The organism is Hydrogenophaga sp., from assembly GCF_030158645.1.
Lineage (GTDB): Bacteria > Pseudomonadota > Gammaproteobacteria > Burkholderiales > Burkholderiaceae_C > Hydrogenophaga.
Genome location: NZ_JAOASO010000102.1, coordinates 1 through 41,316, shown reverse-complemented (window position 1 = coordinate 41,316; position 41,316 = coordinate 1). Strand labels below are relative to the sequence as shown.

The window sequence follows — 41,316 nt, the reverse complement described above, 5'->3', positions numbered from 1 at the left end:
AGGCCGAGCAAGAGCCGCTGATGCCGCACGACCTGATCAACTCCAAGCCGATTTCCGCGGCTCTGAAGGAGTTCTTTGGTGCGTCCCAGCTGTCGCAGTTCATGGACCAGACCAACCCGCTGGCCGAGATCACCCACAAGCGCCGCGTGTCGGCCCTGGGCCCGGGCGGTCTGACCCGCGAACGCGCTGGTTTCGAGGTGCGCGACGTGCACGTGACCCATTACGGTCGCGTTTGCCCCATCGAGACGCCTGAAGGTCCAAACATCGGTCTGATCAACTCGCTGGCTCTCTATGCCCGTCTGAACGAGTACGGTTTCATTGAAACCCCGTACCGCCGCGTGATCGAAGGCAAGGTCACGAACCAGATCGATTACTTGTCGGCCATTGAAGAAGGCAAGTACGTCATTGCGCAGGCCAACGCCACGCTCGACGGCGAAGGCCGCCTGACCGGTGACCTGATTTCCGCCCGTGAAAAAGGCGAATCGATCCTGACCCCGTCCGACACCATCCAGTACATGGACGTGTCGCCGGCGCAGATCGTCTCGGTGGCCGCCTCGCTGGTGCCGTTCCTTGAGCACGACGATGCGAACCGCGCGCTGATGGGCGCCAACATGTCGCGCCAGGCCGTGCCCGTGCTGCGTCCTGAAAAGCCACTGGTGGGCACCGGCATCGAGCGCGTCGCCGCGATCGACTCCGGCACCGTGGTGACCGCCACCCGTGGCGGCAAGGTCGACTACGTGGACGCGACCCGCATCGTGGTGCGCGTGAACGACGCCGAAGCGGTGGCCGGTGAAGTGGGTGTGGACATCTACAACCTCATCAAGTACCAGCGTTCCAACCAGAACACCAACATCCATCAGCGCCCCATCGTGAAGAAGGGCGACCTGCTGGCCAAGGGTGACGTGATCGCCGACGGCGCATCGACCGACCTGGGCGAGATCTCGATCGGCCAGAACATGCTGATCGCCTTCATGCCCTGGAACGGCTACAACTTCGAAGATTCGATCCTGATCTCCGAGAAGGTCGTGTCCGAAGACCGCTACACCTCGATCCACATCGAGGAACTGGTGGTGATGGCGCGCGACACCAAGCTGGGCAGCGAAGAAATCACCCGCGACATCCCGAACCTGAGCGAGCAGCAACTGTCGCGTCTGGACGAATCGGGCATCGTCTACGTCGGTGCCGAAGTGAACCCGGGCGACACGCTGGTCGGCAAGGTCACGCCGAAGGGCGAGACCACGCTGACGCCGGAAGAGAAGCTGCTGCGCGCGATCTTCGGCGAGAAGGCGTCCGACGTGAAGGACACCTCGCTGCGCGTGGACCAGGGCTCGCAAGGCACCGTGATCGACGTGCAGGTGTTCACCCGCGAAGGCATCACCCGCGACAAGCGCGCCCAGCAGATCATCGACGACGAGCTCAAGCGTTTCCGCCTGGACCTGAACGACCAGCTGCGCATCGTGGAAGCCGACGCCTTCGACCGCATCGAGAAGCTGCTGATCGGCAAGATCGCCAACGGTGGCCCGAAGAAGCTGTCCAAGGGCACGACCATCGACAAGGCCTACCTGGACGACGTCGAGAAGTACCACTGGTTCGACATCCGCCCGGCCGACGAGACCGTGGCTGCCCAGCTCGAGTCGATCAAGAACTCGATGGAGCAGACGCGCCACAGCTTCGACCTCGCGTTCGAAGAAAAGCGCAAGAAGCTCACGCAGGGCGACGAGTTGCCCGCGGGCGTGCTCAAGATGGTCAAGGTCTACCTGGCCGTCAAGCGCCGCCTGCAGCCGGGTGACAAGATGGCCGGCCGCCACGGCAACAAGGGTGTGGTCTCCAAGATCGTGCCCGTGGAAGACATGCCTTACATGGCCGACGGCACGCCTGCCGACATCGTGCTCAACCCGCTGGGCGTGCCTTCGCGCATGAACGTGGGTCAGGTGCTCGAAGTCCACCTGGGCTGGGCCGCCAAGGGCCTGGGCCAGCGCATCGGCGACATGCTGCAAGCCGAAGCCAAGGTCTCCGAGCTGCGTGGTTTCCTCGACACCATCTACAACCAGGCCGGCAAGAAAGAGTCGCTGGGCGAGATGAGCGATGCCGAAGTGATCGAGATGGCTGAGAACCTCACCACCGGTGTGCCGTTCGCCACCCCGGTGTTCGACGGTGCCTCGGAAGACGAGATCCGCACCATGCTCAAGCTGGCGTATCCCGACGACATCGCCGAGATCAAGGGCCTCACGGCCACCCGCACCCAGGCGCAGCTGTACGACGGCCGCACGGGTGACGCTTTCGAGCGCAAGACCACCGTGGGCTACATGCACTTCCTGAAGCTGCACCACCTGGTCGACGACAAGATGCACGCCCGTTCCACCGGTCCTTACTCGCTCGTCACCCAGCAGCCGCTGGGCGGCAAGGCGCAGTTCGGTGGTCAGCGTTTCGGCGAGATGGAGGTGTGGGCACTGGAAGCCTACGGTGCCTCGTACATCCTGCAGGAAATGCTCACCGTCAAGTCCGACGACGTGCAGGGTCGCACCAAGGTCTACGAGAGCATCGTCAAGGGCGAGCACACGATCGACGCCGGCATGCCCGAGTCGTTCAACGTGCTGGTCAAGGAGATCCGCTCGCTGGGCATCGACATCGAGCTCGAGCGCTCCTAATTCACCGAAAAGGAAAGAGTCACATGAAATCTTTGCTCGACCTGTTCAAACAGTTCACACCCGACGAACACTTCGATGCGATTCGCATCGGTCTGGCCTCGCCGGAAAAAATCCGCTCGTGGTCCTTCGGTGAAGTCAAGAAGCCCGAGACCATCAACTACCGCACGTTCAAGCCCGAGCGCGACGGCCTGTTCTGCGCCAAGATCTTTGGTCCCATCAAGGACTACGAATGCCTGTGCGGCAAGTACAAGCGCCTCAAGCACCGCGGTGTCATCTGCGAGAAGTGCGGCGTTGAAGTCACGCAGACCAAGGTGCGCCGCGAGCGCATGGGTCACATCGATCTGGCCGCGCCTTGCGCCCACATCTGGTTCCTGAAATCGCTGCCATCGCGTCTGGGCCTGATCCTGGACATGACGCTGCGCGACATCGAACGCGTGCTGTACTTCGAAGCCTACGTGGTGACCGACCCCGGCATGACCCCGCTGAAGAAGTTCGGCATCATGTCCGAGGACGACTTTGACGCCAAGCGCAAGGAATTCGGTGACGAGTTCGTGGCCAAGATGGGCGCCGAAGGCATCAAGGAACTGCTGCAGGCCATCGACCTCGACATCGAGATCGAGAAGCTGCGCAACGACCTGACCGGCTCCGAGCTCAAGATCAAGAAGAACGCCAAGCGCCTGAAGGTGCTGGAAGCCTTCAAGAAGTCGGGCATCAAGCCCGAGTGGATGGTGCTCGACGTGCTGCCCGTGCTGCCGCCGGACCTGCGTCCGCTGGTGCCCCTGGACGGTGGCCGCTTTGCGACCTCCGACCTGAACGACCTGTACCGCCGCGTCATCAACCGCAACAGCCGTCTGCGTCGCCTGCTCGAACTCAAGGCGCCCGAGATCATCGCGCGCAACGAGAAGCGCATGCTGCAGGAAGCCGTGGACTCGCTGCTGGACAACGGCCGCCGTGGCAAGGCCATGACGGGCGCCAACAAGCGCGCGCTCAAGTCGCTGGCCGACATGATCAAGGGCAAGAGCGGTCGTTTCCGCCAGAACTTGCTGGGCAAGCGCGTCGACTACTCGGGCCGTTCGGTCATCGTGGTCGGCCCAACGCTCAAGCTGCACCAGTGCGGCCTGCCCAAGCTGATGGCCCTGGAGCTGTTCAAGCCCTTCATCTTCTCGCGCCTGGAAGCCATGGGCATCGCGACCACCATCAAGGCCGCGAAGAAGGAAGTGGAAGCCGGCACGCCGGTGGTGTGGGACATCCTGGAAGAGGTGATCAAAGAGCACCCGGTGATGCTCAACCGCGCACCCACGCTGCACCGCCTGGGTATCCAGGCGTTCGAGCCCATCCTGATCGAAGGCAAGGCGATCCAGCTGCACCCCCTCGTTTGCGCGGCCTTCAACGCCGACTTCGACGGTGACCAGATGGCCGTTCACGTGCCGCTGTCGGTGGAGGCGCAGATCGAAGCGCGCACCCTGATGCTGGCCTCGAACAACATCCTGTTCCCCGCCAACGGCGAGCCGTCCATCGTCCCGTCGCAAGACGTGGTGCTGGGCCTGTACTACGCCACCCGCGACCGCATCAACGCCAAGGGCGAAGGCATGATCTTTGCCGATCTGTCCGAGCTGCTGCGCGCGCTCGACAACGGCGTGGTGGAAATCACCGCCAAGATCAGCGTGCGCCTGACCCAGCAGACGCTGGACAAGGCCACGGGTGAGTGGACGTCGTCGACCTCGCTGGTGGACACCACCGTGGGCCGTGCGCTGCTCTCCGAGATCCTGCCGCGTGGCCTGCCTTTCGACGTGCTGAACAAGCCGCTGAAGAAGAAGGAAATCTCGCGCCTGATCAACACCTCGTTCCGCAAGTGCGGCCTGAAGGAAACCGTGGTGTTCGCCGACAAGCTGCTGCAAAACGGCTTCCGTCTGGCCACGCGTGCCGGTATCTCGATCGCCGTGGACGACATGCTGGTGCCCAAGGAGAAGCCGGCCATCATCGACCGCGCCGAAAACGAGGTGAAGGAAATCGCCCAGCAGTACGCTTCCGGTCTGGTGACCGCGGGCGAGCGCTACAACAAGGTGGTGGACATCTGGGGCAAGGCCGGTGACGAGATCTCCAAGGTCATGATGGCCCAGCTGGCCAAGCAGCGGACCACCGATCGCCACGGCAAGGAAGTGGACCAGGAGTCGTTCAACTCCATCTACATGATGGCCGACTCGGGTGCGCGCGGTTCCGCTGCGCAGATCCGCCAGCTCGCCGGCATGCGCGGCCTGATGGCCAAGCCCGACGGCTCCATCATCGAGACCCCCATCACGGCGAACTTCCGTGAAGGTCTGAACGTGTTGCAGTACTTCATCTCGACCCACGGTGCACGTAAAGGTCTGGCCGACACGGCTTTGAAGACCGCCAACTCGGGTTACCTGACCCGTCGTCTGGTGGACGTGACCCAAGACTTGGTCGTGACCGAACTCGATTGCGGCACCTCTGACGGCTCGCTGATGCGCGCCATCGTTGAAGGTGGTGAAGTGATCGAATCGCTGCGCGACCGCATCTTGGGTCGCACCGCTGCCGAAGACGTGCTGCACCCCGAGAACCGCTCGGTCCTGGCCACCGCTGGCACCATGCTCGACGAAGACCTGATCGACGAACTCGAAGCCGCAGGCGTGGACGAAGTCAAGGTCCGCACAGCTCTGACTTGCGCCACACGCTTTGGCTTGTGCGCCAAGTGCTATGGCCGCGATCTGGGCCGTGGCGGCCTGGTCAACAACGGCGAAGCCGTCGGTGTGATCGCTGCCCAGTCCATCGGTGAACCCGGTACCCAGCTGACCATGCGGACCTTCCACATCGGTGGTGCGGCGTCGCGTGCGGCGGTGGCCTCCAGCGTGGAAGCCAAGTCCAACGGCATCATCGGCTTCAATGCCACGATGCGTTATGTGACCAACAGCAAAGGCGAGTTGGTGGTGATTGCCCGTTCCGGCGAAATCGTCATCCACGACGAGCATGGCCGTGAGCGTGAGCGTCACAAGGTGCCTTACGGTGCGATCTTGTCCATCAAGGCCGACCAGACCATCAAGGCGGGCACTATTCTGGCGAACTGGGACCCATTGACCCGCCCGATCATCACGGAATTCGCCGGTCAGGTGAAGTTCGAGAACGTCGAAGAAGGTCTGACCGTGGCCAAGCAGGTCGACGAAGTGACCGGTCTGTCCACCCTGGTGGTGATCGATCCCAAGCGTCGCGGCGCTGCCAAGGTGGTCCGCCCTCAGGTCAAGCTGATCGACGGCGCTGGCAAGGAAGTCAAGATCCCTGGCACCGACCACTCGGTGACCATCGGCTTCCAGATCGGCTCGCTGATCCAGGTGCGCGACGGCATGGACGTGGGCCCAGGCGAGGTGTTGGCCCGCATCCCGGTCGAAGGTCAGAAGACGCGCGACATCACCGGCGGTCTGCCGCGTGTGGCCGAGCTGTTCGAAGCCCGCAGCCCGAAGGACAAGGGCATGCTGGCCGAGATGACCGGTACCGTGTCGTTCGGCAAGGAGACCAAGGGCAAGGTGCGCCTGCAGATCACCGATCCGGACGGCAAGGTCTACGAAGAGCTGGTGCCGAAGGAGAAGAACATCCTGGTGCACGAAGGCCAGGTGGTCAACAAGGGCGAGTCCATCGTCGACGGTCCGGCCGATCCGCAGGACATCCTGCGCCTGCTGGGCATCGAGGAACTGGCGCGCTACATCGTCGACGAGGTGCAGGACGTCTACCGTCTGCAGGGCGTGAAGATCAACGACAAGCACATCGAGGTGATCGTTCGCCAGATGCTGCGCCGCGTGGTCGTGGACAGCGTGGGTGATTCGAGCTACATCGCCGGTGAGCAGGTCGAGCGTTCGGAGATCCTCAACACCAACGACGCGCTGCGTGCCGAAGGCAAGCTGCCGGCGGTGTTCAGCAACATCCTGCTGGGCATCACCAAGGCGTCGCTGTCCACCGACTCGTTCATCTCGGCGGCTTCCTTCCAGGAAACCACCCGGGTGCTGACCGAAGCCGCCATCATGGGCAAGCGCGACGAGCTGCGTGGCCTGAAGGAAAACGTGATCGTGGGTCGCTTGATCCCGGCCGGTACCGGCATGGCGTACCACGAGGCGCGCAAGGTCAAGGAAAAGATGGACGACGAAGAGCGCCGCGCCATTGCCGAGGCCGATGCTGTGTCGCTGGCCGCCGACCAGGCCGAGCAGGCCGACGCGTCGAGCACCAACGAAACGGAATAAGCGTTCATCCCCGCGTCGTTTCCACGGCGTTTCTGGACAGCGCTTCCGCTGGCCAACAAAAAGCCCCCAGTCGTCAGGCCGGGGGCTTTTTTCATGGGGATGTCGTGCGCTCGCGCGGCAGCCCGCAGGTATATTGACCGGGCCTGCCGGGGGGCGGGGTCTCAAAACAAGGAGTGCCGAACATGTCCGTGTCGCTGTGGGTGTTGCTGGGTCTGGGCCTGGCGGTGTTCTTCTGGGGCGTGGGTGCCTACAACCGCCTGGTGCGGCTGAAGAACGCCATCGCCAATGCGTTTGGTCAGATCGATGTGCAGCTCAAGCGGCGCTACGACCTGATCCCCAACCTCGTCGAGGTGGCGCGCAAGTACCTGGCGCACGAATCGCAGACGCTGGAAGCCGTGATCGCGGCGCGCAACCAGGCCAGAACGGCCGAACAGACCGCTGCCGCCAGCCCGCTCAACGCCGGTGCACTGGGTGCCCTGGCTGGCGCCGAGCAGATGCTGGGTGGTGCACTGGGCCGGCTGTTCGCCGTGGCCGAGGCCTATCCCGATCTCAAGGCCGACCAGAACATGCGCGAGCTCAGCGAGGAGCTCTCCAGCACCGAGAACCGCATCGGGTTTGCGCGCCAGGCCTACAACGACAACGTGCTCGAGTTCAACGACGCAGCTGCACAGTTCCCGGCCCTGATCGTGGCGCGGCTGTTCAATTTTGTGCCGCTGTCCATGCTGGAGTCGACCACCAGCGAAGCCGAGCGCCAGACGCTGCGCATCGAAATCTGACGCCCGATCGACGGCGCGCCCATGCGGTTCTTCGAATTCCAGCGCGAGGCCCGAGGCGAGACCGTTCGCCTGCTGCTGGCCTTTGGCCTCACGGTCCTGCTGCTGCTGGTGGCGGTCAACGCCGCACTGGCGCTCGCCTGGGGACTGACCTGGGGTTTCTGGATGCCCGGCGGTCTCAGCTTCCCGCGCCATTTCTTCGAGGTCAACACCGGGGTCACCTTGTTGTTCGTGCTCGGCGGCTGGTGGGTGGAGACCTCGCGCCTGAGTGAGGGCGGTGGCGTTCGTCTGGCCGAGCAGCTGGGGGCACGGCCGGCCCAACCGTCGGGTGATCTCGATGAGCAGCGCTTTTGCAACATCGTGGACGAGATGGCGATTGCGTCCAACGTCAAAAGACCCCTGGCCATGGTGGTCGCGCGGGATCAAGGCATCAATGCGTTCGCCACCGGCTGGGACGAGGACGACGCGGTCGTGGCCGTCACACAGGGCGCGCTGGAGCACCTCACGCGCGAGGAGTTGCAAGGTCTGGTTGCTCACGAATTCAGCCACATCGGCGAGGGCGACACACGCCTAAACATGCGGCTGATCGGCATGGTCTTCGGTCTGGAAATGCTCTACCGCATGGGTCAGACGCTGTTCGAGCCGGACACGCGCGACCGGCGCATGGCGGCCGCACTCATTGGTCTGGCCGTCATGGCCGCCGGCTGGCTGGGTTGGGTGGCGGGCCATGCCTTGCAGGCGGCGGTATCGCGCCAGCGCGAGCTGCTGGCGGACGCGCGGGCGGTGCAGTGGACGCGAAGCCGCGACGGCCTGGGCGGCGTGCTGCGCAAGATCCTGACCCAGCAGGCCGAGGGCGTCGAGGCGCGCACGGTGGGGTCGGTGGTGCAGCACATGCTGCTGGTGGCCAACGAATCGGGCAAGGTCGCGGGCTGGTTTGACTCACACCCACCGCTCACCGACCGCATTCGCCGCATTTACGGTCGCAACCTCGGACCATTGCCGCTGCAACGGGCGGCAGAGCCCGAGGACCCAGCGCCCGCTGCGGCGCCGACCCCCGACACCCCAGGCTGGACACTGGTCTGAACAGCCGAGCCGCGGGTCGTGCTGGTACCCTCACCGGTCTCACCCACCTTTGTCCGGAATCCGATTGACCGCTTCGGCCACGCCCCCTCCATCCGCCTCTGCCCCATCCGGTGCACCCCTGGGCCCCAGCCTCGCCACCCAGCTGCGCCACACCGCGCAATGTGTGCGGGCCGTCGAGCAGGGGCAGTCGCTGAGTGATGTGCTGCCACAGGTGGCCACGGAGCTGCGCCCGGGTGTGCAGGCGCTTACGTTCCACGTGCTGCGCCACCTGGGAACAGCCCGTGTGCTGGTGGAGCAACTGGTGCAGCGCAAGCCCGATGCTGCGGTGCACGCCCTGCTGTGCAGCGCGCTGAGTCTGATGCTCGAAGACACCGAGGCGGGTTCGTCCAGCGGCTTGCACTACGCAGCCCACACCGTCGTCAACCAGGCGGTGGACGCCGCGCGGCACGACCGCAGCACTGCGCGACAGGCCGCCTTCGTCAACGCTTGTTTGCGCCGCTTCCTGCGCGAGCGCCCCGTGTTGCTGCAAGCGGCCCTGCGCCAGCCGGTGGCGCGCTGGAACCACCCTTCGTGGTGGATCGAGCGACTGCAGCGCGATCATCCGGAGCATTGGCAGGCCATCTTGCAAGCCAACAACCAGCCCGGCCCCATGACGCTGCGCGTCAACCGCCGCCGGGTTGACCGCGCGGCTTACCAAGAGGCCTTGCTGGCGATCGGCGTGGCGTCCACGCCAGTGGGAGCGGATGGGCTGGTGCTCGACGCGCCCCAGCCCGTCACCCGCCTGCCCGGTTTTGCGCACGGGCATTGCTCGGTGCAGGACGCCGCCGCGCAGATGGCGGCCAGCCTGCTGCTCGACGGCCGCCGGTGGACCACCGCCGACCGTGTGCTCGACGCCTGTGCAGCGCCTGGTGGCAAGACCGCCCACCTGCTGGAACACGCCGACATCCACCTGCTGGCGCTGGACGTGGACGCCCGACGCTGCGAACGCATCGACGACACCCTGAACCGCCTGGGCCTGAAGGCCGAGGTTCGTTGCGCCGATGCAGGGCGACCCGACACCTGGTGGGATGGCCAGCCCTTCGACGCCATCCTGCTCGACGCGCCTTGCACCGCCTCCGGCATCGTGCGCCGCCACCCCGACGTGCGCTGGTTGCGCCGCGCCAGCGACGTCGATCAGCTCGTCCGGGTGCAGCGCGGTTTGCTGGAGGCGCTCTGGCCGTTGCTCAAACCGGGCGGGCGCCTGGTCTACGCCACCTGCTCGGTGTTCCGCGCCGAGGGCGATGAACAGGTGCAAGCGTTCCTTGAGCGCCACACCAATGCGGTGCATCGGCCCTCTCCAGGCCATTTGCTGCCTGCCTCGGCCTCGCTGCAAGGGCAGTTCAACGACAATCCGCTGGGTGGATACGACGGATTTTTTTACAGCTGCCTCGACAAGGCCACGCCTTGACCGGTCGCCGCGCCAGACGCGGTGGGTGGGTGCCATGACGGCAGGGGGGCTCGGCCGGTTCGTCTTCCTCTGGACGCTCGTCCTGTGTTTCGCGGCGCAGGCGCAGTCCCAGAAGCCCCAGGTTTTCCAGCTCAATCTGCAGCGCACGACCGAAGCGTTGTACCTGTCTGCCCGCATGGAGTTGTCGCCGGAGCAGGTGGTGGAGGAGACACTGCTCAAGTCGGTGCCGCTGTATTTCGTCTGGCAGGCCGACATCTACCGCGAGCGCTGGTACTGGACCGACCGCCGCATCGCCACCGTCACCCGAACCCTTCGCCTGGCCTACCAGCCGCTCACCCGGCGCTGGCGCGTCAGCCTGTCCAACGACGCCGGTGCCATCGCCGGTGGCGCTGGACTGCAGTACGCCCTGCACCAGAACTACGACACACTGGCCGATGCCCTCGCTGGCGTGGGTCGGGTCACCCGCTGGAAGCTGGTCGAGGCGGCGCGCCTGTCCAGCGATGAAGCCCACTACCTCGAATTTGCGTTCCGCCTGGACCTGTCCTTGCTGCCGCGGCCCTTCCAGATCGGGATCGGCAACCAGCGGGAATGGAGCATTGAAGTTCGGGACCGGATCAACGTTCCGCCACGCGCCGAGCCCGACCGGCCACCAGCGCCCGCTGCCCCATTGGGTGAGAGCGTGGAAGTACCGCCCAGTGCCAGCGCCCGCATCGACGCAGAAGCCGCAGCCCCCGCGCGCTGACCCCCCGCGTGCCCGCGCGCCCACAGGCCAACTCCGTGAATCCAGACAGCACCCTCTCTTCTGCCCGCCAACGGCCTGGGGCCGTGCGTTGGGCCATTGGCGCCGGCATCGTCTTCATGACCGGTGTGGGCATGGTGCTGCTGTTCCTGCTCACGCTGGCCACGCGCAACCGCGCGCTTTACGAACAAAACTTTGGCTGGTTGGTCGGCATCAACGTGGCGGTGGCGGCCTTCCTGCTGCTGGTCATCGTGTGGCTGGGCGTGCGACTGACCATGCGCTTCAAACGCGGCAAGTTCGGCAGCCGCCTGCTCGTCAAGCTGGCCGCCATCATTGGCCTCGTCGGCGTGCTGCCCGGCTTGCTCATCTACACCGTCTCCTACCAGTTCGTGTCGCGCTCCATCGAGAGCTGGTTCGACGTGCGTGTGGAGTCGGCGTTGACCGCCGGTTTGAATCTGGGGCGCACCACCCTGGACACGCTCGCCGCCGATCTCGCCAGCAAGACGCGGGTGGCCGCCGAGGGTCTGGGTCGCACGCCTAACTCGTCGGCGGTGCTGGCGCTGGAGCGGCTGCGCGAGCAGCTCGGCGTGACCGACCTCATCCTCTGGAGCGCCTCGGGCCAGGCGCTGGGCAGTTCGGGACTGTCGCGCTTTGACCTCAGCCCCGAGCGCCCCAGCGCTGCGCAGCTGCGCAGCGTGCGCAGCTCGCGCGTGGTGGCGCAGATCGAGGGGCTGGACGAAGGCGCCGACGGCGAGATGGAAGCGGTGATCGCTGCCGGCCAGGCGCGCATCAAGGTGCTGGCGCTGGTCAGCCCGCCCAGCTTCGGCTTCAACACCGAACCGCGTTTTTTGCAGGTGGTGGCGCCGCTGCCCGCCGCGCTGGTGGCCGACGCCTTGGCGGTGCAACTCGCCAACCGCGAATACCAGGAGCGCGCGCTGGCGCGCGAGGGTCTGCGGCGCATGTACATCGGCACGCTCACATTGGCGCTGTTTCTGGCGGTGTTCGGCGCGGTGCTGCTGGCGGTGCTGCTGGGCAACCAGCTGATCCGCCCGCTGCTGGTACTCGCCGAAGGCATGCGCGAGGTGGCCACCGGTGACCTCTCGCCCAAGAAATCGCTCACCTCGCGCGACGAGCTCGCCGGCCTCACGCGCACCTTCGCGCTCATGACGCAGGACCTGTCGGACGCGCGCGCCGCCGTGCAGCAAAGCATGGAGCAAGTGGACGCCGCGCGCGACAACCTGCAGACCATCCTGGACAACCTCACCGCCGGCGTGGTGGTGCTCGACCGGCAGGGGTGCCTGCACAGCGTGAACCCCGGTGCTGCGCGCATCCTGCGCACGCCGCTCAACGTGCACATGGGGCAACCACTGGCCAGCGTACCCGGGCTCGAAACGTTTTCAACCGCGGTCCTGCAGCAGTTCGAGCGGTTCCTGTCCGACCAGACACCGCACGAAGGTGGCTACTGGCAGCAGTCGTTCGAACTCAGCGCCAACGGCACCACACCGTTCGACGAAGGCATCACGCTCATCGCACGCGGCGCGCTCCTGCCCAACAACGAGCGCCTGCTGGTGTTTGACGATGTGTCCGAAATGGTCTCGGCCCAGCGCGCCAAGGCCTGGGGCGAAGTGGCGCGCCGTCTGGCGCACGAGATCAAGAACCCGCTCACGCCCATCCAGCTGTCGGCCGAGCGCCTGGCCATGAAGCTCGACGGCAAGGTGCAGCCCGCCGAGCAGGCCATCCTCAACAAATCGGTGCGCACCATCGTCGACCAGGTCGACGCCATGAAGCGGCTCGTCAACGAATTCCGCGACTACGCGCGCCTGCCCGCCGCGCAGCTGCAGCCCGTGGACCTCAATGCGCTGGCGCGCGACATCCTCTCGCTCTACGACAACGCCGCCGTGCCGGTGCGCCTGGAAGCCGCCGACGACCTGCCCATGGCCCAGGCCGATCCGCAGCAGGTGCGACAGATCCTGCACAACCTCGTGCAGAACGCCCAGGACGCCATGGCCGGTGTGCCCGGTGCGCAGGTGCAGCTGCGCACGCGCCGCTCCGACTCCGGCCAGTGGGTGCGCCTGTCCGTGCTCGACCAGGGCCCTGGTTTCGCCGAGCACATCCTCAAGCGTGCGTTCGAGCCTTACGTGACCACCAAGGTCAAGGGCACCGGGCTGGGCCTGGCCGTGGTGAAGAAAATCATGGACGAACACGGTGGACGCGTGGACCTCAGCAACCGTGTGACCGATGGCAAGGTGATCGGCGCGCAAGTGTCGTTATCATTCGCGGTTGCAAATTGACAACAAGTACCGAGGGAAACACACCGCGCCATGGCAACAATTCTGGTTGTAGACGACGAACTGGGCATCCGGGACTTGCTGTCCGAAATCCTGAACGACGAAGGTCACACGGTCGAGCTGGCCGAGAACGCGGCACAGGCCCGCGCTGTGCGCGCCCAGTTGCGGCCCGACCTTGTGCTGCTCGACATCTGGATGCCCGATACCGATGGCGTCACCCTCCTCAAGGAATGGGCCAGCACGGGTTTGCTGTCGATGCCGGTGATCATGATGAGCGGCCACGCCACCATCGACACCGCGGTGGAAGCCACCCGCATCGGTGCCACCGCGTTTCTCGAAAAGCCCATCACCATGGCCAAGCTGCTCAAGGCGGTGGACCAGGGCCTCAACAAAACACCATCCAAGGCCAGCCCCCTGGCAACACCCGTGCGCCTGGCACCGGGGCTGTCGATGGAGCTGACGGTGGAAGCCGCCATGACCGGCAGCAGCTTGCCCGAACCGGTGATGGACATGGGCCCGCAGCCGTCGCAGTCCTTCAACCTCGAAGGCCCGCTGCGCGAAACCCGAGACGAATTCGAAAAAGCCTACTTCGAGTACCACCTCGCCAAAGAGGCCGGTTCCATGACCCGTGTGGCCGAAAAGACCGGCTTGGAGCGCACCCACCTCTACCGCAAGCTCAAGCAACTCGGCGTGGATCTGGCGCGCAGCAAACGCAACGCACTGTGAGTCCGGCCGCCCGGTCAATCGGGTCGCGGAAGCTGCTACAATCTCGCTTCTCTCAGGCCCGGTAGCTCAGTTGGTAGAGCAGCGGATTGAAAATCCGCGTGTCGATGGTTCGATTCCGTCCCAGGCCACCAAACTTCTCGCAAAAGCCCATCCACCGCGATGGGCTTTTTCGTTTCCGGGTCCCCCGCGCGGTGCTGACCCCCTGGGGCTTGTCCCCCGATCCCGATTGGAAGCCCCATGACCCCAACCCTGTCCGTGATGGACCGTGACGACTTGCTGGCCCGCTTCATCCCAGGCCTCAGCACCCGCACCATGCGCCACGTGGCCGAAGAGGCGCGGCTTGACGGCGAGAGCTTGAAACAGGGTGTGGAGCGTTACGAGATCGACTACGCCTGGCAGGTGCTCGGCTCGCAGCGTTTGCTGGAGGACTGTGTTGCGGCGCTCGGCACGGCGCTTGGCAAGCCGGCGAGCCAGGTGCAGCGGGACCTCGTGCTTGAGCTTTTGCAAGCGGCCGCAGCGGCTCAGTCCGCCGACACTTTGATGAGTTTCGACAACGACGTGCCGGCTCAATTGGCCGCGTTGTTGTGTGAGCGGTTCGCACAGAACGCGGGCCTGCTCGCCGAGCAGGCCTGAACGATCAGCGCCAGCCCGGCGCTTTCCTCAGCACGAAGTTCATCGTCCCATCGGTCGTTGCACGACCTTCGGCGGGACGGCGGATGCCGCGCAGTTCCTGGCCGCAGCCGCTGGCGGTCACGTTGCCTTCCCACACCGCGTCCATGGTGACGCCATCGGCCGATTCGTCGAGGTTGAATTCGCCGCTGGTCACGTCGCCCGACACCAGTGCCTGGCGGTCGTTGCCGGGCGTGGTGCGCTTGAGGCTGCCGCGCACGCTGCCCGGGTACTCGGGGTGGCGCTCGAACAGCAGGGCGCCGGTGGAGGTCGGCGAGGTTTCGCTGCCTCCCACCTGCGGCCACAGCACGAGCTGCCACAGACCGTAGAGCTGGGCGGGCGCCATGTCGGCGGGCGCCGTGCAGACCACAGCGGGTGTTTGCGCCCAGGAGGGTGGGGCGCTGCACAGCAGCAGCGCTGCGGTCAGGGGTGCGGCATACCGGAGACCTGTCATGGTGCGGTGTCGGCCGCTTTGTGTGCGGCTTGTTCGGAGGCGCGTTGTGCGAATTCGGCGCGCAGCGCGCGCAATTTTTCGCGCGGGTCTTCCTTGGTGGTGGCCTGGTCGAGCGCCATTTCCTTGATGAAGCGACTGGCCTGGCCCGGGATGCTTTCGCGGCCTTTCTTGCGGCGTTTGAGCCAGCTCACGGCGAGCGTGCGCTGAGCGCGCGTGATGCCCACGTACATGAGGCGGCGCTCTTCCTGCAGTCGCTGCGCCATGCTCTCGGTGGCGGCGTCGCTCTGGCCCGGCTCTTCGTCCATCTTGAACGGCAGCAGACCTTCGTTCACACCGACCAGCATCACGTGCGGCCACTCCAGGCCTTTGGATGCGTGCAGGGTGGACAGCGTCACCACGTTCTGGTCTTTCTCGCGTTCGGAGAGTGTGGACAGCAAGGCGATGGTTTGCACGACCTCCATCAGGCTCTTGCGTTCGGCCTCCACCTGCACGCCCGCCTCGTCTTCAATCTGGCCACCACAACGCCCGGCGACCCAGTCGCAGAAGTCCATCACGTTGGTCCAGCGCGCAGCCGCCACTTTCTCGTTGTCTTCGCTGTCGTACAGGTGCTTCTCGTACGCGATGTCCTTGAGCCACTCGGTGAGGAAGGCGCGTGCGGCCTCGTGACCCACCGTGTGTTTGGCGCGGTATTCGAGTTCGTTCACTGCGCGGCCAAATTCGTGCAGCGTGGCCACGGCGCGCGCGGGCAGGGCGGTGCCCAGCGAGTTGGCGAACAAGGCTTCGAACAGGCTGAGCTTGTATTGCGTGGCGAAGCTGCCCAGCGCCTGCAGCGTGGTGTGGCCGATGCCGCGCTTGGGCGTGGTGGCCGATCGCAGAAACGCCGGGTCGTCGTCGTTGTTCACCAGCAGGCGCAGCCAGGCGCAGAGGTCCCGGATCTCGGCCTTGTCGAAGAAGCTCTGACCGCCCGAGACCTTGTAGGGAATCTGCGCGCGGCGCAGCGACTGTTCGAACGAGCGCGCCATGTGGTTGGCGCGGTAGAGGATGGCGAAGTCGCGAAACTCCTTGTGCTGTGAATTCGAGCGCAGGCTCTGGATGCGCGCCACCGCGCGCTCGGCCTCGTGGTCCTCGTTGTCGGCGTCCACCACGCGCACCGGCTCGCCTTCGCCGAGGTCGCTCCACAGCGTCTTGGGAAACAGCTTGGGGTTGGGGCCGATCACGTTGTTGGCCGCGCGCAGGATGGCGCTGGTGGAGCGGTAGTTCTGCTCCAGCTTGATGACCTTGAGCTCGGGGTAGTCCTGCGGCAGGCGCTTCAAGTTGTCCAGTGTGGCGCCGCGCCAGCCGTAGATGGACTGGTCGTCGTCGCCCACCGCGGTGAAGCGTGCGCGCTCGCCCACCAGCAACTTGAGCAGCTCGTACTGCGTGGCGTTGGTGTCCTGGTACTCGTCCACCAGCACGTGGCCCATTTTTTTCTGCCAGCGTTCGCGCACGTCGAGGTGTTCGGTCAGCAGCTTGAGCGGCAGCGAAATCAGGTCATCGAAGTCCACGCTCTGGTAGGCGGTGAGGCGCTCCTCGTAGCGGCCCATGATGGTTGCGGTCACGCGCTCGTTCTCGTCCTTGGCTTGGGCCAGCGCCTGCGCGGAATTGAGGCCTGCGCTCTTCAAGGCGCTGATGGCCCACTGCCAGCCGCGCGCGGTGGCTGCGTCGTTGGTGCCGCCGCAGTCCTTGAGCAAGCTGGTGATGTCGTCGGTGTCCAGGATGGAGAACTGCTTCTTCAGGCCGAGCGCTGCGCCGTCTTCGCGCAGCAGGCGCACGCCCAGCGCATGGAAGGTGCAGATCAGCACCTTCTTGGCGTCGCGCCCCACCAGCTGTTTGGCACGCTCGCGCATTTCAGCGGCGGCCTTGTTGGTGAAGGTGATCGCGGCGATGCGGTCCGCTGCCAAGCCCGCCTGGATGAGGCGGCCGATCTTGTGCGTGATCACACGCGTCTTGCCCGAACCGGCGCCAGCGAGCACCAGACACGGTCCGCCCAGGTGGTTCACGGCTTCGAGTTGGGCGAGATTCAGGCCGTTGGACATGGGGGCAAAGGGAGCGGGCAACGCGACGAAAACGGAGCAGTCCATCATACCGGGAGGGGTTGGCACAGCGTGCTTTCGGCCGCCTGAGACAATCGCCCCCGTGCTCAACATCCTGCTCGTCACATTCCCGTTTTTTGCGCTGGTGCTCGCCGGCTTTTGGGCCGCTCGGCGCAGCATGCTGCCGCTGGAGGCGATACCCGGTCTCAACGGCTTCGTGCTGTACTTTGCGTTGCCCTGCCTGCTCTACCGTTTCGGCTCCACCACGCCGATCGCCAGCCTGCTCGATGGGGCGGTGGTGGGCGTGTACGTCCTGTGCGCCCTGGTGATGGTGGCGTTTGCCGTGGCGATCACGCTGAACCAGCGCATCCGGTGGAACGACGCGTCACTCGGCGCGCTGGTGGCGGCCTTTCCCAACACCGGCTTCATGGGCGTTCCGCTGCTGGCGGCCTTGCTGGGTCCGCAGGTGGCGGGCACGGCGATCGTGACGATCCTGGTCGACATGGTGGTCACCAGCTCGCTGTGCATCGCGCTATCGCGGCTGGACGAAGCCAAGGGGCAGGGGCGGCAGGCCATGCTGGACGCGGGCAGGAAGGCGCTGCGCGGCGTGGTCGCCAACCCGATGCCCTGGGCCATCATTCTTGGAGCGCTCGCTTCAGCCTATGCATTCACCCTGCCCAAGCCCGTCGAACAGACCGTCTGGCTGCTGGCCGACGCGGCCTCGCCGGTGGCCTTGTTCACCATCGGGGCGGTGCTGGCGCGCGCGCAGATGCGCTCCAGCCACCCGATGCCGCTGTCGGACTATGTGCCAGTGGTGTTGATGAAGCTGCTGCTGCACCCCTTGCTGGTGCTGGCGGTGGGCACCGCTGCGATGCAGCTCGGTGTGCCGCTCACACCGGCGGCACTCACGGTGATGGTGCTGGTGGCGGCCCTGCCGAGTGCGAGCAACGTCTCGTTGCTGGCCGAGCGCTTTGGAGCGGACAACGGCCGCATTGCCCGCATCATCCTGGTGACGACGGCCGCGGCCTTCGTGACGTTCTCGGCGGCCGTGGCGCTGATGGTCTGACACCCCGGGAACCCCAGCCGTTTTTTGAAGTCAGGTTTGAGGTCTGAGAGGAGACATTCATGATGAAAGCGCCCCGACCGGGCAACGATGTCGAGCGGCTGCACGCGCTGCGTGCCCTGCTGCTGCTGGACACGCCGCCCGAAGAGCGGTTCGACCGCATCGCTGCTTTCGCAGCTTCCGAATTCAACGTGCCGATGGCCATGGTGTCGCTGGTGGATGAGAACCGCCAGTGGTTCAAGGCGCAGGTCGGGCTGCCGTTTTGTGAAACGGACCGCGACCTGTCTTTCTGCGGCCACGCGATCATGGCGCCCGCCACCATGGTGGTGACCGACGCCACGCGCGACCCGCGCTTTGCCGACAACCCGCTGGTCACTGGCGAGCCGCATGTGCGTTTTTATGCGGGCGCGCCGCTGCGCCTGGCCACCGGGGAGATCGTCGGCACGCTGTGCATCATGGACACGCAGCCACGCCAGATGGACCGTGTCGACCTTGCCATCCTCGGTGCCTTGCGTGCCCTCGTGCTGGAAGAATTGCAGCGACGGGAGGCTGCGACATGAACCCTTTGCTCCATTCGCCAACCCATTCGATCCTGGTCCTGGAACCCGACGCCGTCGTGCGCAGCACGGTCGCGTCGGTCGTTCGTGAACTGGACCTGGCCCAGGTGCACCAGGCGGCCAGCGTGCCGCTGGGAACCCAGCTCCTGGCCGAGACCGCGGTGAACGCGCTGGTGCTGTCGCTGGCCGACAACGACGCTGCGCTGGACTTGCTCACGCGCTTGCGGGCGGGGGAGTTCCCCAGCAAGGCCGACATCCCGGTGGTGGTGCTGGCGCCAGCCTGTGACGGTCCGCTGGCCTTGCGCCTGAAGCAGCTGGAGGTGCTGCGCCTGTTGCTCACCCCGTTCAAGATTCGCGACGTGGTGCAGACGCTGGAGGCGCTGAAGGCCGAGCCGCTGCCCGAGGCTGCCTCGGGCTCTTCGCCAGCGCAGACCTAGATCACCAGCGGATCCACGTCCACGGCAAAGCGGACCAGACCGCGCGCTTCGGGCAGGCTGCGGCTGGCCAGCAGCACCGGTTGCCAGGCGGACAGAAAGCGTTGCAGCGCGCCGCGCGAAGCGGCTTCCACCAGCAACTGGGCCCGTTCCACATTGGCCACGCGCTGGATGGTCAGCGGCACCGCCGGGTACAGCGTCACGTCTTCGAAGTGCGGCAGGCCCACGGCGGCCTGTGCCGCGGCGTTCAGGTAAGCCTGGGCCGCCTGCTGGGTGCGGGCGTCGGCGCGCAGCAGCGCCTGGTGGCCGTGGGGCGGCATGCCGGCGCTCAGCCGTTCGGCCAGCTGGGTGACAGCGAACGCGGGGAAGTCGTGCTGCTTGAGCGACGCAAACAGCGGGTGCTGCGGGTACCAGGTCTGCACCCACATTTCACTCGCCGCGCTCTGGGCCGCATCGCGCCCGGCACGGCCCGCCGCCTGCATGAGCAGGGCAAACAGGCGCTCGGGCGCGCGGTAGTCGCTGGCGAACAGGCCCGAGTCGGCGTTGATGCTGGCCACCAGCGTGATGCGCCGGAAGTCGTGCCCTTTGGCGATCATCTGCGTGCCCACCAGCACATCGACCTCGCCGCTGTGCATGGTGGCCAACTGCACCTCCAGGCTGCCTTTGAGGCGGGTGGAGTCGGCGTCCATGCGCGCCACGCGCGCCGGCCCGCCGTCGGGGCGTTTCACATCGGCCAGCAGGCCGGCGAGTTGTTCTTCCACCTGCTCGGTGCCCCGGCCCACCGGTGCAATGTCGAGGTTGCCGCAGTCGGGGCAGGCGCGCGGCACGCGCTCGGTGAAGCCGCAGTGGTGGCAGCGCAGCGTGCGGTCGAGCTTGTGGAACACGCGGTAGGCGCTGCAGTGCGGGCAGGCGCTTTTCCAGCCGCAGTCGTGGCAGGCCAGCACCGGGGCGTAGCCGCGCCGGTTCAGCAGCACCAGGCACTGTTCGCCACGCCCGATGCGCTCGGCCATGGCGGCCACCAGCGGGGGCGCGAGCACGGCACCCTTGGGCTGGTGGTTCATGTCGACCAGGCGCAGGCGCGGCAGCGCACCGCCACCGATGCGCGCGGGCATGGCCAGGCGCAGGTAGCGCCCCTGGTCGGCCGCGTGCCAGCTTTCCAGTGAAGGCGTGGCCGAGCCCAGCACCACCTGGCAGCGCTCATGGGCGGCGAGCGCTTCCGTCTCCACCTTGCCCCGGTAAACCGCCAGATCCCGCGCCGAGTAACGCGCACCCTCCTGGCTCTTGTAGCTGGGGTCGTGTTCCTCGTCCACCACGATCAGCCGCAGCCCCGGCAGGCTGGCCAGCACGGCCATGCGCGTGCCCAGCACGATGCGCGCCTGCCCGGTGTGGGCCGCGAGCCAGCTGGACAGCCGCTGCGCAGGCGTCATACCGCTGTGCAGGCACACCACCGCGCCGGCGCCGCACAGGGGTTCGAAGCGTTCGCGAAAACGCGCCTCAAGCTGCGGCGTGAGGTTGATCTCCGGCACCATCACCAGCACCTGGGCGTCGGCGTGCGCGGCCAGCGCGCGTTGCGTGGCCTGCAGATAGACCTCGGTCTTGCCGCTGCCGGTGGCACCGAAGAGCAGCACCGGCGCCTGCGCCGTGGCCAGGGCGTCCAGCGCCTGGCGTTGTTCATCGCTGAGCTGGTGGCCATCGGCCACCTCGCCAGCGGGCGCCCCGGTTTTCGCACCGGCCTTGGCGCGCCGCTTGAGTCGGCGCGCCAGTTGCTCGTGGCTCAGGTCGCGCAACTGCGGCGGCAGCGCGGCCAGGGCCACCTCGCCCAGGCTGCGCTGGTAGTAGCGGGCGGCAAACTGGACCAGCTGGCGCCAGCGGTCGTTGAGCGGTGGCAGGCCGTCGAGCACGCCCGCGACCGGTTTGGTCTTTGCTTCGGTCAAGCCTTCGGGCGGCTCGGTCGGGCATTCCCAGACCACGCCCAGCACCTCGCGCGCGCCCAGCGGCACCCGCACCAGGGTGCCGGGCGCGAGCGACAACTCACTTCGGTAGGTCAGGCTGGTGCCCACCCCGCTGTGGGCGGGGGTGGCCACCACGATGCTGGGCCAGAAAGCCATGCTTAGCGGTTCTTCCTCAGTCGAACTGTCGAAATGCGGCGTAAGTTGTTGATTTGACTTGGCATCGGGACATATCCAGACTTTCTGTGGATAACTTTGTTGATAGGTCCATTTTCCGATGCCGCAGCCCTTGAAAATCAAGGCTTTGCTTAAACTGCCTGCAAAAAAAGCAGAATGCAAAACCTATATGAATCAACAACTTGCTGAATAATCCCGTGGGGTGTGTCGCCCAGGAGGGGCCGGGGATGGTATGGCGCACCGCAGCACAAAATTTGTGCATAAGTGAGGCTTGTCAAGTGCGTTTTTCGGCAATTTTTGTGTTATTGACCCGTCACCGCCAGGGGAAATGACGGATTCATGACGCCTTTCGGGCTACCTCTGAATCCCTGGGCCCTTCATCGCATGCCGCAGCCCGATGGCCCGTGAAGCTTCCAAAACGGGAGCAGCGCGGGCGACACAGACCGGCGTTTCTCAGGCTGCGCGCAGGCGTTTCGAATGCGAATGCACCGCGTTCACCAGAGCCGACACATGGTCGGGCGGTGTGTACTGGCTGATGCCGTGGCCCAGGTTGAAGATGTGGGTGGCGCCCGTGCCCGGGCCCTGGTGGGGCGGGCCAAAACTCTCCAGCACGCGGGCCACTTCGGCGTCGATCTGCCCGGGCTGCGCAAACAGCACGTTGGGATCGATGTTGCCCTGCAGTGCCTTGCCCTGCGGGCCTTCGCCCACTTGGGCACGGGCCTTGGCCAGGTTCACCGTCCAGTCCAGGCCGAGTGCGTGGCAGTCCAGCGCCTTCATGTCGTCCAGCCACAGCCCGCCGCCCTTGGTGAAGACGATGCGCGGGATCACCACGCCCTCGTGCTCGCGCTTGAGCTGGGCCAGCACGCGCTTGGTGTAGGTCAGGCTGAAGTCCTGGAAGTTGCCGTCGGCCAGCACGCCGCCCCAGCTGTCGAACACCATCACGGCCTGCGCGCCGGCGTCGATCTGTGCATTCAGGTAGGCCGCCACCGCGTCGGCGTTGATGGCCAGGATGCGGTGCATCAGGTCGGGGCGGCTGTACATCAGCGTCTTGACCGCGCGGTAGTCGTCCGAGCCGCCGCCCTCGACCATGTAGCAGGCCAGCGTCCAGGGGCTGCCGGAGAAGCCGATCAGCGGCACGCGGCCGTTCAAGGCCTTGCGGATGGACGTGACCGCGTCGAACACGTAGCGCAGCTTGTTCATGTCGGGCACGGCCAGCGCGTCCACGTCGGCTTCGGTGCGCACGGTCTTGGCGAACTTGGGGCCCTCGCCGAGGGCGAACGACAGGCCCAGGCCCATGGCGTCGGGCACGGTGAGGATGTCGCTGAACAAAATGGCCGCGTCCAGCGCATAGCGCTCCAGCGGCTGGAGGGTGACTTCGGTGGCGTAGTCCACATTGGTCGCCAGCCCCATGAAACTGCCGGCCTTGGCGCGCGTGGCGCAGTACTCGGGCAAATAGCGTCCCGCCTGGCGCATGAGCCACACGGGCGTGTGGTCGGTGGACTGGCGCAGGCAGGCGCGAATGAAGGTGTCGTTCTGGAGTGGTGCGAATGGCATGGGCGGGCGTGGAGGTGGCAGAAGAGGTGACAGAGATTAACCCGCGCAGCGGTTCCCGGTAGCGCGACCCGTCACCAAAGCAGCAGCGCCGTACCAGAGACAACGCGGGTCCGGCTCCGCCGGCCCCAGTTGTCGCCCCCCTTTCAGGGGGGTGGCGCCGAAGGCGCCGCGGGGGGTTATGCGATCTGGTACTTGATGCTGCAGCCGTAAGCCCGGCTGTTCGCCACGCTCACCGGCTTGCCGGCCTTGATCTCGGCCATGGCCTGGCGCACGTAGTTCGTGGCCTTGGGGATGTCGTCCACGCGGGCCGAGGCGATGCTGTCGATGCCGCCGGCGTACACCAGCACGCCCTGCGCGTTGACGATGTACATGTGCGGCGTGACGCGCGCAGCAAAGGACTGGCCAACCTTGCCGTCTTCGTCCATCAGGGTGGCGGTGGGGCTGGCTTTCTGCTCGGTCATCCAGCGGCCGAGTTGCGCGGGGCTCATGTAGTCGCCGCTGTCGTCGCGCGTGGAGTTGATGGCCAGCCACACGCCGCCCTGCGCCACCACCTCTTTTTGCAGCGTCTGCATGTTGCCCTGGTAGTGCTTCTTCACAAACGGGCAGCCCGGGTTGTTCCACTCCAGCACCACCGGCTTGCCCTTGAACTGCGACAGCTTCACCGGCTGGCCGGCGGTGTCCATCAGGGTGAAGTCGGGTGCGGGCTGGCCCACCGTGGCGGCCTGGGCGGTGGCGGGCAGCAGCAGGCTGGCAAAGGGCGAGAGTGCAGCGAGGGCGATGACGGGACGGCGTTGCATGGTGAAGACTCCTGATGGCGGAACAATGAAGGCGATGGCCCAGGCTCAGAGCCGGGACAACGCCGCGCGGACCTCCTCCACACTCAACACTTCGGACAGCACCTGGGGTGCCTGCCCATTCTTGTAAATCGCGTACACGGGCACGCCGTTGCGTCCCAGGGTGGCCAGCGCGGCGGTCACGGCCGGGTCGCGGCGCGTCCAGTCGGCGCGCAGCAGGGCCACGTTCTTGCCGGCCATGTCGCCCAGCACGGCGGCGTCGGCCAGCGTCGTGCGCTTGTTGTACTGGCAGGTCACGCACCAGGCGGCGGTGAAGTCCACAAACACCGGACGGCCTTCGGCCACCAGCGCGGCCTGTGTTTCGGGGCTCCAGGCCTGCCAGCTCACGCCGGCCTGCGAGGTCGCCACGGCTTGGCCGGGCGAGGGTTCTTGCAGGCGCGTGACGTTGGGACCGAGCGTCCAGCCCAGCCAGACCAGGCCGGCGAGCGACACAACAGACAAGGCTGCACGGCTTTTGCCGCGCAGACCGAGCGACCAGACCAGCAGTGCGAGCACCACCAGCAGCATGAGCAAGCCGGCCGCGCCGTCGATGCCGCTTTGCTGGCCCAGCACCCACAAGAGCCAGACCACGGTGGCGAACATCGGGAAGGCCATGCCGCGGCGGAAGGTGTCCATCCACGCACCGGGGCGGGGCAGGGCGCGCGCCACCGCCGGTATCCAGCTGGCCGCCAGGTAGGGCAGGGCCATGCCCAGGCCGAGCACCGCGAACACGGCCAGCGCCTGCGCGGCCGGCAGGCCGATGGCCAGGCCCAGCGAGGCTCCCATGAACGGGGCGGTGCAGGGCGAGGCGATCGCCGTGGCCAGCACGCCGGTGAGGAAAGCGTCCACCGTCGGGTTTTTGGCCTGCAGGGTGGCCAGGCGGCTCGGGAGCACGTTGCCGAACTCGAACAAACCGGCCAAGTTCAGGCCGATCAGCGTGAACAGCACGGCCAGGCCCGCCACCACCGTGGGGCTTTGCAGCTGAAAGCCCCAGCCCAGTTGTTCGCCGGCGGCGCGCAGGCCCAGCAGCAAGGCGCCGAGCGCGGTGAATGAGAGCACCACGCCGGCGGTGTAGGCCAGGCCATTGGCGCGGTGGGCCGGGCGGTCGTTGGCGTGTTTGGCGAACGCCATGACCTTGATGGCGAGCACCGGGAACACACAGGGCATGAGGTTGAGGATCAGGCCGCCGAGCAGGGCGCCCAGCAAGGCGGCACCCAGCGTGAGCGAGCTGGCGCTGCTCACCGGTGCGGCGGCGCGCGCGGCGTTGGCGTCCAGCGCGGCCTGCAAGGCGTCGGGCACGGCGGCCGGCAGCGGCGCTGGCGCGGGCCAGGCGCCTTGCACCGGCACGTCGAGCCGCGCACCGGCCAGGCCCGGACCGGAGCCGGGCGGGTTGGCCTCGGCCACCACCAGCGCGAGCTGTGTGGGGCTCTCGCTGCGGTGGGGTGAGAGCGGCACACGCGCGGTCCACCGCTCGCCGTCCCAGGCCTGGGTCCAGGGTGAGCCAGGTTCGATCAGGCCGGTGGTCTCGGGATAGAACTCCAGCGCCTTCCCGCGCCAGGCGGCGGGCAGCTGGGTCAGCGACACGTTGAGAAAGCCGTCTTCGGGCTGCAACTGGCTGCCGGCGGCGGGTTGGTCCTTGGGCGCGGCGTCAAAGCTGGCTGCGAACGCCGCACCAGCGCTGCCCGTGGATCCGTTGACCGGAATGTTCAGCGTGAAGTTGCCCTCTTCGGGGATGCATTCCTTGCGGCAGACCAGCCAGGCGGCGTAGAGCTGCACGTTGATCGCATCGCCTTTGAAATCGGGGCCCACGGTCAGCGGCACCGGCAGCACCACGGTGCCGTCATAGCCATAGTTGGCGAGGTTGCCGATGGGGAACTTGCGTGGCGTGGGCCAGGCGATCTCGCCGGCGCTCACACCGGGCGGCAGGGTCCAGCGCAGTTCGGTGGGCAGGCCGGAGTCGCCGGCGTTCTTCCAGTAGGTGTGCCACTCGGGTGCGTGGGTGAGCTGCAGGCCAACCCAGATTTTCTGACCCGGCCCGGCGCCGTCGGGTGCGTGCGCCACGATCTCGGCGCGCGCCTGGTCGCTCTGCACCACGGTCGCGCTGGCGGCCGGGTTGCCCAGCAGACTCTGGGCGGCCGCGCCCAAGGGGAGCGCGACGGCGAGCAGCCAGGCGCCGAACAGGCGAAGGGCGGCGGAAGCGCGAAAGGCAGTGGTGGGCGGCATCAGGGTCGGGATCGGGCGTGGGAGAACAGACGAGGGATGTGAGCGGCGGCGCCCGCCCAAGTTCCTCGGGTGGCCATTCGCGGCGCCGTTTGAATATAAGTCAGTGCTGTTTGCCCCGCAGGAAGGCGTTCATGGGCCCGACCGGGGACCACGGCGGCGGCGCCCCGCCGCGCCACAGGCGGTGTGCGACCGTAAGATCGGTGGATGACAAGCTCCACCCGATTCTGGTCCGACCTCTCGACCGCCGACGTCGCGGCGCTGGACCTGGCCCGCACCATCGCCGTGCTGCCCGTGGCCGCGATCGAGCAGCACGGCCCGCACCTGCCGCTGTCGGTGGACACCGACATTGCCAACGGGGTGGTGGCCGCGAGCCTGCCCCACATCGCACCTGATCTGCCCGCGCTCTTCTTGCCCACGCAGGCGGTGGGCTATTCGCCGGAGCACACCGCGTTCGGCGGCACGCTCACGCTCAAGGCCGAGACCGTGCTGCGCCTGTGGACCGAAATCGGCGAGTGCGTGGCGGCCAGCGGTGTGAAGAAGCTGGTGCTGTTCAACGCGCACGGCGGGCAGGTGGGTCTGCTCGATGTGGTGGCGCGCGACCTGCGGGCGCGGCTGGGCATGCTGGTCTACAGCGTGAACTGGTTTCATTTGCCGCTGCTGGACGATGAAGGCCGCGACCTGAACGCGATGTTCAGCACCGAAGAGCACCGCTTCGGCATCCACGGCGGCGAGATCGAAACCTCGCTGATGCTGGCGATTGCACCCGAGCGGGTGCGCATGGAACACGCTGCGAACTTCGCGTCGAAATCCCAAGACCGTGCCGGTCGATTCGGCATCCTGGGCAACGGCAAGAGCGCCAAGCTGGGCTGGCAGATGCAGGACTACAACGCCCACGGTGCCGTGGGCAACGCTGCCGCGGCCACGGCCGAAAAGGGCCGTGCGTTGCTGCAGGCGGCGGGGCGATCGCTGGCGCGTTTGTTGAGCGAGATCGATCAGCTGCCGGACGACACGCTGACCGATGGGACGGCGTTCATCCCGAAGGCCTGAAGCACCGGGTCATGCATAGGTGATCCAAGACTTGTAGTCCTGGTGGTCCAGATGCGGCAGCGTGTTGTAGGTCAGCAGCGTGTGCCGCTTGGGGTTGAACTGGAACTCGGTCACCGCGCTGTTGCGGATGCGCAGGTTCAGCTCGATCGTGGCCTCGGGGCTCAGGCCCAGCACATGGCCCACGGCGGTGGAGATCGGCCCGCCGCTGGAGACCAGCAACACGTTCTGCTCAAAGTGCCTGGCCCGCACATGGTCCAGTGCGCTGGTGACGCCGCGCACAAACTCGGTGTAGCTCGGCATGCCCTGCGGGCTCACGGTGCCGGCCATCCATTGTGTGAGGCCGTCTCGCAGCAGCCGGAAGTGGTGGCGGTAGAGCTCGGGCGCTTCTTCGGCGCTGCGCGGTTTCTGCAGCGGGTGCGGGTGGATCGCGCGAATCACGGCCTCGCTGTCGTACTCGTTGAGACCGGGCCAGGCCAGCGGTTCGTGGCTCAGCTTCGCGCCTTCGGCGATGCCGGCCCAGGTCTGGGCGTGGCGTTTGAGCGTGCCGGTGATCACGGCATCAAACACCACGCCGCGCTCGGCCCAGTGCTCACCGAGCCGGCGGCTCTGGCGCTGGCCCATGTCGCTGAGCTGGTCGTAGTCGTCGGCACCAAACGAGGCCTGGCCGTGGCGCACAAGGTAGAGCGTTCCCATGGGCGGCATTCTGGAACAGCGGCTTGACGACGCTTTGTCCCGGCAGCGACTGGGCGCCCCCGCGCAGTCGCGCAGGCGTCTGCGCGGGGGGGCTGGTTGCGCCGAACACCCCTGCCTTTGTGCCGCTTTTCAGCCCGCTGCGGCGGGACGCCTGTGCTTCAATCTTCTGCTATGTCGACTCACTCCTGCGCCCATGCTTTTTGACCTGCCGACCCTGCTGGCTCTGCGGGTGGGCATCGATGTCATCATCGCGCTGGCCTTCTGGGCGCAGATGCGCCGTTATCCCGCCATCGGTGGTCCGGGATGGTGGTCGCTGTCGTCGGTGCTGGGCATCCTGGGCTCGGTGATGCTGTGGTCGCGCGGTACCTTGCCGGACGTGTTGACCTTTCCGCTGGGCAACACCGCGCTCATGGTCAGCGCGCTGTGCGCCTGGCTGGGGTTTCGCAGCTACGTGGGTGTGTCCCGCCCGCTGTTGCCCATCGTCTCGGCGTCGTTCGCATTTTTCTGCGTGACGCTGTTCTTCCTGGTCGAATGGGACCTGCAGCCCGTTCGCCAGGCGGTGTTCACCGCGTCGATGATCTGCATCACCATGTTCTCCTACGTGGAGATCCGGCGCGCCGACCCGCAGCGCCGGGTGCCCGAGATGCAGGCACTGAAATGGCTCACCGCCGTCGAATTCAGCGGCGTTGTGGCTTTTGCCATCAGCTTGCAGGCGCTCGACCTGTCGCAGGACGAGGTGACACCGCCGTTCGTCTTTTTCTTCCTGCTCACCAAACTGCTGCGGGTGGTGCTGTACGGCGCGCTGGTGTCGTACCGGTTGCGGCTGGATGGCGACAAGGCGCGCCAGGGCCTGCTGATGCGCGAAGCGGATTCGCGCGCCCTGGTCGACAACCTCAGCGCCGGTGTGATCGTGTTCCGCCCCGACCACACCTTGTCCAGCATCAACACCGCTGCCCGGCGCTTTCTGGGCTGGAGCGAGGGTGGGGCCAACAGTGCACTGCCCGAGCCGTCGGTGGAGGGCTGGCAGATGCTCCGGGAAGACGGCCAGCCGATGCGCCGTCACGAAATGCCCTTTGAACGCGTGCTGGCCACCGGAATGCCGGTGCGCAGCGTGGTGATCGGCATGCCCCAAGGTGCGGGCCAGGAGGTGCACTGGGCGCTGTGCAACGCCCATCCCGAGAACAACGCGCAGGGCGGTCTGCGCCATGTGGTGCTCACCTTCATCGACATCACCTCGCTCAAGAACGCGCAGGCCCAGCAGAAGCACCTGCAGGCGCAGCTCGCGCAGTCGCAGAAGATGGAAGCGCTGGGCACGCTGGCCGGCGGGGTGGCGCACGACTTCAACAACATCCTGGCCGCGATCCTGGGCAACGCCGATCTGGCGCGCCAGGACCTCCGGGAGAACGCCAGCGCGCGCGAGAGCCTGCACGAAATCAGCACCGCTGCGCGCCGCGGGCGTGAGCTGGTGCGCCAGATCCTCGCGTTCAGCCGCCAGCAACCGGTGGAACGAACCCGGGTGAGCGTGTGCGCCATCCTGGCGGAGTCGTGCACGCTCTTGCGTGGCGCCTTGCCGCCCCAGGTCGAACTGGTGCAGGTGTGCGCACCCGATACCCCCTGCATCGAGGCCGACGCCACGCAGATCGGGCAGGTGATGGTCAACCTCTGCACCAACGCCATCCACGCGCTGGATGGCCGCTCCGGGCGCATCGAATGGCGCATCGACACCTTGCCCAACCACTCGCCGTTGTTGCCCGCCGAACTGGCCCAGACCTGCGCGCGCCTGGGCGTTGATGCGGTGCGCCTGCGCGTGAGCGACAACGGCCGTGGCATGGACGAGGCCGTGCGCAACCGGATCTTCGAGCCCTTCTTCACCACCAAGGCGGTGGGTCAGGGAACGGGCCTGGGTCTGCCGGTGGTGCTGGGCATCGTGCAGGTCCACGCCGGCGCCATCGAAGTGCACAGCGAGCCCGGTCGCGGCACCGAATTCACCCTCTTTTTCCCCGCCGCTGTCGCCGAACCCGCCCTGCAGGTTGAGTCAGACACCGCGTCGTTGCCGCACGAACCCGGCACAATGGGTTGCAACGCAACATCCCTCCCGACCGTTCCCAGCACCCCATCCGATCCAGCCATGGCCGAACATCCCTCCGCGGTTCCCCCCCACATCCTGTACCTCGACGACGACGACACGTTGGTGTTTCTGGTGCGGCGCCTGCTGGAGCGCCGGGGCTACCGTGTGACAGCGGTCACTTCGCAGACCCAGGCCATCGACGCGGTGCGCGCGTCGCCCGAGGGGTTCCAGCTGCTGCTGACCGACTTCAACATGCCCGGCATGTCGGGTCTGGAAGTGGCCAAGGCCGTGCTCGACATCAATCCGAACCTGCCGGTGGCCGTGGCGTCGGGCTACATCACCGACGAGCTGCAGGAAGAAGCCAAAGCGGCGGGCGTGCGCGAGGTGGTGTTCAAGACAGACGCGGTGGAAGCGTTCTGCGAAGTCGTGGCGCGCCTGGTCCGTTCAGAGCCGGTTTGAACGGTTCAAGGCGGGGAAAGCAACTCGATCCGACCCCGCGCCGGGGCGTCGAGCTCGGCTGAGACGCCGGCGGGACCGTCCGCGACGCTCATGCCTTGCAGACCCAATGCCTGCAGGGCAGCGCGCAAGCCGGCCGCACCGGCGTGCCGCAGCCGCAGCTGGCGCAGCGCGATGCCGCTGGCCGGCATGTGTTGCGTGGGATGCGCCGAGCCCCACTCGATGAGCGTGGGCAGCACCCCGTTGAAGAGCCGCTGGCCGTCGTCGCGCACGCTGATGCGCCATTGCAGCAGGCCGTGCGCTGTTTGACGCGAGGCGCTGACCACGGGGCCGCGCTGGATGCCGATCGCTTGCAGGGCGGCGAGGGCGGCGTCGATGTCGGGCACGCTCGCCACCCAGTGCACCAGCTGCGGTCCGCCTTGCGCCAGCCGCGCCTGCAGTGCTGCGTCGTCCAGGTCGAACCAGCGCTTGAGCCCGGCGCCGCGCGTGGGCGTGGCCTTTGGGTCGATGGCGATGATCTCCAGATACGGCGGCTTGTCGCTGCCATCGTCGAGCTTGAGCAGCCGGTTGTGGGTGCCGAACAAAGGGTGTTCACCGCCCGGGCCGGGTGTCACACCCAGCGTGGTTTCGCACCAGCTCACGCCCTCGTCGAGCGTGCGCGCGGCCACCACCAGGTGGTCGATGCGCGGCGTCACAGCACGACCTGACCGCTGATGCAGGTGACCGACGCACCGCCGACCCAGATGGTGCCGCCGGCATCGCGTTCGATGTGCACCCGCCCGGCGCGGCCCATGGCCGTGCCTTGCGCCGCCACGTAGCGGTCGGGTGCGAGCCCGGCGCCGATGAGCCACTGCGCCACGGCGGCATTCAGGCTGCCCGTCACCGGGTCTTCGCTCAGCGTGTCGTGCGTGTGGAAAAAGGCGCGCACTTCAAACGCCGTGTCTGCGTCGGCGGGTTGCGGCGCGACCACGCCGATGTCGAGCCCCGCGAGCACCGTGGCGTTGGGCTTCAGGGCCAGCACCTGGGCCGCGGTGCGCAGCATCACGCCGCGCCAGGGTGGGCCGTTTTCGCACCAGGCGTGCGCCACGATGGCGTCGCGTGCGATGCCCAGGCCTCGCGCAATCAGCGCCACGTCGGCTTCGTCGAGCGGCCCGCTGCGGCGCAAGGGTGGCGCGGCAAACGCCAGCCGGGCGCCATCGCGTTTGATCGATACCAGGCCCACGCCGCACTCCTGCACCACGTGTTCACCGCGCGGTTGTCCACCGGCTTGCAGCCACGCATGGCAGGTGCCCAGCGTGGGGTGGCCGGCGAACGGCAGCTCGCGGCCCGGGCAGAAGATGCGCACGCGGTAGTCGGCCTCGGCGTGGGTGGGCGGCAGCACGAAGGTGCATTCCGAGAGGTTGGTCCAGTCGGTGAAGCGCTGCATGGCCTCGGTGGTGAGGCCGCTGCCGTCGAGCACCACAGCCAGCGGGTTGCCGAGGTAGGGGGTGTCCGTGAACACGTCGATTTGTTGAAATGCGCGTGAGGTCATGGCGGGTTCCGGTTCAGGACAAAGGCAGGTCGAGCACACCGCGGCTTGCGGGCAGGGTCAGCAAGGCGGCGTACCAGCGTTCGAGGTGGGGCCAGGCGGGACGCGGTTGCGGCAGGCCCCACCAGCGGTGCACCTCGCAGGCGATGGGGATGTCGGCCATGGTGAGTGCGTCGCCGGCCATGAAGGCCTGACGCGAGAGGTGCTCGTCGAGCATGGCGAACAGCGGTTCGGTGGCGGCCACCGATTGCGCGATCACGCCAGCGTCGCGCTGCGCGGGGGCCACGCGTATCCACTGCTTGAAGCCGGGGCTGCCGGCGGGGTTGAGCGTGGTCTGCTGCCAGTCCATCCAACGTTCGGCATTGAAGCGTTGTTGCAAGTCGCTGGGATACAAACGACCCTCGCGAGCACACAGGTAGCGCACGATTGCGTTCGACTCCCACAGCGTGAAGTCACCGTCGCGCAGCAGCGGCACCAGGCCGTTGGGATTGGCCGCGCGGTAGTCGGGTGTGTCCACCACGCCAAAGGTCAGGCCCGCGTCGGTGCGCGGCAGTTCGATGCCGAGCACCTGCGCGCACAGCACCACCTTGCGCACATTGATCGAACTCAGGCGGCCCCAGAGGTGCAGCATGGTCAGGCGGTGTGTTGCTCGAGGATGGCGCGCGCCAGGGCCGCGATGCCCACACCCATCTGCTCTACCGTGGCGGTGACAAAGCTCAGGCGCAGGGTGCGCGGGTCGGCGTGGTCGGCGTAGAAGGCGCTGCCCGGCACGAAGGCCACGCCGTGCTCCACCGCCTTGGGCAGCAGCTCGGTGGCGTTCATGCCCTCGGGCAGCCGCACCCAGAGGAACATGCCGCCGTCGGGTTCGTTCCATTGCACGTCCAGACCCGCCATCTCGGTGCGCAGCGCGGCCAGCATGGCCTGGCACTGGCGCTTGTAGAGCGCGCGAATGGTGGGCACGTGGCGGTCCAGAAAACCGTCTTTCAGGACCTCGGCCACCACGCGCTGGTTGAAGCTGGGGCTGTGCAGGTCGGCGGCCTGCTTGGCCTGCAGCAGCTTGGGGTAGATGCTCGCGGGCGCCACCATGAAACCCAGGCGCAAGCCGGGCGCGAGGATCTTGGAGAACGACCCGAGGTAGATGCAGCCTTCGGGGTTGAGCGCGGTCAGTGGCGTGGGCGGCGGCTGGTCGAACCACAGGTCGCCGTAGGGGTTGTCTTCCACCAGCGGCAGACCCACGCGGGCGGCCGCGTCCACCAGCGCCTGACGGCGCGCCAGGCCCATGCTGCGGCCGGTCGGGTTCTGGAAGTTGGGCAGCACGTAGAGGAAGCGCGGCGCCGCAGCCGGGCTGCTGGCGGGGTCGAGGTCGAGCGTGAGCAGGCGGCGGCGCTCCATGCTCTCGGGCTGGTCGTCGCCCGCGCCCAGTTGTTGCAGCAGGGCGTCCACGTCCACGCCCCCGGCATCGCTGGCCACGCCCTCGATCTGCGGCTCCATGGGCGCAAACGCCTGCAGCGCGCCGAGGTAGGTGGGTGTTTCCACCAGCACGCGGCTGCCGCTGTCGATCAGCACCTTGGCCACCAGGTCCAGGCCCTGCTGGCTGCCGGTGGTGATGAGCACCTGCGCCGGGTCCACCGCCCAGGGCAGGCTGGCCGCGACCCACTCGCGCAGCGGGCCGTAGCCTTCGCTCGCGGCGTACTGCAGCGCGCTGCGGCCGTCCTCGATCAGCACGCGGTCGCAGGCTTCGCGCATGGCTTCGATGGGGAAGGTGTCGGGCGAGGGCAGGCCACCGGCGAAACTGATGATGCCCGGGCGCTCGGTGAGCTTGAGCAGCTCGCGGATGACCGACGGGTTCATGCGCTCGGCGCGGCGCGCCAGGGTCCAGGGGCTGGCGGTGGACGGGGTGGTGGGCAGGTCGTTGGGCTTCATGGCGTTCTCCGTTCAAATCCGTGGGGCGGGTGCGGTGGCGTGTACCGGCATTCTCTTGCCGATGAAAACGGTGGCGATCACGGCCACGGCAAAACCCAGTGTGACCGCGTCCAGCCGCTCGCCGAGCAGCGGCACGGCAAACAGCATGCCGAGGAAAGGCTGCACCAGCTGCACTTGGCTCACGCGCACCGTGCCACCCAGGGCGAGACCCCGGTACCAGGCGAAGAAGCCGAGCCACATGGAAAACACGGCGGTGTAGGCGAAGCCCCACCAGGCCGATGCGGGCAGCGCGGCCTGCGGTCGGTTGAAGGCGGCGATCGGCAGGGTGAGCGGCAATGCGATCACCAGCGCCCAGCAGATCACGTGTTCGGCGCGCATGCGTTGGGACAGCCGCGCACCAAAGCCATAGCCCACCGCAGCGCACAGCATGGCCGCGAGCAGCAGCGCGTCGGCCGGGTGGATGGTCAGGCCCGCGCTGCCCGAGCGCAGCACCGCAAAGCCCACCACCAGCGCGCTGCCCAGCGCGGCGCAGACCCAGAAACCGGTGGAGGGGCGCTGGCGGTGCAGCAGCGCACCCACCGCGGCGGTGGCCAGCGGCAGCACGCCCACGATCACGCTGGCGTGCACCGCTTCCACGTAGCGCATGGCGACCGAGGTGAACAGCGGAAAACCGAACACCACGCCACCCGCGGTGATGGCCAGGGGCAGGAGGTCCTCGCGCCGGGGCCAGGGTGCGCGCGTGGCGATCAGGAACGCGATGGAGAGCAGCGCCGCCACCACCGCCCGGCCGAGCGCCACGAACACGCCCGACATCTGCGGTGCGTCCACCGTGCCCACGGCCAGGCGCGTCATGGGCAGGGTGAGCGCGAAGATGGTCACGCCGAGCAGGCCCAGCAACAGACCCTGGTTGGTGGGCCGGTCGATCCAGCGTGGGGTGGCGAGGGTGTGTGCGTTCATACCGTGAGCATCCAGAGGGCGGTGGCCACCAGCACGGCGGCCAGCGCGCGGTTGAACCAGGCCAGACGACGTCCCTGCGTGAGCCACTCGCGCAAGAGCGATCCAGCCACGGCGTAGGTGAAGTTGCTGACGAAGGCGAAGACCACCATCACGCCGCAGATGATGGCCAGCCGCTCGCCGGGATTGGTGGCGGGTTGTCCGCTGGCGTTGACGACCCAGCCCGCGGTGAGCGTGAGCGCCAGCATCCAGGCCTTGATGTTGAGGAACTGCAGGCCCACACCTTGCAGAAAGGTGACGTTGAGGCGCGAGGCGTCGACGTCCGACAGCTGGGCCGCCCCCGCCAGCTTCCAGGCCAGCCACAGCATGTAGACCACGCCCAGCAGTTTCACGCCCCAGCGCAGCGCCGGCACACCCATCACCAGCGCGCCCAGCCCGAGGCCGCAGGCCAGCATGAGCAGCGTCCAGCCGGTGGGCACGGCGAAGCAAAAGCGCAGCGCGCGCCGCAGACCGAGGTTGGCCGCCAGTGCGGTGGACAGCGTGGTGTTCGGCCCCGGCGAAAAACTCATCGCTGTGCAGAACAGGAGCAGGGCGGTCAACTCGGTGGCGCTCATGGGGGGCGGGGTGTTGCTTGTCAGTGCGGGAGGATCAATGTAATCTTTCGGTTGAATACACCACCAATACAGTTGGCCAGCGCAGTTGGACATCTGTATTGGAAGCTCCGGCAGTACAGACCCGTCCCCGAGGATGCCCCACCATGCTGATGAAGACCTCCGCGCAGTCGTTGACCGAACAACTCGCCGCGCGTTTTGCCGACCGCATCCGCAGCCGCCTGCTGGCGCCGGGTGCGCGCCTGCCCTCGGTGCGCCAGTGCGCCGGGCAGCACAACGTGAGCACGGCCACGGTGGTCGCGGCTTACGACCAGCTGCTGGCCCAGGGCCTGGTGCACGCGCGCAAGAACCGCGGGTTCTTTGTGCGCGAGATGCCCACCGCGCGCGGTGAGGGTGCCGTCGCCGAGGCCAAGGCGGCGACGCGCGCCGGTGTATCCCCTGTCAACGCCACCGCGCTCATCCGCGGCATGTTCCACAAGGTCAGCGACAAGCCGCACCCGGGCATGGGCGTGTTCCCGCCGGAGTGGCTGGAATCCACCTTCATGCCGGCGGCGGTGCGCAAGGTCACCAGCACGCGCGCGCTGCAAGATGTTTCTCTCCAGTACGGCGAGCCGCTGGGCGACAGCGGCCTGCGCCGGGTGCTGGCGCAAAAGCTTGGCACGCTGAGCATCCACACCGAGCCCGACCACATCATCACCACCGTGGGCGCCACGCACGCGCTGGACATCGTGAGCCGCACCCTGCTGCGCGCGGGCGATCCGGTGATGGTGGAGGAGCCGGGCTGGGCGGTGGAGTTCGCGCGCCTGGCCGCACTCGGCATGCGCATCCTGCCGGTGCCGCGGCGCGCCGACGGACCCGACCTGGATGTGATGGCCCAGTATTGCGAGGTGCATCAGCCCAAGCTCTACGTGAGCGTGAGCGTGTTCCACAACCCCACCGGTTACTGTCTCTCGCCCGGCAGCGCGCACCGGCTGCTGCAGCTGGCCAACCAGCACAACTTCCACATCGTCGAGGACGACACCTACAGCCACATCGCGCCCGAACACGCCACCCGCCTGAGTGCGCTCGACGGCCTGCAGCGCACCATCTACGTGAGCGGCTTTGCCAAGATCCTCGCGCCCAACTGGCGCATCGGTTACCTGGCCGCACCACCCGCGCTGGTGGAGCCCTTGCTCGACACCAAGCTGCTGAGCACGCTCACCACGCCTGCGCTGCTGGAAAAGGCCCTGGCGTTGTGCATCGAACAAGGCCAGTTGCGCCGTCATGCCGAGCGCATCCGCACCCGGCTGGACGCGGCCCGTGCCCGCAGCGTGAAGCTGGCGCTGGCGGCGGGCTGCACGTTCGCGGCCGAACCGGTGGGTTTGTTTGGCTGGGTCGACACGGGGGTGGACACCGACGCGCTGGCGCAGCGCATGCTGGACGAGGGCTACCTGATCGCACCCGGCGCCCTGTTCCACGCAGCGCGCGCGCCCAGCACGCTGATGCGCATCAACTTCGCGACCACGCAGGACGCCGCGTTCTGGCGCGTGTTCGGTCGGCTCACCCGGACCGGACAGGGTTTCAGTACACCGTGATCGGTGGCTCGGTGTTGCCGAACAGATCGCTGCCACCGGTGTCCAGGATGCGGGCGAGCACGCGGTCGATCTGGCGCGCTTCGGCCTGCATCAGCGGCAAGGCCCGGCCAAACAGGCTCCAGTCACCAGCCCGCGCGGCCAGTTCCAGCCCCTTGGCCAAACGCGCGCCGCGCTCGGCCGTCATGCTGCCCAGCGAACCCTTGAGGCCGTGGGCGTGGGCCACAGCGGCGGCGGCGTCCTTCGCTTCCAGTGCCCGTTGCATGTCGGCGAGGCGGGACATCAGGTCACCACGCATGGCCAGTGCCAGCTGGCGCAAGGTGTCCTCGTCGCCATCCAGGCGTCGGCGCAGTTTGTCGACGTCCAGCGCTTCGGGCGAAGCCGCCGGGCGGGTGGGGGCGGTCTGCGCCGTGGGTGCGTCCACCGGCAGCGCAGGTGCCGCAGGCGGTTGCCCCGAGGCCAGCACCGCCAGCACCCGGTCCATCTCCTGCATCAGGGCCTGCGGGCTCACCGGTTTGGGCGTGTAGCCGTCCATCCCTGCGGCCAGGCAGGCCTGGCGATCGCCGGCCATCGCGTTGGCCGTCACCGCCACGATCGGCGTGCGTTTGAGGCGGCGCCGGCTTTCCGCCTCGCGGATCATCTGCGTGGCCTGCAGGCCGCTCATGCCCGGCATCTGCACATCCATCAGCACCAGGTCGATGCCGCCTTGCTCCCATTGTGCCACCGCCTGCGCACCACCCCGCGCCACGCGGACGATGCAGCCCAGGCGCAGCAACAGCAGGCGCAGCATCATCTCGTTCACCGGGTGGTCTTCGGCGAGCAGCACCACCATGCCGGCGTAGCGCGGCCCGGCATCGGCGATTTCCATCAGCTCCATCGGCGCGCTCAAGGGGCCGCTGTTGTCCACCGGGGCTTCGTGCAACGGCAGCGTCAGCGTGAAGGTGCTGCCCTGGCCGAGCTCGCTCTGCAGGCCGATGCGGCCGCCCATGAGGCCCGCCAGTCGGGCGCAGATGGCCAGTCCGAGGCCGCTGCCGCCATAGCGGCGCGCGGTGGACGCATCGGCCTGGGTAAAAGCCTCGAAGATCGTGGCCTGCTGCTTGCGGCCGATGCCCACGCCGCTGTCCTGCACCTTGAGTTGCAGCTGTGGCTGTCCCGAGCCTGTCGGAGTCGGGCAGGACACCGACACGTCGATGCGCCCGTTGCGCGGGGTGAACTTGATCGCGTTGGACAACAGGTTGCCCACCACCTGGCCCAGCCGTCCCGGGTCGCCCATGACCCATTGCGGCAGGTCCGGATCCAGGGCCAGTTGGAAGCTCAGCGGTTTGGACCGAGCCTGTTCGGCGTAGGGGCCCGACGCGTCTTTCAGCGCACGGTGCAGGTCGAAGCGCGTGTGCTCGATGTCCAGTTTGCCCGCTTCGATGCGCGACAAGTCCAGAATGTCGTTGAGCAAGACCAACAGCGAGTGCGCCGAGCTGTCCATCAGCGAGAGCCAGCTTGCCTGCTCGGCGTTGAGCGGCGAATCCATGAGCATCCGGGTGAGCCCCATCAGCGCGTTGAGCGGCGTGCGCACTTCGTGGCTGATGTTGGCCAGGAACTCACTCTTGGCCCGGCTGGCTTTTTCGGCCAGTTCCCGGGCCTTTGCGCCGTCCTGTTCAATGCGCTTGCGCTCGCCAATGTCGGCCAGCGTGCCCATGAGCCGCAGCGGCTTGCCCTTGGGGTCGTGCTCGGCCACCATGCCGTGGGTCTCGGTCCACATCCAGCCGGTGGCGGTGCGCACCCGGTGCTGCACCACAGCGCGCTGCTCGTGGCCATCGAGCAGCGCCCTCATGGCGTTCTGCAGCAGCGGTGCGTCGTCGGGGTGAAGGCGCGCCTTGAGATCTTCGATCGCCCAATAGGCGTCGCGTCCAATGTCCCCCACCAACTCGCCCCAGCGCGCCGTGAGAAACATCTGGGGGGAGGGCAGCTGCCAGTCCCACAAAGCCAGGCCGGCCGCGTCCACCGCCATCTGCAGCCGGTCGCGCGTTTCGTCCAGTGCCTCTTCGGCCAGCAGGCGGCTGTTGGCCTCACGGTGCACCGAACTGCGCAGCCGGTCCAGATCCCGGTTCTGCCGTTCCACCTCGGACAGCAGCTGCAGGGTGCGCGCCTTCTCCTGCGCAAGCTCGTTGAGCGCTCGCTGCAGATCCAGAGCCAGGCGGTCAGGTGTCATGGGCCATTGTGTGTGGTGTTGTACAGCGTCGGCTCAGGCTGACCGGTGCATCAGCTTCCGCCAAGCACCTCCCAGCGCTCCATCGCACGAAGCCATTCAGCCTCGATATCGGCATGGCGCACGCCAAGTTGAGCGGCCCGCGCCGGATCGGTGTTGAACAGTTGACCGCCGCCCAATTCCTTGTCCACGCTGGCCTGTTCGGCCTCCAGGGCGGCGATGCGCGCAGGCAGACCGTCGAACTCCCGCTGTTCTTTGTAGCTGAGCTTCTTTTTGATGGGAATGGCGGGAGCGGCGGCTGGCGTCGGCGCAGCTGCCACCTTGGCCACCGGTGCGGTGTTTTGCGCATCGCGCTCGCGCTGCAGTGCCTCCGATCGCGCCGACTGCGTCATCCAGTCCTGCACATCGCCCACGTACTCGCGCCAGCGGCCCTCGCCCTCGAACACCAGCGTGCTCGTGACCACGTTGTCCAGGAAACGCCGGTCGTGGCTCACCAGGAACACCGTGCCTTCGTATTGCTGGAGCAGGTCTTCGAGCAGCTCCAGCGTGTCGATGTCCAGATCGTTGGTCGGCTCGTCCAGCACCAGCACGTTGGCCGGGCGCGCAAACAGGCGCGCCAGCAACAGGCGGTTGCGCTCGCCACCCGAGAGCGTGCGCACCGGCGCATTGGCGCGGGCAGGCGAAAACAGGAAGTCGCTCAGGTAGCTCTTCACGTGCGTGCGCTTGTTGCCGATCTCGATCCACTCGCTGCCCGGGCTGATGAAGTCTTCCAGCGTGGCGTCCAGATCCAGCTGGTCGCGCATCTGGTCGAAATACGCCACGCTGACCTTGCTGCCCTGGCGCACCGAACCGCTGGTGGGCAGGAGTTCACCCAGGATGATCTTGAGCAACGTGGTCTTGCCTGCGCCGTTGGGGCCGATCAGGCCGATCTTGTCGCCGCGCAAGATGGTTGCCGAGAAGTCGCGAACCACGGTGCGCAAACCGCCCGACGCGGTGGGAAACGATTGCGTCACCTTCTCCAGCTCCGCCACGATCTTGCCGCTGGCGCTGCCGCTGGCCACCTCCAGCTTCACGCTGCCCAGCGCATCGCGGCGCTGCGCACGCTGCTCGCGCAGGCGCTCCAGCCGCGTGATGCGCCCCTGCGCACGCGTGCGCCGAGCTTCCACGCCCTTGCGGATCCACACCTCTTCCTGGGCCAGCAGTTTGTCGGCGCGGGCACTGATCACCGCCTCCTGCGCCATCTGCTCTTCTTTCAGCACCTGGTACTGCGCAAAATTGCCCGGGTAGCTCAGCAGCCGGCCGCGGTCGAGCTCCACCATGCGCGTGGCCACGCGGTCCAGAAACGCCCGGTCGTGGCTGATCGTCACCAGGCTGCCCTTGTATTCGAGCATCAGGTCTTCCAGCCAGGTGATGCTGTCCAGATCCAGGTGGTTGGTCGGCTCGTCCAGCAACAACACGTCGGGTCGGCTCACCAGCGCTTGCGCCAGCGCCACACGCTTCTTGTTGCCGCCCGACAGCTCGCCCACCTTCACATCACCCTCCAAATGCAGGCGGTGCAGCGTTTCCTCCACCCGTTGCTCCCAGTTCCAGGCGTCCAGCGCCTCAATGCGGTTCTGCAACACATCAAGGTCCAGTCCGTCGGCGCCGCTCAAATACAGGTCGCGCGCCGCACGGGCGTCGGCCAGGCCTTTGCTGGCCGCCTCGAACACGGATGACTGCAGGTCAAGAATGGGCTCTTGCGGGACATAGGCGATCCGCAATCCGGTCTGCACTTGCAATGTCCCGTCGTCAGGCTTCTCCAGCGACGCCAGTATCTTGAGCAACGAAGACTTGCCAGTCCCGTTGCGTCCGATCAGGCCGACCCGTTCCTGGGACTCCAGCGAAAAGTCGGTGTGATCAAGGAGCGCCACATGGCCGTAGGCCAACTGTGCGTTCTGAAGGGTGATGAGTGCCATGCAAAGCCTGAGACAAAAGAGCCGCGATTATCCCAGTCGCCCCAGAAGAGAGCAGGCGCCCCTTATATATAGACCGGTGCTGTCGAGCAGAGAAGTCGTGAGAGGCCTCCTGACGCACGCACTGGTGCGGGCGTCGACAAGCAGGCAGGCAGCCGAGGTCGGTCTCCAAAACTTTTTTCAGTTCATTTGACGGAGGCGCAAAATCTGGCATATACTGCAAGGCTCCGCTGAACACAGCAGCCCTCCACCGGAAGGCACAAGAAGACAACGGAGACGCAGCGAAAGCAGCGCGAAGAAATCAAATAAAAAATCTGATTTTTTTGACAACGCAGCAAAAACTGATGTATACTACGAGGCTCAGCTGATCGCAGCTA

The 41,316-nt window shown here is 66.9% G+C and carries 30 protein-coding genes and 1 tRNA gene; 16 read left to right on the top strand and 15 right to left on the bottom strand.

The features are described 5' to 3' along the window. The 10 genes from rpoB to Q1W68_RS11865 form a co-directional block, all read left to right on the top strand. Positions 1-2,648 (top strand): DNA-directed RNA polymerase subunit beta (rpoB, locus tag Q1W68_RS11910; RefSeq protein ID WP_300716822.1); only part of this gene is annotated, 2,648 nt, incomplete at its 5' end. 23 nt (positions 2,649-2,671) lie between these two features. Beyond that, a complete protein-coding gene (rpoC, locus tag Q1W68_RS11905) occupies positions 2,672-6,892 on the top strand; it encodes a DNA-directed RNA polymerase subunit beta' (protein ID WP_300716821.1) in 4,221 nt (1,406 codons plus the stop codon). Between the two features lie 182 nt (positions 6,893-7,074). Then, complete coding sequence (locus tag Q1W68_RS11900; RefSeq protein WP_300650475.1) at positions 7,075-7,668, top strand: LemA family protein; 594 nt, start codon at positions 7,075-7,077, stop codon at positions 7,666-7,668. 21 nt (positions 7,669-7,689) lie between these two features. Further along, positions 7,690-8,748: a M48 family metalloprotease gene (locus Q1W68_RS11895; protein ID WP_300650478.1), complete on the top strand. Its 1,059-nt coding sequence runs from the start codon at positions 7,690-7,692 to the stop codon at positions 8,746-8,748. A 64-nt stretch (positions 8,749-8,812) separates the two neighbouring features. Beyond that, complete coding sequence (gene rsmB / locus Q1W68_RS11890) at positions 8,813-10,195, top strand: 16S rRNA (cytosine(967)-C(5))-methyltransferase RsmB (RefSeq protein ID WP_300650481.1); 1,383 nt, start codon at positions 8,813-8,815, stop codon at positions 10,193-10,195. A gap of 34 nt (positions 10,196-10,229) precedes the next feature. Next, the gene (locus tag Q1W68_RS11885) at positions 10,230-10,937 is read left to right on the top strand and encodes a DUF4390 domain-containing protein (RefSeq protein WP_300650516.1); all 708 of its coding nucleotides are present in this window, start codon (positions 10,230-10,232) and stop codon (positions 10,935-10,937) included. A gap of 116 nt (positions 10,938-11,053) precedes the next feature. Further along, complete coding sequence (locus Q1W68_RS11880; RefSeq protein ID WP_300716823.1) at positions 11,054-13,225, top strand: ATP-binding protein; 2,172 nt, start codon at positions 11,054-11,056, stop codon at positions 13,223-13,225. A 30-nt stretch (positions 13,226-13,255) separates the two neighbouring features. Next, positions 13,256-13,948, top strand: a complete 693-nt coding sequence (locus Q1W68_RS11875; protein ID WP_300660462.1) for a response regulator — start codon at positions 13,256-13,258, stop codon at positions 13,946-13,948. 55 nt (positions 13,949-14,003) lie between these two features. Further along, positions 14,004-14,079 (top strand) — tRNA-Phe (locus Q1W68_RS11870). 106 nt (positions 14,080-14,185) lie between these two features. Then, positions 14,186-14,581, top strand: coding sequence for a hypothetical protein (locus Q1W68_RS11865; RefSeq protein WP_300650490.1), 396 nt, complete (start codon positions 14,186-14,188; stop codon positions 14,579-14,581). Positions 14,582-14,585: 4 nt separating this feature from the next. On the opposite strand, the gene Q1W68_RS11860 is transcribed toward Q1W68_RS11865, so the two are convergent. Together Q1W68_RS11860 and Q1W68_RS11855 are read right to left on the bottom strand one after the other, a co-directional pair. Continuing rightward, positions 14,586-15,071: a hypothetical protein gene (locus Q1W68_RS11860; protein ID WP_300716818.1), complete on the bottom strand. Its 486-nt coding sequence runs from the start codon at positions 15,069-15,071 to the stop codon at positions 14,586-14,588. After that, positions 15,068-17,146: a UvrD-helicase domain-containing protein gene (locus tag Q1W68_RS11855; RefSeq protein WP_300716816.1), complete on the bottom strand. Its 2,079-nt coding sequence runs from the start codon at positions 17,144-17,146 to the stop codon at positions 15,068-15,070. The genes Q1W68_RS11860 and Q1W68_RS11855 overlap by 4 nt, the downstream gene beginning before the upstream one ends. Positions 17,147-17,246: 100 nt before the next feature. Between Q1W68_RS11855 and Q1W68_RS11850 the strand changes: the two genes are divergently transcribed. From Q1W68_RS11850 to Q1W68_RS11840, 3 genes are read left to right on the top strand one after another with little or no spacing between them, the layout of a single operon-like run. Next, on the top strand, positions 17,247-18,209 hold the full coding sequence (locus Q1W68_RS11850) for an AEC family transporter (RefSeq protein ID WP_300650499.1): 963 nt from the start codon (positions 17,247-17,249) through the stop codon (positions 18,207-18,209). Positions 18,210-18,268: 59 nt separating this feature from the next. After that, positions 18,269-18,766: a GAF domain-containing protein gene (locus tag Q1W68_RS11845; protein ID WP_300650502.1), complete on the top strand. Its 498-nt coding sequence runs from the start codon at positions 18,269-18,271 to the stop codon at positions 18,764-18,766. Next, a complete protein-coding gene (locus Q1W68_RS11840; RefSeq protein WP_300650504.1) occupies positions 18,763-19,200 on the top strand; it encodes a hypothetical protein in 438 nt (145 codons plus the stop codon). Before Q1W68_RS11845 ends, Q1W68_RS11840 begins: the two co-directional genes overlap by 4 nt. Here the strand turns inward: Q1W68_RS11840 and priA are convergent. From priA to Q1W68_RS11820, 4 genes are all read right to left on the bottom strand, one after another. Beyond that, positions 19,197-21,305 (bottom strand): primosomal protein N', encoded by a 2,109-nt coding sequence (gene priA / locus Q1W68_RS11835; protein WP_300716815.1) that lies wholly within the window; start codon positions 21,303-21,305, stop codon positions 19,197-19,199. The two genes, Q1W68_RS11840 and priA, sit on opposite strands and share 4 nt — an antisense overlap. 471 nt (positions 21,306-21,776) lie before the next feature. Beyond that, entirely contained in the window at positions 21,777-22,877 is a 1,101-nt protein-coding gene (gene hemE, locus Q1W68_RS11830) for a uroporphyrinogen decarboxylase (RefSeq protein ID WP_300716813.1), read from the bottom strand. 176 nt (positions 22,878-23,053) lie between these two features. Then, a complete protein-coding gene (locus tag Q1W68_RS11825; protein ID WP_300716811.1) occupies positions 23,054-23,674 on the bottom strand; it encodes a thioredoxin family protein in 621 nt (206 codons plus the stop codon). A gap of 45 nt (positions 23,675-23,719) precedes the next feature. Continuing rightward, positions 23,720-25,933, bottom strand: coding sequence for a thioredoxin family protein (locus Q1W68_RS11820; protein WP_300716810.1), 2,214 nt, complete (start codon positions 25,931-25,933; stop codon positions 23,720-23,722). A gap of 204 nt (positions 25,934-26,137) precedes the next feature. Between Q1W68_RS11820 and Q1W68_RS11815 the strand changes: the two genes are divergently transcribed. Further along, positions 26,138-26,980 carry a creatininase family protein gene (locus tag Q1W68_RS11815; RefSeq protein ID WP_300716807.1) on the top strand — a complete coding sequence of 281 codons (843 nt, stop codon included), beginning with the start codon at positions 26,138-26,140 and terminating at the stop codon, positions 26,978-26,980. A gap of 9 nt (positions 26,981-26,989) precedes the next feature. Here the strand turns inward: Q1W68_RS11815 and Q1W68_RS11810 are convergent, their stop codons facing one another. Beyond that, positions 26,990-27,673, bottom strand: a complete 684-nt coding sequence (locus Q1W68_RS11810) for a histidine phosphatase family protein (RefSeq protein ID WP_300716805.1) — start codon at positions 27,671-27,673, stop codon at positions 26,990-26,992. A gap of 193 nt (positions 27,674-27,866) precedes the next feature. Here Q1W68_RS11810 and Q1W68_RS11805 point away from each other — a divergent pair, with 193 nt between their 5' ends. After that, complete coding sequence (locus tag Q1W68_RS11805; RefSeq protein WP_300653373.1) at positions 27,867-30,200, top strand: ATP-binding protein; 2,334 nt, start codon at positions 27,867-27,869, stop codon at positions 30,198-30,200. Positions 30,201-30,205: 5 nt separating this feature from the next. On the opposite strand, the gene Q1W68_RS11800 is transcribed toward Q1W68_RS11805, so the two are convergent. From Q1W68_RS11800 to Q1W68_RS11775, 6 genes are read right to left on the bottom strand one after another with little or no spacing between them, the layout of a single operon-like run. Beyond that, positions 30,206-30,892, bottom strand: coding sequence for a VOC family protein (locus Q1W68_RS11800; protein WP_300653371.1), 687 nt, complete (start codon positions 30,890-30,892; stop codon positions 30,206-30,208). Beyond that, the gene (locus Q1W68_RS11795) at positions 30,889-31,728 is read right to left on the bottom strand and encodes a PhzF family phenazine biosynthesis protein (RefSeq protein WP_300716804.1); all 840 of its coding nucleotides are present in this window, start codon (positions 31,726-31,728) and stop codon (positions 30,889-30,891) included. Before Q1W68_RS11795 ends, Q1W68_RS11800 begins: the two co-directional genes overlap by 4 nt. A 13-nt stretch (positions 31,729-31,741) precedes the next feature. Continuing rightward, positions 31,742-32,356, bottom strand: coding sequence for a glutathione S-transferase (locus Q1W68_RS11790; protein WP_300653365.1), 615 nt, complete (start codon positions 32,354-32,356; stop codon positions 31,742-31,744). Positions 32,357-32,358: 2 nt separating this feature from the next. Then, positions 32,359-33,648 carry a PLP-dependent aminotransferase family protein gene (locus Q1W68_RS11785; protein WP_300716802.1) on the bottom strand — a complete coding sequence of 430 codons (1,290 nt, stop codon included), beginning with the start codon at positions 33,646-33,648 and terminating at the stop codon, positions 32,359-32,361. Between the two features lie 12 nt (positions 33,649-33,660). Next, positions 33,661-34,605 (bottom strand): DMT family transporter, encoded by a 945-nt coding sequence (locus Q1W68_RS11780; RefSeq protein ID WP_300653361.1) that lies wholly within the window; start codon positions 34,603-34,605, stop codon positions 33,661-33,663. Beyond that, positions 34,602-35,216 carry a LysE family translocator gene (locus Q1W68_RS11775; protein WP_300716800.1) on the bottom strand — a complete coding sequence of 205 codons (615 nt, stop codon included), beginning with the start codon at positions 35,214-35,216 and terminating at the stop codon, positions 34,602-34,604. Before Q1W68_RS11775 ends, Q1W68_RS11780 begins: the two co-directional genes overlap by 4 nt. 143 nt (positions 35,217-35,359) lie before the next feature. Here Q1W68_RS11775 and Q1W68_RS11770 point away from each other — a divergent pair, with 143 nt between their 5' ends. Further along, complete coding sequence (locus Q1W68_RS11770) at positions 35,360-36,787, top strand: PLP-dependent aminotransferase family protein (protein WP_300716798.1); 1,428 nt, start codon at positions 35,360-35,362, stop codon at positions 36,785-36,787. On the opposite strand, the gene Q1W68_RS11765 is transcribed toward Q1W68_RS11770, so the two are convergent. Both Q1W68_RS11765 and Q1W68_RS11760 read right to left on the bottom strand, forming a co-directional pair. Continuing rightward, positions 36,774-38,990 carry an ATP-binding protein gene (locus tag Q1W68_RS11765; protein WP_300716796.1) on the bottom strand — a complete coding sequence of 739 codons (2,217 nt, stop codon included), beginning with the start codon at positions 38,988-38,990 and terminating at the stop codon, positions 36,774-36,776. The genes Q1W68_RS11770 and Q1W68_RS11765 overlap by 14 nt on opposite strands. 50 nt (positions 38,991-39,040) lie before the next feature. Next, entirely contained in the window at positions 39,041-40,942 is a 1,902-nt protein-coding gene (locus Q1W68_RS11760; RefSeq protein WP_300716794.1) for an ATP-binding cassette domain-containing protein, read from the bottom strand. Positions 40,943-41,316: the final 374 nt, after the last annotated feature.

Excerpts from the sequence above, each read along its gene's own strand:
- Q1W68_RS11805 (WP_300653373.1), top strand. The coding sequence starts at position 27,867 with ATGCTTTTTGACCTGCCGACCCTGCTGGCTCTGCGGGTGGGCATCGAT.
- Q1W68_RS11860 (WP_300716818.1), bottom strand. The coding sequence starts at position 15,071 with ATGACAGGTCTCCGGTATGCCGCACCCCTGACCGCAGCGCTGCTGCTG.
- Q1W68_RS11865 (WP_300650490.1), top strand. The coding sequence starts at position 14,186 with ATGACCCCAACCCTGTCCGTGATGGACCGTGACGACTTGCTGGCCCGC.
- Q1W68_RS11785 (WP_300716802.1), bottom strand. The coding sequence starts at position 33,648 with ATGAAGCCCAACGACCTGCCCACCACCCCGTCCACCGCCAGCCCCTGG.
- Q1W68_RS11815 (WP_300716807.1), top strand. The coding sequence starts at position 26,138 with ATGACAAGCTCCACCCGATTCTGGTCCGACCTCTCGACCGCCGACGTC.
- Q1W68_RS11790 (WP_300653365.1), bottom strand. The coding sequence starts at position 32,356 with ATGCTGCACCTCTGGGGCCGCCTGAGTTCGATCAATGTGCGCAAGGTG.
- Q1W68_RS11780 (WP_300653361.1), bottom strand. The coding sequence starts at position 34,605 with ATGAACGCACACACCCTCGCCACCCCACGCTGGATCGACCGGCCCACC.
- Q1W68_RS11795 (WP_300716804.1), bottom strand. The coding sequence starts at position 31,728 with ATGACCTCACGCGCATTTCAACAAATCGACGTGTTCACGGACACCCCC.
- priA (WP_300716815.1), bottom strand. The coding sequence starts at position 21,305 with ATGGCTTTCTGGCCCAGCATCGTGGTGGCCACCCCCGCCCACAGCGGG.
- Q1W68_RS11900 (WP_300650475.1), top strand. The coding sequence starts at position 7,075 with ATGTCCGTGTCGCTGTGGGTGTTGCTGGGTCTGGGCCTGGCGGTGTTC.
- Q1W68_RS11760 (WP_300716794.1), bottom strand. The coding sequence starts at position 40,942 with ATGGCACTCATCACCCTTCAGAACGCACAGTTGGCCTACGGCCATGTG.
- Q1W68_RS11820 (WP_300716810.1), bottom strand. The coding sequence starts at position 25,933 with ATGCCGCCCACCACTGCCTTTCGCGCTTCCGCCGCCCTTCGCCTGTTC.
- Q1W68_RS11810 (WP_300716805.1), bottom strand. The coding sequence starts at position 27,673 with ATGGGAACGCTCTACCTTGTGCGCCACGGCCAGGCCTCGTTTGGTGCC.
- Q1W68_RS11840 (WP_300650504.1), top strand. The coding sequence starts at position 18,763 with ATGAACCCTTTGCTCCATTCGCCAACCCATTCGATCCTGGTCCTGGAA.
- Q1W68_RS11885 (WP_300650516.1), top strand. The coding sequence starts at position 10,230 with ATGACGGCAGGGGGGCTCGGCCGGTTCGTCTTCCTCTGGACGCTCGTC.
- Q1W68_RS11765 (WP_300716796.1), bottom strand. The coding sequence starts at position 38,990 with ATGACACCTGACCGCCTGGCTCTGGATCTGCAGCGAGCGCTCAACGAG.
- Q1W68_RS11895 (WP_300650478.1), top strand. The coding sequence starts at position 7,690 with ATGCGGTTCTTCGAATTCCAGCGCGAGGCCCGAGGCGAGACCGTTCGC.
- Q1W68_RS11770 (WP_300716798.1), top strand. The coding sequence starts at position 35,360 with ATGCTGATGAAGACCTCCGCGCAGTCGTTGACCGAACAACTCGCCGCG.
- Q1W68_RS11845 (WP_300650502.1), top strand. The coding sequence starts at position 18,269 with ATGATGAAAGCGCCCCGACCGGGCAACGATGTCGAGCGGCTGCACGCG.
- Q1W68_RS11825 (WP_300716811.1), bottom strand. The coding sequence starts at position 23,674 with ATGCAACGCCGTCCCGTCATCGCCCTCGCTGCACTCTCGCCCTTTGCC.
- Q1W68_RS11875 (WP_300660462.1), top strand. The coding sequence starts at position 13,256 with ATGGCAACAATTCTGGTTGTAGACGACGAACTGGGCATCCGGGACTTG.
- hemE (WP_300716813.1), bottom strand. The coding sequence starts at position 22,877 with ATGCCATTCGCACCACTCCAGAACGACACCTTCATTCGCGCCTGCCTG.
- Q1W68_RS11880 (WP_300716823.1), top strand. The coding sequence starts at position 11,054 with ATGACCGGTGTGGGCATGGTGCTGCTGTTCCTGCTCACGCTGGCCACG.
- Q1W68_RS11775 (WP_300716800.1), bottom strand. The coding sequence starts at position 35,216 with ATGAGCGCCACCGAGTTGACCGCCCTGCTCCTGTTCTGCACAGCGATG.
- Q1W68_RS11855 (WP_300716816.1), bottom strand. The coding sequence starts at position 17,146 with ATGTCCAACGGCCTGAATCTCGCCCAACTCGAAGCCGTGAACCACCTG.
- rpoC (WP_300716821.1), top strand. The coding sequence starts at position 2,672 with ATGAAATCTTTGCTCGACCTGTTCAAACAGTTCACACCCGACGAACAC.